The 57671-nt window shown below is 66.9% G+C and carries 49 protein-coding genes, 1 tRNA gene and 1 pseudogene (1 of these 51 running past the window's edge); 27 read left to right on the forward strand and 24 right to left on the reverse strand.

Annotated features, from left to right (window positions below; translation table 11 throughout):
- Positions 1 to 1406: IniB N-terminal domain-containing protein (locus ACHQ4I_RS06080; RefSeq protein ID WP_420770664.1), on the reverse strand; the 1406-nt coding region annotated here is incomplete at its 3' end.
- Between the two features lie 290 nt (positions 1407 to 1696).
- On the opposite strand from ACHQ4I_RS06080, the gene ACHQ4I_RS06085 reads away from it, so the two are divergent.
- The 6 genes from ACHQ4I_RS06085 to ACHQ4I_RS06110 all read left to right on the forward strand — a co-directional run bounded on the left by ACHQ4I_RS06085 (position 1697) and on the right by ACHQ4I_RS06110 (position 11469).
- Positions 1697 to 3544 (forward strand): Hsp70 family protein, encoded by a 1848-nt coding sequence (locus ACHQ4I_RS06085; protein WP_420770665.1) that lies wholly within the window; start codon positions 1697 to 1699, stop codon positions 3542 to 3544.
- Positions 3544 to 6279: a LuxR C-terminal-related transcriptional regulator gene (locus tag ACHQ4I_RS06090; protein ID WP_420770666.1), complete on the forward strand. Its 2736-nt coding sequence runs from the start codon at positions 3544 to 3546 to the stop codon at positions 6277 to 6279. The genes ACHQ4I_RS06085 and ACHQ4I_RS06090 overlap by 1 nt, the downstream gene beginning before the upstream one ends.
- A gap of 45 nt (positions 6280 to 6324) precedes the next feature.
- Positions 6325 to 7467, forward strand: coding sequence for a hypothetical protein (locus ACHQ4I_RS06095; RefSeq protein ID WP_420770667.1), 1143 nt, complete (start codon positions 6325 to 6327; stop codon positions 7465 to 7467).
- Positions 7468 to 7634: 167 nt separating this feature from the next.
- Positions 7635 to 8999 carry a S1 family peptidase gene (locus ACHQ4I_RS06100; protein ID WP_420770668.1) on the forward strand — a complete coding sequence of 455 codons (1365 nt, stop codon included), beginning with the start codon at positions 7635 to 7637 and terminating at the stop codon, positions 8997 to 8999.
- 112 nt (positions 9000 to 9111) lie between these two features.
- A complete protein-coding gene (locus ACHQ4I_RS06105; RefSeq protein WP_420770669.1) occupies positions 9112 to 10425 on the forward strand; it encodes a S1 family peptidase in 1314 nt (437 codons plus the stop codon).
- A gap of 159 nt (positions 10426 to 10584) precedes the next feature.
- On the forward strand, positions 10585 to 11469 hold the full coding sequence (locus tag ACHQ4I_RS06110) for an NRDE family protein (protein WP_420770670.1): 885 nt from the start codon (positions 10585 to 10587) through the stop codon (positions 11467 to 11469).
- 65 nt (positions 11470 to 11534) lie between these two features.
- Here the strand turns inward: ACHQ4I_RS06110 and ACHQ4I_RS06115 are convergent, their stop codons facing one another.
- A complete protein-coding gene (locus ACHQ4I_RS06115; RefSeq protein WP_420770671.1) occupies positions 11535 to 12263 on the reverse strand; it encodes a DUF8020 domain-containing protein in 729 nt (242 codons plus the stop codon).
- Between the two features lie 465 nt (positions 12264 to 12728).
- On the opposite strand from ACHQ4I_RS06115, the gene ACHQ4I_RS06120 reads away from it, so the two are divergent.
- Entirely contained in the window at positions 12729 to 15851 is a 3123-nt protein-coding gene (locus ACHQ4I_RS06120; protein ID WP_420770672.1) for a heterodisulfide reductase-related iron-sulfur binding cluster, read from the forward strand.
- Between the two features lie 71 nt (positions 15852 to 15922).
- Here the strand turns inward: ACHQ4I_RS06120 and ACHQ4I_RS06125 are convergent, their stop codons facing one another.
- From ACHQ4I_RS06125 to ACHQ4I_RS06140, 4 genes are all read right to left on the reverse strand, one after another.
- Positions 15923 to 16528, reverse strand: a complete 606-nt coding sequence (locus tag ACHQ4I_RS06125; RefSeq protein WP_420770673.1) for a TetR/AcrR family transcriptional regulator — start codon at positions 16526 to 16528, stop codon at positions 15923 to 15925.
- A 2-nt stretch (positions 16529 to 16530) separates the two neighbouring features.
- Positions 16531 to 17730, reverse strand: coding sequence for an acyl-CoA dehydrogenase family protein (locus ACHQ4I_RS06130; RefSeq protein WP_420770674.1), 1200 nt, complete (start codon positions 17728 to 17730; stop codon positions 16531 to 16533).
- On the reverse strand, positions 17730 to 18959 hold the full coding sequence (locus ACHQ4I_RS06135) for an acyl-CoA dehydrogenase family protein (protein WP_420770675.1): 1230 nt from the start codon (positions 18957 to 18959) through the stop codon (positions 17730 to 17732). The genes ACHQ4I_RS06130 and ACHQ4I_RS06135 overlap by 1 nt, the downstream gene beginning before the upstream one ends.
- Positions 18960 to 19091: 132 nt before the next feature.
- A complete protein-coding gene (locus ACHQ4I_RS06140) occupies positions 19092 to 19637 on the reverse strand; it encodes an ElyC/SanA/YdcF family protein (RefSeq protein ID WP_420770676.1) in 546 nt (181 codons plus the stop codon).
- Between the two features lie 150 nt (positions 19638 to 19787).
- Here ACHQ4I_RS06140 and ACHQ4I_RS06145 point away from each other — a divergent pair, with 150 nt between their 5' ends.
- Positions 19788 to 21110, forward strand: coding sequence for a UDP-glucose dehydrogenase family protein (locus ACHQ4I_RS06145; protein ID WP_420770677.1), 1323 nt, complete (start codon positions 19788 to 19790; stop codon positions 21108 to 21110).
- Between the two features lie 151 nt (positions 21111 to 21261).
- Positions 21262 to 22593 carry a DUF7159 family protein gene (locus tag ACHQ4I_RS06150; protein WP_420770678.1) on the forward strand — a complete coding sequence of 444 codons (1332 nt, stop codon included), beginning with the start codon at positions 21262 to 21264 and terminating at the stop codon, positions 22591 to 22593.
- 490 nt (positions 22594 to 23083) lie between these two features.
- Here ACHQ4I_RS06150 and ACHQ4I_RS06155 read toward each other — a convergent pair.
- From ACHQ4I_RS06155 to ACHQ4I_RS06165, 3 genes and pseudogenes are all read right to left on the reverse strand, one after another.
- Positions 23084 to 24358, reverse strand: a pseudogene (locus ACHQ4I_RS06155) (YibE/F family protein); the annotation flags it as partial.
- 482 nt (positions 24359 to 24840) lie between these two features.
- Positions 24841 to 26097, reverse strand: coding sequence for a pyridoxal phosphate-dependent aminotransferase (locus ACHQ4I_RS06160; RefSeq protein WP_420770834.1), 1257 nt, complete (start codon positions 26095 to 26097; stop codon positions 24841 to 24843).
- 245 nt (positions 26098 to 26342) lie between these two features.
- Positions 26343 to 27683 (reverse strand): NsdA family TPR-like regulatory protein, encoded by a 1341-nt coding sequence (locus tag ACHQ4I_RS06165; protein WP_420770679.1) that lies wholly within the window; start codon positions 27681 to 27683, stop codon positions 26343 to 26345.
- A 225-nt stretch (positions 27684 to 27908) separates the two neighbouring features.
- Here ACHQ4I_RS06165 and ACHQ4I_RS06170 point away from each other — a divergent pair, with 225 nt between their 5' ends.
- Positions 27909 to 28364 (forward strand): hypothetical protein, encoded by a 456-nt coding sequence (locus ACHQ4I_RS06170; protein WP_420770680.1) that lies wholly within the window; start codon positions 27909 to 27911, stop codon positions 28362 to 28364.
- A gap of 282 nt (positions 28365 to 28646) precedes the next feature.
- On the opposite strand, the gene dcd is transcribed toward ACHQ4I_RS06170, so the two are convergent.
- On the reverse strand, positions 28647 to 29219 hold the full coding sequence (dcd, locus tag ACHQ4I_RS06175) for a dCTP deaminase (RefSeq protein ID WP_420770681.1): 573 nt from the start codon (positions 29217 to 29219) through the stop codon (positions 28647 to 28649).
- A gap of 129 nt (positions 29220 to 29348) precedes the next feature.
- On the opposite strand from dcd, the gene ACHQ4I_RS06180 reads away from it, so the two are divergent.
- The 3 genes from ACHQ4I_RS06180 to ACHQ4I_RS06190 are packed head-to-tail and all read left to right on the forward strand — an operon-like array spanning position 29349 to position 31242.
- Positions 29349 to 30395, forward strand: a complete 1047-nt coding sequence (locus tag ACHQ4I_RS06180; protein ID WP_420770835.1) for an iron-containing redox enzyme family protein — start codon at positions 29349 to 29351, stop codon at positions 30393 to 30395.
- Positions 30396 to 30407: 12 nt separating this feature from the next.
- Positions 30408 to 31049: a HemK2/MTQ2 family protein methyltransferase gene (locus ACHQ4I_RS06185; protein ID WP_420770836.1), complete on the forward strand. Its 642-nt coding sequence runs from the start codon at positions 30408 to 30410 to the stop codon at positions 31047 to 31049.
- Positions 31033 to 31242 carry a CDGSH iron-sulfur domain-containing protein gene (locus ACHQ4I_RS06190; protein ID WP_420770682.1) on the forward strand — a complete coding sequence of 70 codons (210 nt, stop codon included), beginning with the start codon at positions 31033 to 31035 and terminating at the stop codon, positions 31240 to 31242. The genes ACHQ4I_RS06185 and ACHQ4I_RS06190 overlap by 17 nt, the downstream gene beginning before the upstream one ends.
- Positions 31243 to 31296: 54 nt before the next feature.
- Here ACHQ4I_RS06190 and ACHQ4I_RS06195 read toward each other — a convergent pair.
- The 3 genes from ACHQ4I_RS06195 to ACHQ4I_RS06205 all read right to left on the reverse strand — a co-directional run bounded on the left by ACHQ4I_RS06195 (position 31297) and on the right by ACHQ4I_RS06205 (position 31926).
- Positions 31297 to 31367 (reverse strand) — tRNA-Gly (locus ACHQ4I_RS06195).
- A 116-nt stretch (positions 31368 to 31483) separates the two neighbouring features.
- Positions 31484 to 31675, reverse strand: a complete 192-nt coding sequence (locus ACHQ4I_RS06200) for a hypothetical protein (RefSeq protein ID WP_420770683.1) — start codon at positions 31673 to 31675, stop codon at positions 31484 to 31486.
- A 29-nt stretch (positions 31676 to 31704) separates the two neighbouring features.
- Complete coding sequence (locus tag ACHQ4I_RS06205; RefSeq protein WP_420770684.1) at positions 31705 to 31926, reverse strand: hypothetical protein; 222 nt, start codon at positions 31924 to 31926, stop codon at positions 31705 to 31707.
- A 393-nt stretch (positions 31927 to 32319) separates the two neighbouring features.
- Between ACHQ4I_RS06205 and ACHQ4I_RS06210 the strand changes: the two genes are divergently transcribed.
- From ACHQ4I_RS06210 to ACHQ4I_RS06230, 5 genes are all read left to right on the forward strand, one after another.
- The gene (locus tag ACHQ4I_RS06210; protein ID WP_420770685.1) at positions 32320 to 32448 is read left to right on the forward strand and encodes a hypothetical protein; all 129 of its coding nucleotides are present in this window, start codon (positions 32320 to 32322) and stop codon (positions 32446 to 32448) included.
- Positions 32449 to 32516: 68 nt separating this feature from the next.
- A complete protein-coding gene (locus ACHQ4I_RS06215; RefSeq protein WP_420770686.1) occupies positions 32517 to 33656 on the forward strand; it encodes a cytochrome P450 in 1140 nt (379 codons plus the stop codon).
- Complete coding sequence (locus ACHQ4I_RS06220) at positions 33653 to 34951, forward strand: MFS transporter (protein WP_420770687.1); 1299 nt, start codon at positions 33653 to 33655, stop codon at positions 34949 to 34951. The genes ACHQ4I_RS06215 and ACHQ4I_RS06220 overlap by 4 nt, the downstream gene beginning before the upstream one ends.
- 132 nt (positions 34952 to 35083) lie before the next feature.
- The gene (locus tag ACHQ4I_RS06225) at positions 35084 to 36520 is read left to right on the forward strand and encodes an alpha/beta hydrolase (protein ID WP_420770688.1); all 1437 of its coding nucleotides are present in this window, start codon (positions 35084 to 35086) and stop codon (positions 36518 to 36520) included.
- Positions 36521 to 36564: 44 nt separating this feature from the next.
- A complete protein-coding gene (locus tag ACHQ4I_RS06230; RefSeq protein WP_420770689.1) occupies positions 36565 to 36807 on the forward strand; it encodes an NUDIX hydrolase in 243 nt (80 codons plus the stop codon).
- On the opposite strand, the gene ACHQ4I_RS06235 is transcribed toward ACHQ4I_RS06230, so the two are convergent.
- From ACHQ4I_RS06235 to ACHQ4I_RS06245, 3 genes are all read right to left on the reverse strand, one after another.
- Complete coding sequence (locus ACHQ4I_RS06235; RefSeq protein WP_420770690.1) at positions 36785 to 37114, reverse strand: hypothetical protein; 330 nt, start codon at positions 37112 to 37114, stop codon at positions 36785 to 36787. The genes ACHQ4I_RS06230 and ACHQ4I_RS06235 overlap by 23 nt on opposite strands.
- A gap of 104 nt (positions 37115 to 37218) precedes the next feature.
- Positions 37219 to 37515 carry a hypothetical protein gene (locus tag ACHQ4I_RS06240; protein WP_420770691.1) on the reverse strand — a complete coding sequence of 99 codons (297 nt, stop codon included), beginning with the start codon at positions 37513 to 37515 and terminating at the stop codon, positions 37219 to 37221.
- Positions 37502 to 37726 carry a hypothetical protein gene (locus ACHQ4I_RS06245; protein WP_420770692.1) on the reverse strand — a complete coding sequence of 75 codons (225 nt, stop codon included), beginning with the start codon at positions 37724 to 37726 and terminating at the stop codon, positions 37502 to 37504. Before ACHQ4I_RS06245 ends, ACHQ4I_RS06240 begins: the two co-directional genes overlap by 14 nt.
- Positions 37727 to 37833: 107 nt before the next feature.
- On the opposite strand from ACHQ4I_RS06245, the gene ACHQ4I_RS06250 reads away from it, so the two are divergent.
- Complete coding sequence (locus ACHQ4I_RS06250; RefSeq protein ID WP_420770693.1) at positions 37834 to 38622, forward strand: alpha/beta fold hydrolase; 789 nt, start codon at positions 37834 to 37836, stop codon at positions 38620 to 38622.
- On the opposite strand, the gene ACHQ4I_RS06255 is transcribed toward ACHQ4I_RS06250, so the two are convergent.
- Genes ACHQ4I_RS06255 through ACHQ4I_RS06265 form a run of 3 tightly spaced genes read right to left on the reverse strand, consistent with a single transcriptional unit; the run spans position 38606 to position 41658 of the window.
- Entirely contained in the window at positions 38606 to 39313 is a 708-nt protein-coding gene (locus ACHQ4I_RS06255) for a TetR/AcrR family transcriptional regulator (RefSeq protein WP_420770694.1), read from the reverse strand. The genes ACHQ4I_RS06250 and ACHQ4I_RS06255 overlap by 17 nt on opposite strands.
- A gap of 3 nt (positions 39314 to 39316) precedes the next feature.
- A complete protein-coding gene (locus ACHQ4I_RS06260; RefSeq protein ID WP_420770695.1) occupies positions 39317 to 40129 on the reverse strand; it encodes a crotonase/enoyl-CoA hydratase family protein in 813 nt (270 codons plus the stop codon).
- Complete coding sequence (locus ACHQ4I_RS06265) at positions 40126 to 41658, reverse strand: acetyl-CoA acetyltransferase (RefSeq protein WP_420770696.1); 1533 nt, start codon at positions 41656 to 41658, stop codon at positions 40126 to 40128. The genes ACHQ4I_RS06260 and ACHQ4I_RS06265 overlap by 4 nt, the downstream gene beginning before the upstream one ends.
- A 114-nt stretch (positions 41659 to 41772) precedes the next feature.
- Here ACHQ4I_RS06265 and ACHQ4I_RS06270 point away from each other — a divergent pair, with 114 nt between their 5' ends.
- The 4 genes from ACHQ4I_RS06270 (at position 41773) to ACHQ4I_RS06285 (ending at position 45977) form a co-directional block, all read left to right on the forward strand.
- Complete coding sequence (locus ACHQ4I_RS06270; protein ID WP_420770697.1) at positions 41773 to 42534, forward strand: crotonase/enoyl-CoA hydratase family protein; 762 nt, start codon at positions 41773 to 41775, stop codon at positions 42532 to 42534.
- A gap of 160 nt (positions 42535 to 42694) precedes the next feature.
- Complete coding sequence (locus ACHQ4I_RS06275) at positions 42695 to 43804, forward strand: DUF4185 domain-containing protein (RefSeq protein ID WP_420770698.1); 1110 nt, start codon at positions 42695 to 42697, stop codon at positions 43802 to 43804.
- Between the two features lie 126 nt (positions 43805 to 43930).
- Positions 43931 to 45178, forward strand: coding sequence for an erythromycin esterase family protein (locus ACHQ4I_RS06280; protein WP_420770699.1), 1248 nt, complete (start codon positions 43931 to 43933; stop codon positions 45176 to 45178).
- A gap of 94 nt (positions 45179 to 45272) precedes the next feature.
- Positions 45273 to 45977 (forward strand): class I SAM-dependent methyltransferase, encoded by a 705-nt coding sequence (locus ACHQ4I_RS06285; RefSeq protein WP_420770700.1) that lies wholly within the window; start codon positions 45273 to 45275, stop codon positions 45975 to 45977.
- Between the two features lie 14 nt (positions 45978 to 45991).
- On the opposite strand, the gene ACHQ4I_RS06290 is transcribed toward ACHQ4I_RS06285, so the two are convergent.
- Positions 45992 to 46588, reverse strand: coding sequence for an alpha/beta hydrolase family protein (locus ACHQ4I_RS06290; protein ID WP_420770701.1), 597 nt, complete (start codon positions 46586 to 46588; stop codon positions 45992 to 45994).
- A 351-nt stretch (positions 46589 to 46939) separates the two neighbouring features.
- Here ACHQ4I_RS06290 and ACHQ4I_RS06295 point away from each other — a divergent pair, with 351 nt between their 5' ends.
- The gene (locus tag ACHQ4I_RS06295; protein ID WP_420770702.1) at positions 46940 to 48775 is read left to right on the forward strand and encodes an acyl-CoA dehydrogenase; all 1836 of its coding nucleotides are present in this window, start codon (positions 46940 to 46942) and stop codon (positions 48773 to 48775) included.
- A 48-nt stretch (positions 48776 to 48823) separates the two neighbouring features.
- Here ACHQ4I_RS06295 and ACHQ4I_RS06300 read toward each other — a convergent pair whose 3' ends face one another.
- Complete coding sequence (locus ACHQ4I_RS06300) at positions 48824 to 49945, reverse strand: GGDEF domain-containing protein (protein WP_420770703.1); 1122 nt, start codon at positions 49943 to 49945, stop codon at positions 48824 to 48826.
- Between the two features lie 262 nt (positions 49946 to 50207).
- Here ACHQ4I_RS06300 and ACHQ4I_RS06305 point away from each other — a divergent pair, with 262 nt between their 5' ends.
- Entirely contained in the window at positions 50208 to 51311 is a 1104-nt protein-coding gene (locus tag ACHQ4I_RS06305; protein WP_420770704.1) for a DUF4185 domain-containing protein, read from the forward strand.
- A gap of 108 nt (positions 51312 to 51419) precedes the next feature.
- Here ACHQ4I_RS06305 and ACHQ4I_RS06310 read toward each other — a convergent pair whose 3' ends face one another.
- Positions 51420 to 51644 carry a hypothetical protein gene (locus tag ACHQ4I_RS06310; protein ID WP_420770705.1) on the reverse strand — a complete coding sequence of 75 codons (225 nt, stop codon included), beginning with the start codon at positions 51642 to 51644 and terminating at the stop codon, positions 51420 to 51422.
- A 582-nt stretch (positions 51645 to 52226) separates the two neighbouring features.
- Positions 52227 to 53900: a VanW family protein gene (locus ACHQ4I_RS06315; protein ID WP_420770706.1), complete on the reverse strand. Its 1674-nt coding sequence runs from the start codon at positions 53898 to 53900 to the stop codon at positions 52227 to 52229.
- Positions 53901 to 54800: 900 nt separating this feature from the next.
- Here ACHQ4I_RS06315 and gnd point away from each other — a divergent pair.
- Both gnd and prcB read left to right on the forward strand, forming a co-directional pair.
- A complete protein-coding gene (gnd, locus tag ACHQ4I_RS06320; RefSeq protein WP_420770707.1) occupies positions 54801 to 55832 on the forward strand; it encodes a phosphogluconate dehydrogenase (NAD(+)-dependent, decarboxylating) in 1032 nt (343 codons plus the stop codon).
- A 76-nt stretch (positions 55833 to 55908) separates the two neighbouring features.
- Positions 55909 to 56709 (forward strand): proteasome subunit beta, encoded by an 801-nt coding sequence (gene prcB / locus ACHQ4I_RS06325; protein ID WP_420770708.1) that lies wholly within the window; start codon positions 55909 to 55911, stop codon positions 56707 to 56709.
- Positions 56710 to 56786: 77 nt separating this feature from the next.
- On the opposite strand, the gene ACHQ4I_RS06330 is transcribed toward prcB, so the two are convergent.
- On the reverse strand, positions 56787 to 57671 hold the 3' portion of the coding sequence (locus ACHQ4I_RS06330; protein WP_420770709.1) for an acetyl-CoA C-acetyltransferase. Its footprint extends 432 nt past the window's final position; 885 of the gene's 1317 nt are visible here — the last part of the coding sequence; its start codon lies off the right edge, out of view — the gene reads right to left on this strand; it ends in the stop codon at positions 56787 to 56789.

Here is a 57671-nt window from a genome sequence, read left to right on the forward strand (position 1 = left end):
ATACCGCTGCTCAGGCTGCCACCAAGGTCGGCACCCGCCTGCGCACCAGTGTCGAAAGCACCACCGATACCGCTGCTCAGGCTGCCTCCCAGACCGGCTCCAGCTTCCGCAGCACCGCCGATACCTGTGGACAGCCCCGCACCGAAATCACTACCGGCCTGCGCACCGCCACCCACAGCACCACCCAGACCAGTCGACAGATTGCCACCGAAATCGCCACCCGCCTGCGCACCAGTGTCGAAAGCACCGCCAATACCGCTGCTCAGGTCGCCACCAAGATCCGCACCCGCCTGCACACCAGTGTCGAAAGCACCGCCAATACCGCTGCTCAGGCTGCCACCAAGATCGGCACCCGCCTGCGTGCCAGCATCGAAAGCACCACCGATACCGGTGGACAGGCTGCCGCCCAGACCGGCTCCAGCTTCCGCAGCGCCGCCGATACCCGTGGACAGGCCCGCGCCGAGATCGCTGCCGAGGCCGGCACCGAGGTCCGCGCCGACCTGACCGCCAGCACCGACAGCGCCACCGAGGCCCGCTGCGGCTTCGGTGCCCGCGCCGACCACACCGCTGAGGCCGGTGGAAAGGCTCGTGCCGAGATCGGCGCCCGCCTGGGCGCCAGCGCCGAGGTCGGTACCGGCTCCGATGACGCCGTTCAGCCCGGCGCCGAGGTCGGCCCCGATCTCGCCGCCCGCGCCGAGACCGCCGGACAACCCGGCCTCCAAGCCGGAAATCGCCTGCGCACCCGCGCCCAGCGCACCGTTCAGGCCCGCGCCGATGGTGGCGTCCAGGCCGGTGCCCACCTGCGTTCCGGCATCCACCGCGCCATGCAGGCCCCCGCCCAGATCGGCTCCGGCCTGCGCACCGCCGCCGAGCGCGCCACCGAGGCCAGCCGTGAGACCGGTCACGGCTTGCACGCCGGCGTCGATAACGCCGCCGAGACCGGCGGTCAGGCCCGCGCCCGCGCCGACAATGCCGCCGAGGCCGGCGCCGAGGTCGGCTCCGGCCTGCAGACCGGCCCCGAGCGCACCGTTGAGGCCGGTGGCCAGATCGAGCCCGGTGCCGACGCCGAGACCGAGGTCGACGCCGAGGTCGACATCGGAGCCGAGGTCGACGCCCGCGTCGGCGGCCGCGCCGACACCGACCGCGGCGGCGGCATTCGCGTTCGCCGCGGCATTCGCGTCGGCCGCGCCCGCACCACCGGCCGCCACGATCGCCGACAGCTGCGAGCCGCCCGCGATCAGGGCCGATTCGGCGACCATGGGGGCGACGGCGGCAATGTCCTCCGGCGTGACCGCGGGCAAACCGGCAGCGGCCAGTGCCTGTCCGGGGTTGGCGCAGTAACCCACCGCGGCCTCATGGTCGCGGAGCAGGTTGAGAATGAACTCCAGAATCGCGTTGGGTGTCATCGAAATCATCTCCTGGATGAGCGGACCCTCGCGATCCGCAGTCGTTGGAATGCATTTCACGCTAGGGACGTCAAGTGTTACTTCGAAACGGGGCGCACCCCTACTGCGCACCGCAGCTCACCGTTAGGGGCACCCGAACCATTAGGGGAATTTCCCCGCAACTTCCCCGACTCAGTAACGGCGGACGCCCAGCAACCGACAGAAGTGTTGCGGTTGGCACGTCCACTCCGCCCCTTCCCGAACTACAACAGCGACTACCGGGCCACATAGTTTTCGAACGGGGTTCTCGAATGACAGAGCGTCTGGCGCTCGGCATCAATGTCGGAGCGTCGAATTCGGTCGCCGTGGCGACCCCGGGGGATGGCAGCGAATATGACAGAAGCCACTCCGGCGGCACTGTCATCGCCCATCCGAGTGTGTTGCGCCTCACTCCGGAGGCAGCACCCGCGTTCGGGAGTGGCGCCCGCCCCAGTGGCAGGCACTCCAATGACGTCGTCCTCGAGGGTTTCCTCGCCCGGGTCGGCGATCCGGTGGATATCCTCGCCGAAGACGGAACCGCCCACTCCGCAGCGGATCTCGTGGCCACCGCGGTCGAATGCCTCATCGATGAGATCGGATTCGACGTCGCACAATCCACGGTCGCCTGCCATCCGGCATGGTGGTCGCGCCATACCGTCGACGTGCAGCGGGCCGCCCTGGATCGCGCGGGTCTGCGCGAGGTGACGCTGGTTCCGGAGCCGACCGCGACGGTGCGGTGGCTCGAGGCCGCGCACGGCCCGCTCGGCGACGGCGCGGTGGTCGTCTACGACCTCGGCGCATCCGGTCTCACCGTCTCCGTCGTGCGTACCGGCGTGCAGGCGGCGGTGCTCGGCACCCCCTTGCGGACCACCGATGTCGCTGGCGCGGAATTCGATCTGCTGACCATGCGCTATGTCCTGGCTAACGCGCTACGGGGAAATGATTTCGATCCGTTCGATCCGGTGATCGAACGGGAATTGTCGGCATTGCGCGATCGCTGCCGATATGCGAAAGAAGAGCTTTCCACAAATACCGCCACAGTCGTCCCGGTTCGTTTGAACCCGGCCGATCACCACGCCGAAAACATCCGTCTGGTCCGCGGCGAACTCGAGGATCTACTCCGCGGGCCATTGCTGACCTCGATCGACCTCATCCGCGACGCGGTACATCGCGCCGGACTCGATATCGGCGATATCGGCCGGGTGCTGCTCACCGGCGGTGGCGGCGCGATCCCGCTGGTGGCCGAGTTGGTCTCGACCGAATTCGGGCTACCCGTGGTCGCGGCACCGGAGCCGGGGTTGACCAGCGCACTCGGCGCCGCCGAATTGGCCGCGGATCTGCTGTCCGCCACGGTGGATCGCACCCCGGTGGCGGCCATGGCCGTCGGCATCGCCAAGACCACGGAAATTCCGACGGTGCCGCGACGGGTCGAGAACGCCGCGAACAGCGCCCGCATAACCAGCAGGGCCGCGGCCGACGACAGCGAGACCGTGCCCAATCGGACCTTGCGGCAATCGCGTGACCGGTCCCGCCGCAGGCTCAGCGGCCGCCAGCGCGCCGCCATCATCGCGGGCGCGGCACTGGTGATCGGCGCACTCGCCACCGGCACCGTCGCCATCGGCACCACCGCGCAGTCGGGGACGAATCGACCCGCGAGCCACGATCAAAAGAACGCGCCGGGCGCATCGGTCGTCGCGGTCACCAACGGCGGCAGCACCTCCGACGCGGCGACGACATCCGCGAAGGACTCGCCGGTCGGAAGTCCGGACCAACCGAAAACCACCGCGGGACAACCCGGTTCCCGCACCACGGCAACCGGCGCCGCGGTGAACGACCAGTCGACGCCGAGCCAGACCACCGACGGCCAACCCGCCCAGAGTCAGCCGGCACAGAGTCAATCGGCCCCCGGCCAACCGGCACCCGCCCCGCAGCCGTCGCCGGATGTTCCGGCCACCCAGCCACGGCCACAGCCCACAACCCAACCGCAGCCCACGACGCAGCCGCAGCCCCAACCGCAGTTGCCGACGGCGCCTTCCTTCCCGACCGGCGCCGTGGACACCCTCGGCGACACCGTCGGCGGCGTCGTATCCGCGCTGCCCAAAATTCCCGGAGGCAGATAATGGGTGATATCGCCTTCGACACGCTGCCCTGCGCACGCGAGATCTTCCGGGAGTTGGACACCGCCGACCGGCAACCGGTCGTCTACCTCATCCGCGGCCGCTCCGGTTCCGGCAAATCGACCCTCCTCTCGGTGATCCGGGCCCGGCTGCGTTCCCACGGCATCCCGTTCCAAGACGATCCGGTGCTACCCGAACACCTCGCGCCGCACATCGACTCGGTCAATGGCGCGCATCCGAAGGTGCTCGGCCACGAACCGGACCGGCAACACGCCGACAGCCATTCGAACACCAATCGGCTACGCGCCAACAGCGCGGACCATGCCACCGGCAGCGGCCACGGCACCCGAACGACCGAAAAACTCAACACCGTCCATGCCATTCGCTCCGGCAACGGCGCGCACCCGCACACCCTCGCCCCACGTCCGGCCCTGATCATCGACAACGCGCACACCCTGAGCGATGCCCATCTCGATTCTCTCTGCGCGACCATCGAATCCGGCCGCTACACGGTCATCATCGCGACCCAGCCGCGCCCGCACGACCCGCACCTGCGCGCGCTCGGCGACACTGTCGCCCGCCGCGGCCGGGTCGCCGATCTGCGCGCACTCGGCGTCTCCGATATCGCGCCGTTCGCCCGCGAACTGGGTATGGCGGTGCCGCGCCCGGTCGCCCAGCACATCCATCGGCAGACCGCGGGCAGCCGCGGCGGCGTGGTCGCCGCGTTGACCGCCGCCTGCTCGGCCCGCCTCGACGCCGGGATCCGCGCGGTCGACGACGCCGTCGCCGCATGGGCCCGTGGCCTTTTGGACAATCTCGAGCCGGATCTGCTGGAGACCCTGGTGGTCGCGACCACCGGCACCGGTCTGGACTCCACCGAACTCACCGAGGTTCTCGGCGTGGAAACCGCTGCGGCCCAGACCCTTATCGACCGCGCCAGGGCAAGCGCCCTGGTCACCGATGCCGATCTGCTGCTGGAACCCGCCGTCACGCCGCTGCGCACCCTGCTCGGCGATCGCCGTTTCGTCGCCGTCCAACGCCGCCTGCTCAATGCGCGGCTGGACGCGGGCCTGCTGCGCGATCACACCGCGCTACTGCTCGCCGAGTCCGGCGTCCGCGACCAGCGACTGGCCGAATTCCTCTGCACCGCAGCCGAAAAGGCCGGACGCGAGGCCGTCCGCTATTACGCCGCCGCCGCGGCCAGCGGCGCCGATCCGGATGTGATCGCGCTGCGCTGGGCTGAGGCGGCCGCATGCACCGGCGATGGCGATACGGCCATGCGGCTGGCCGAACCGGTCTTGGCGCGCCCGGGTGTCTCCGGCGCGGAACTGGCCGCGGCCGTGCGGATCTGCGCGGCCGTGCTCACCCGACGCGGTCTGGTCGGCCGCGCCGCCCAGCTGTACTCCTGGCTCGGCGCACATCGGGTCGGCGCGGATTGGGCGGTCGGCGCGACCGTGCAGTACCTCGCGGGTGACGCGACCGCCGCGGCGGAGCTGTCCGAATCATCGACGCAGTGGCCGCCGACCGAGGCCAACGCGCACGCGCGGCTGATCGCCAGCGCCCTCGCCCGCACCATCGTCGAACACGAGACCGGTACCGCCCCAGCGGTATCCGCACTCATCCAGGCCGCGCAGGCCGATGCGGGCACCGATCGGTTCCTGCCGTGCACCGCGGTCTCCATCGCGACGCTGCTGTGCCTGAGCACCGGTGAACCCCGCCGCGCCGGTGAGGCGCTGCGCCGGGCCACCACCAGCGGTCTGCGCTGCCATCAACTGCAGGTGCTCGCCGCCTGGGCCGCGATGCTCGGCGGTGACGAGCAGGCCGCAGCGACCACGGTCGCCGCGCTGAAACCGGATTCACTCGATATCCGCGACCGCCTGCTCGCGCACGGTGTCGCGGTCGGTCTGGCCCGCCGCGGCGGCGATCATGCCGCGCTGACCCGCGCCTGGCAGGCCGCCTATCCGCTCTTCGACGATGTCGACGCCGACCTGCTCACGCTGCTGCCGATCGGCGAGCTGTGGCTCGCTGGCATCCGGCTGCGCGACGAGCGCCGGATCGCGCCGCTGGTCGATGCCTCGCTGGCCCTGCTGCGACGGCTGGACCAGCCGCCCGCCTGGGCCAATGCCTTCCATTGGTACGGCGTACAGGCCGCGATCGCGCACGAAAGTCCGGAGGAACTGCTCCCGCACGCCCGGCTGCTGAAGGCGGCGGCCGAAGCCGGGGACCGGCATGCCGCGATCCTCGCCGACGCGGGCCGCACCTGGGTGCTCGTCCTGCGCGGCCAGGTCGCCGCGGCCCCGGTGCAGGCGGCCGTCGCCGGACTCAGCGAGATCGGCCTGACCTGGGACGCGGCCCGGCTCGCCAGCGAGGCCGCGCTCGCGGCCGCCGATTCCGCCACCGCGACCACGCTGCTCAAACTGGCCAGGACCGTCCGCGCCGACGCCCGGCCGCAGGAGCAGGCGGTGCGCCCGCCCGCACCCGCCGCGACGAACGGCGAGGGGCCGACCGCGACCCCGGAGCCCGTCCCGGACGCCGCGATCCTCAGCGACCGCGAACGCGAGGTCGCCGAACTCGTCCTACTCGGTTTGACCTACCGGGAGATCGGCGCTCGCCTGTACATTTCGGCCAAGACGGTAGAACATCATGTCGCCCGGATCCGACGCCGGATCGGTGCCCGTTCCCGCTCGGAGTTATTGTCGATGCTCCGCGCCATGGGACACGGCTCGCTGCTGGTGTGATTGCGGTGCGGGCCGATCCGTGACGCCGAAGCGAGGTATTTGAGGATGGCCACTGGGGTGGGCCTGCGCATCGCCGAGGACAATTGCACAGCGGCCATCGTGACCGATAGCGGCGAATCGCAGTTCATAGTCCGCGAGTCGATCCTGCACATGTCCGACGACGGCGACACCGTCCTCGGCGGGCCGGCCCCGGCCGGTCATTCGCATTCGATCACCGGTTTCGCCTCCGCGGTCGGCAATCCGGCCGGTATCTCCGTCGACGCCGGCGAGGCCTACCGGGCCGAGGATCTGGTCGCGACGGCACTGTTCTGCCTGATCAATCTGACCGCCGAACATTTGAACGGCGCCGCCGAGTTCTACGCGACCCACCCCGCCGACTGGCCGTCGCAGTACGTGCTCTCGCTGCGGGAGGCCCTCGACTACCTGGGCCTGCGCTCGGTATTGCTGGTCAGCGAGGGTGATCTGCCGGGCAGTGACGCTGTCGCACCGGAGCAGTCCTACGCCTACGACGCCGCGCGAGCCGCGTTGGCCGCGGTACTGGCCACGCCCGCCGGCGCGACACCGCCGGATCCGACCAATGCCGAGAATTCGACCGTGGTCACCGACGTCATCCCGACGGTGCCCGCGCCCGATGCCCAGCCGCAGGCCTATTCGGCGGCGATTCCGATCGGCGAACCGCTGCCCGCGCCGGTCGGTGAACCGGTCGTCGCACCGACCGCCGTCGAGGCGCCCGCGACCGCCGCCGAAACCCCCAAGACGCGTCGCGCCACGCCGCTGCTGATCGCGGTCGCGGCCGCCATCGGGTTGGTGCTCGGCGGATTCGGCGTCGCGGTGCTGTTGCGTGATCCGGGCGCGACCCCGGTGCCGCCGGTGCGCGATGCCAAGTCCGATCAGATGTCGACGACCCCGACCGGTCCGAATCCACCGGTGAACCTCCCGACCGTGCCCAGCCCGACCACCGAGCCGCCCGTGGTTATCACCAGTACCGAACCGGAGACGACCACCGAGGCGCCGACCACGACTCCGCCGCCGACCACCACCGAGCCGCCCAGCACGACACCGCCCAGCACCACCCGGCCGAGTCGAACCACGACGACACGCCCTCAGTTCCCAATGTGGACCGCTCCCGGCTGGACTCCACAGCCGTGGGAACCGCAGTACACGTTCGACTTCCCAACTCCTCGTTGATTTAGTAGGGACCTACCCCGGTTTGTGCCTTAAAGTGATCGGCTGACCGGTGTTGTCGGAAAATTTGCGGGCAACACGTCTGTTGCTGGACGAAGACTGTGCGCCAACGGAACCAGTCCATGGCCCACGGACGTAGCTGGCACACCTCGTGCCGACGAAGGGACTTCATGCGCAAGTTGGTGGCGCGCAGCGCCGCGGTCAAGGCAGCCTCGATTGGTTTCGCCGCGACCGTTTTCATCGCACCCTTACTCGTCACCACCACCGCTTCGGCCGAACCGACAGCACCAGACCAGCTGACCACCGAGGACCTGCCGCCCGAACTGGTGCAGGCCATTTCCCGCGATCTGAAGATGACGCCCGCGGAGTATCTGGAACGCTCCGCCAAGGCCCAGCAGCTCAGCGAATACGCGCACTCCTTCCGCAACGAGCGCCCCGACACTTACGCGGGCGCCTGGATCGGCACCGACGGCAAGCCGGTAGTCGCGGTCACCTCGGTCGAAGCCGCCAAGATCGCCGCGGCCGACGGCTACCAGACGCACCTGGCCCCGGTCTCGGCGACCAGCCTGGAGGATTCCCTGATACAGCTGAATCAGTGGATCAACACGCTGCCCAAGGAGATCGCCCAGGCGATCAACTCCGTCGCGGTCGACTTCCTGAACAGCCAGCTGGTGATGTCGGTCGCCAACACACCGGTCGGCCACGCGCTGAACCTGCCGACCCTGATCGCAAATATCAAGGTCATCCTCTCGCCCAACAGCGGCGGCCCGGTCGAGCGCCGTCCGATGGGCGGCGACACCTATATCACCGCACCGACCTCGCTGAAGGACACCTCGCTGCGCGGCGTCGATGTCTGCTCGTTCGGCTTCAACAGCGTGGACGCGGCGGGTAACGCGCTGAATATCAGCGCGGGCCACTGCGATCCGAATATCGACAAGGCCGACCAGCACGCCTCGGTCTACCTGCCCAACATCAAGGACATCCCGAACAGCATCGAGCTGGGCAGCTTCGTGCAGGCGCGCCTCGGCGGCCCGACCGCGCTCGACTACTCGGTCATCAAGCTGAACGAACGCTCGGTCAACGCGGGCATGGACCGGCCGTCGGTGCGCGGGGCCAACGGCACCACGCTGACCATCACCGGCACCGCCGAGCCGGTCACCGGCGCTCCTGTCTGCAAATCGGGCCAGTCCTCTACGTTCACCTGCGGATTCGTGGTGGCGGATCGGGTCGAGACCCAGCTCTACACCTCCGAGGGCGTGAGCAAGACCGTGCGCGGCTTCGCCAGCTCGGCCTGCACCCTCGGCGGCGACAGCGGCGGCGCGATCGTCACGGGCACCCTCGCCCTCGGCATCACCAGCGGTTCCAATGCCGCGGACGCGCCGGACTGCAACGAGGCCAATATGGCACTGGCGCAGTACGGCGGCACGGCGACGCTCGGCATCCCGATCCGCTCGATCCTGGCCGATATCGATGCGTCCTCGGGCGGCGGCATCGGCAATGGCATCGAGGTGCGTACCCGGCCGAACGCCGGCTAAGACCGCTTGTGGCACACCAACTTTCCGCCACGCCAGCTGCCGATTTCGCAGTGGGCCGAACAACAATCCGACATAAGTAGGCATAACCGGCCCGACACCTTAAGGTATGGGCATGCTCCTGCCACGTATAGGTCAGTTCCGATCAGCTGCGCGACAGACCCGAGTCCGAAAATCAGTAATCGCCGCCTCGGCGGCGATTCTGCTGTTCGGTCCAACGGCGGCAGTAGCGAACGCCCAACCCGACCAGCCCGCCCTGCCCGCCGACCTGATCGCGGCGGTCGCGCGCGATCTGAAGATCTCACCCGAGGAGTACCTGCACCGCGCTGATCTGGCCCAGCAGGTCGCGGCCTTCGCCACCTCGGCGCAGCGCCAGTTCCCGCAGGTCTTCGGTGGCTCATGGCTCGATGACGGCGGCAAGGCAGTGGTGGCGCTGGCGCAGGGTCCCGGCGCCGAGGAGGCCCGCAAGGCCGCCACATCGGCCGGGTTCGAGGTCCGCAATGTCGCCAAGAGCGAGGCGGCGCTGCGCGGTGAGAAGAGCGCGTTCGAGCGCTGGCTCGACGGTCAGCCCGAAGCCGTCTCCGCACTGGTGCGCGGCGTTGTGGTCGATACCGTCAACAACAGCATCGCGGTGCGGGTCGAACAGGCCGGTCTGCCGATGCCGAACTTCATCGATCCCTCGCGGGTCATCGTGATGGCGCCGCCGGTCGCCGGTGAGCAGCTGCAGACGACCCCGGTCGCCGGCGCGATGCAGACCGGCCCGCTGGCCGGTGGCGACGGTTTCGCCTCGATCGCCGGGCGGATGTCGCTGCGGTGCTCGTTCGGCTTCAATGGCACCGACCGGTCGGGCAACGTCGTGAACATCACCGCGGGCCACTGCAACCCCGACATTCCGTCGGCGGGTTCGGCGAACGCGTCCGGCGTCTTCGAACTGAACGGCGATCGGCCCGGTGCGCAGCTGGGCACCTTCCAGAAGTCGGTGCTCGGTGCACAGGACTACTCGATCATCCGGATCAACGACCAGGCCAAGGACCGGTTCACGAACAACTTCGTGCGCCAGCCCGGCCAGCCCGTCGCGATCGAGGGTGTCGCCGTTCCGGTGGTCGGCGCTCCGGTCTGCAAGTCGGGTTCGCGCACCGGCTTCAGCTGCGGCATCGTCAACGCCGTCGACCAGACCGTGCAGGTCGGCGATCGGGAGCTGACCCAGGCCTTCTCCGCCAACATCTGCGCCCTGCCCGGTGACAGCGGCGGCGCGATCGTGACCGGCCGGCTCGCGCTCGGCATCTCCAGCGCGTCGTCGGTGGCCGACTACCCGATCTGCGAGATCCCGAATCTGATCGGCGCCCTCACCGGCAACACGCCGCAGCTGTTCGCGCAGCCGGTCAGCGTGGTCCTTTCGGACAACCCGGGCCTGAAGGTCAATAACTGAGCCCGAACCAACCCCGGTCTACCCGGAGGCTCGGAAAGGCCGACAGCGCAGACGCTGTCGGCCTTTTTGCTGTCACTACGGGCGATTCACCGACCTTGCGCGGCTGAACGCGCCCGAATGCCCTGTGGGCCGTCACCATGTTCCGGCATCCTGGACTGCATGTGTTTGGTGTTGATCGGTTGGCGGGTGCATCCGGAGTTTCGGTTGATCGTCGCGGCCAACCGCGACGAGTTCTACTCCCGCCCGACCGAGTCGATGCGGTGGTGGTCCGAGGTGCCGGGCCTGCTGGCCGGGCGCGATCTGGGGGCGATCGGCACACAGGCGGGCGACCCGCCCGGCACCTGGCTCGGCTTGACGCGGGAAGCGAAGGGGCGCAATCGATTCGCCACGGTAACCAACGTCCGCAACCCGAAAGGCGAACGCACCGATGTGCGTTCGCGCGGGGCGCTGCTGATGGACTTCCTGCGCGGTGCGGACGCCAGCGATGATTTCCCCGGACCGGAAAACTACGTCCTCGACGTCGCCGCCGCACCGGACGACTACAACGGATACAACGTGCTGGTCTCCGACCTCGAATCGCTGTGGTGGCATTCCAACCGCAGCGCGCTGCCGCCGCAGGAGCTGACACCGGGCTTCCACGGCGTATCCAACGGCACCTTCGTGACCTCGGCCGCACCGGGCGGCACAGCGGGATTGGAGGCGCCCCAACCCATTTGGCCAAAGGTGCGCAGCGGCCTCACCGAGTTGCGCACGGTGGTCGAATCGGATCCCGGAAACGTTGCGGGCTACTTCGAGGTGCTGGCCGACCGCGCCGAGGCGCCCGATGATCTGTTGCCGCACACCGGAGTTCCGCTGCGGCGCGAGCGCACGCTCTCGGCCAGGTTCATCGCCAACTCGATGCACGGGACCAGGGCGAGCACGGTGTTGCTGGTGCGCGAGGACGGCTCGTTCGAGATGGCGGAGCGTTCGTTCGGACGGTTCGGACGCGGCAAGGGCGAGGAATCCTTCAGCGGCAGTTTGGATCTGCGCGAACGTCAGGCCTGAAATACGAAACCGGCCCGCTCTCGGATGAGAGCGGGCCGGTCGAGTTCGTTCGAATCGGATTCGAATCAGTTCGGCTGCTGGGCCGGGGCCGTCGCCGCCACCGGCTTCTCGGCCCACTTGGTGGTGCCGTCCGGAGCCTGGATGGTGTTGAGCAGTTCGACGCCCGCAGCAACCAGCGTCGGACCGCCGACGGCGATGGTGCCGAGGATGCCGCCGATGCCGGCACCGGTCACCAGACCGGGAAGGCAGCCGACCGGAAGGCTGATGATGCAGCCAGCGATCGCACCGATCGCGGTACCGATGAACCCACCGACCGCGGTCGCGATGCCGAAGTTGCTCGCGAACTCGTTCTGCGCGCGCTGGTTCTCGATCGGCGACGCGACTTCCTTCGCGACAACCGGCTTCGCGACAACCGGCTTATCGGACACCGCGAGATCCGCCGGCTTTTCCGGGGTGACCTCGAGCACGGTGCCGTCGTTCTTCATATCCGCTTTGACCGGAACGAGCTTGCCGTCGACGTCCACGTTCAGCGGGAAGGAGACCAGGGTGTTGCCCTTGCCGTCCCGGACGTTGGCGACCGTGGTCTTCGGATCTTCGGCGGTGGCGCCGGCCTCCTCGGTCAGCGAGAAGGTTCCCCCCTTGAGCGCCGCCACAACTGTCTTGTCCACCAACTTGACGGAGTAGGTGATGCCCGGATCAGCCGGGGCGACCGGCTCGGCATGCGCGGTCCCCAGACCGATGGTCATCACGCCGATGACCAACGAGGCAGCCGCGGTGGTGCTGCGGAGATTCATTCAGTTTCCAATCCATCATCAGGTTGTCCGACGAGCTGCCTCCGTACACGCGAGAGCGCTCATCAACCCAGAGTGGTCGGCCTCCGGATTCTCCCCGAGCAGTGTGAAGGACAGGCACATCAGACAGAACGTCGTGAGCGTAATCCAACCGACATGAAGATGCGAGATCGGTTGTTCATTCTGTGATCTCGGCGTGACTAAGCCTGTCCTTACCATCCGGACGGCAGTTGTAACTGTTTACGGTGGTTATCGCCCGAACCGACACATGGATTGCAACATTTTAGTGAAAACGATCACAGCCACAATTCCGGTCAAGCCCCAGGAAGAGGGGGCAATGCCGAACTGGCGATCGTACGATAGACAGGTAAGTTACCGGCGGGTAACTTACCTGCAGTTAGGATACGAGCCAACCGGGCGGCTGGATCGCCGCCCACGCTCGTGTTGCCTCAAAAGAAAGGTCGCGACATGAATGCCCTGACAGTGACGCTGGGCACGATTGGGGCGACGCTCAGCCTCCTGTGTTGGGCGTCGTTCATCGGCGGCGTGCGCAATATCGTCCGCGCCATCATGATCGGCCAGCCCGCACCGGACCGTTGGCGACCGTTCTTCCCGCGCTTCAAGCAGATGCTGGTGGAGTTCATCGCACATACGCGCATGAACAAGTTCCGCACCGTCGGCTGGGCGCACTGGCTGGTGATGGTCGGCTTCCTCGGCGGCTTCATGCTGTGGTTCGAGGCGTATGGCCAAACCTTCGACCCTGAGTTCCACTGGCCCATCGTCGGCGCATGGCCCGTCTACCACCTGTGGGACGAGATCCTCGGCTTGGGCACCGTGGTCGGCATCCTGGCGTTGATCACCATCCGCCAGTTGAACCACCCCAGGATCCCCGCACGCCTGGCCCGCTTCAGCGGCTCGAAGTTCGGCCCCGCCTATGTGATCGAGTCGATCGTGCTGCTCGAAGGTCTCGGGATGATCTTCGTGAAGGCGGGCAAGATCGCCGCCTACGGCCACTCCGACGCGGCAACCGACTTCTTCACCATGCAGGTCGCGAAGATCCTGCCCGCGAGCACCACCATGGTCGCGCTGTTCGCATTCGTGAAGCTGATGTCGGGCATGGCGTTCCTCTACTACGTCGGACGAAACGTCACGTGGGGTGTTGCGTGGCACCGGTTCTCGGCGTTCCCGAATATCTATTTCAAGCGTGAGGACGACGGTGGGGTCGCACTCGGTGCGGCCAAGCCGATGATGTCCAAGGGTGCGCCGGTGGATATGGAGACCGCCGATCCCGATACCGACACCTTCGGCGCCGGGCGGATCGAGGATTTCTCGTGGAAGGGCTGGTTGGACTTCACCACCTGCACCGAGTGTGGTCGTTGCCAGTCGCAGTGCCCGGCATGGAATACCGGTAAACCGCTGTCGCCGAAGCTGTTGATCATGTCGCTGCGCGACCATGGCTACGCCAAGGCCCCGTATCTGCTGGCCGGTGGCCGCAAGGATCTCGGGGGCGACGAGATCGGTCTGGTCGATGCCGACGGCAAGCCCGATGAGGCGAAGCTCGCCAAGATTTCCGAGGCGGCGAAGGCCGAGGCCGAGCGTCCGCTGGTCGGCGGTGAAGACCTCAACGGCATCATCGATCCGGAAGTGCTGTGGTCGTGCACGACCTGTGGTGCGTGCGTGGAGCAGTGCCCGGTCGATATCGAGCACGTCGATCACATCATCGATATGCGCCGCTACCAGGTGCTGATCGAATCGGAGTTCCCCTCCGAGTTGGCCGGGTTGTTCAAGAACCTGGAGAACAAGGGCAACCCGTGGGGGCAGAACGCCAAGGACCGGTTGAACTGGATCAACGAACTCGACTTCCAGATCCCGGTTTTCGGTCAGGACGCCGACTCCTTCGACGGCTATGAGTACCTGTTCTGGGTCGGCTGCGCGGGTGCGTACGAGGATCGCGCCAAGCGCACCACCAAGGCTGTCGCGGAACTGTTGGCGACGGCCGGGGTGAAGTTCATGGTCCTCGGTGCCGACGAGACCTGCACCGGTGACTCCGCACGCCGTGCGGGTAACGAGTTCCTGTTCCAGCAGCTGGCTGCCCAGAACATCGAACTGCTCAACTCGGTCTTCGAGGGCGTCGAACAGTCGCGCAAGAAGATCGTGGTCACCTGCGCACACTGCTTCAACGCGTTGAACAATGAGTACCCGCAGGTCGGTGGCACCTATGAAGTGGTGCACCACACCCAGCTGCTGAACCGGCTGGTGCGTCAGAAGCAGCTGATCCCGGTCGCGTCGGTGTCGCAGAATGTCACCTACCACGACCCGTGCTACCTGGGCCGCCACAACAAGGTCTACAACGCGCCACGCGAGTTGATGGAAGCCTCCGGTTCCACCCTGGTCGAAATGCCGCGTCACGGGGAACGCTCCATGTGCTGTGGCGCCGGTGGCGCCCGGATGTGGATGGAAGAACAGCTCGGTAAGCGCATCAATATCGATCGCGTGGACGAGGCGCTGTCCACCTTGAACGGTGGCAACGAACCGTCCAAGATCGCGACCGGCTGCCCGTTCTGCCGGGTCATGCTCACCGACGGCGTCACCGCCCGCAAGGACGGCGGCGAGGTCGGCCAGGGCGTCGAGGTCGTCGACGTCGCCCAGTTGATGCTCGACGCCATCGATCGCGTCGAGCCGTCCAAGCTGACCGAGAACCTGACCGTGGTGCAGGAACCGAAGCGGGCTCCCGAGCCGGAACCGGTCGCCGAACCCGAACCCGCTCCGGTCGCCGAGGCTCCCGCCGAGCCGAAGACGGCTCCGGCCGGCGGCGGACTGGCGATGAAGGGCGGCGGCAAGGCGCCTGGTGGTCTGGGTATGAAGGGTGCGGCGAAGGCTCCCGGTGGTGGGCTCGGGATGAAGGGTGCCGCGAAGGCACCCGGGGCCAAGGCAACCCCGGCTCCGGCCGCGGAGACCGCGGCGGAGGCGACTTCGGCCCCTGCCGCACCCGTTAAGGGTCTCGCCATGAAGGGCCCGGCCAAGGCACCGGGTGGACTCGGTATGAAGGGTGGCGCAAAGGCTCCTGGAGCCAAGGCAACCCCCGCCGCCGAGGCGGCACCGGCCGCCGAGGCACCGGCCACCCCCGCGCCTCCGGTCAAGGGTCTGGCCATGAAGGGCCCGGCGAAGGCACCCGGCAAGGGCCTAGCGATGAAGGGCGCCGCCAAGGCACCCGGAGCGAAGGCACCGGCACCCGCCGAAGCGACCACGGAGGCGTCGGCCACCCCGGCCGCGGAAACCCCCGCCGCCGAACCGGTTTCGACCCCCACCGAAACCAAGCCGTCCATCCCCGCCAAGGGCCTGGCCATGAAGTCCGGCTTCAAACGCCCCGGCCCCAAGGCCCCCGGCACGGCCACCCCCGCACCGTCCACCCCGGCCGAATCCACCCCCACCGCGGAACCCACTGCGGCCCAGGCAGATTCAACCCCGGAACCGGACCAGCCCACCAACGGCACCTCCGGCAACGGCGCCCCCGAAGTCGCGCCCCCGGCCGCCAAGCCGGGTGGCCTGGGCTTCAAATCCGGGGCCAAGGCCCCCGGCCGCAAGAACTGACGGATAACAGCGATCGGCCCGGGTGCGCACCGCGCACCCGGGCCGATCGCTTTTTCAGGCGCAAAACGCCGTCATTCGGTCTCCTTCGGATGCCTGCCGGATGCGGCGGAGACGAGCAGTTCGACCATGGCGGTGGCCTTTTCGGATCGCGGCGGATCGCCGGTAATGACATCGCTCCAAACGAATGCTTCGCCGATGCGCACGATGGCGTAGGCGAGATCGCGGATCTCGATGCGCGGGTCGAGATCCGGCAGTCCGGCCAAACGTGCGGCGGCCCAGTCGATCATGCGGCCCTGCACGACGGTGTAGCCGGAGGTCAGGACGCGCAGGCCGTACTCCGGATCGTCGGCAACAAATCGGGACAGCGGTTCGAAGGTGCGCACGGTATCGGCGAGCTTGCCGAAATTGCGGACGAAACGTTCGGCCGGCTCGCCATATCCGCGCGCCTCGACCCGGGTGATCGCCTCCGCGATGACCCGCCACACCACCTCGCCGATCACCACTTCCCTACTGCCCCACCAGCGATACAGCGTGGCACGGCCGATGCCGAGTTCGCGGGCCAGCTGCTGCATATCGATGCGTCGGCCGTCCAGGAACCAGCGGTGCGCGAGGTCGATCACGTCCTCGCGCACCGCCTTCGGCGATGTCGCCATCGGCGAGCCCGCGCCGCCGGACATGGTTATGGCCTCGTCAGTGCCGCGTAGCGGGCGAGGTGTTGGTCGCTGGAACCGAATTCGTGTTCGATCGCGGTCAGGCGCTTGAAATAGTGGCCGATCGCCAGTTCCTCGGTCATGCCCATCGCACCGTGCAACTGCACCGCGTTCTGGCCGATGAATCGCGCGGCCCGACTGATGGTGACCTTCGCGGCCGAGACCGCACGCGCCCGATCCGCCGCAGCCGCGCCCAGCGAGTAGATGGCCAGATATACCGCGGCGATGGCCTGCTCGAGTTCGATGTACATATCGACCATGCGATGCTGGAGCACCTGGAAGCTGCCGATCGGCTGGCCGAACTGCTGGCGCTGTTTGGCGTATTCGACGGTGTCCGCCAGGACCTTTCGCATGCAGCCGACGGCCTCGGAGGCGATTGCCGCGATCGCCTCGTCCACGGTGGCGTCGATCGCGTCCCACGCCGCGCCCTCGGCGCCGAGCAGCGCATCGGCCGGCAATCGGAAGCCGGTGCAGGTGATGTCGGATCCGACCCGGTCATCGATCGTCCGGTACGAATGCACCTGCACTCCGGCGGGCGGATCGGTGGCGTCGAATTCGGCTAGGAACAGCGAGATTCCGTCCTTATCGCGCCGATCCCCGCCGGTGCGCGCGGTAATGAGGAGATGGGTCGCCAGCGGCGCGCTGGTCACGACGGTTTTGACACCGTCGATCACCCACGAATCACCATCGCGGCGCGCGGTGGTCGATACATCGTGCAGCGTCTGACCCGAGGTCGGCTCCAGTGCGGCGAAGGCGGTCCGCGCATCACCGGAAACGATCCGCCGCAGTACCGAATCGGCCCGCTCGCCGCCGGAGCGGTTCAGCAGCCCCGCGCCGACCACCACGGTGTCTACATAGGGCTCGACGACCAGCGCGCGGCCGAGTTCCTCGGTGATGATCATCAGCTCGACCGGACCGCCGCCCATGCCATCGACCCGCTCGGGCAGGGTGGCCCCGAGAATGCCGAGCTCCTCGGCGAATCCGCGCCACACACCCGGCTGCCAACCGGCATCGGATTTCGCCGCGCCGCGACTCTTCGCCCACCCGTCGCCCGACCGCCGCCCCTCATGGAGTCGCTCCGCGACGCTGCTTTGTCCGTAACGGGCGCCGAGGAATCCGGCCACCGCGTCGCGGAGGAGTTCCTGCTCATTGGTGAAGGTGAAGTCCATCAGAGCCCCAATGCTGCCTTGGCGAGAATGTTTCGCTGAATTTCGTTGCTGCCCGCGTATATCGAACCCGCACGGTCGTTGAAGTAACGCAGCGGTGCGACCGCCTGCCAGTCCTCGCCGCTGCGATAACCGTCCGCGGGCGGAGTGAATTCGGCGATCGGACCGCCGGGTTTGGTGGCGTGCGGCTGATAGACCCGGCCCTGCGGACCGGCCGCCTCCAGCGCCAATTCGGTGAGCCGCTGACTCAACTCGGTGGCCAGGATTTTCAGCATCGAGGAGGCCGGACCCGGGTTCTTGCCCTGCGCCATTGCCGAAAGCGTGCGGTACTCCAGGATTTCGAGTACCTCGGTGCGAATTCGCGCCTGCGCCAACTTCGCCGCGAACGCCGCGTCATCGATCAGCGGATTGCCGTCGGGTCCGGTCTGCCCGGCCGCCGCGGTGGCCACCTCCTGGGCCATGACCTGCAGCATCGGCGAGGCCGCGCCGCCGCGCTCGTGGACGAGCAGATATTTCGCCACCGTCCAGCCGTCATCGATCCGGCCGAGCACATTGGTCTTGGGCACCCGGACGTTATCGAAGAAGACCTGATTCTGCACCTGTTCGCCGGAGGTCATCACCAGCGGGCGAATCTCGATGCCGGGCGTGGTCATATCGATCAGCAGGAAGGTGATGCCCTGCTGCTTCTTGCCCTCGCGCGAGGTCCGGACCAGGCAGAAGATCCAATTCGCCTCGGTCGCATGGGTTGTCCAGATCTTGCTGCCGGTGCAGACGAAATCCGCGCCGTCGTCGACGGCGGCCATGGTCAGCGATGCCAGGTCCGAACCGGCCTCCGGTTCCGAATAGCCCTGGCAGAAGAAGATTTCCCCGGTCAGGATGCGCGGCAGATAGAAGGCCTGCTGCTCGGGCGTACCGAATGCGACGATCGCCGGCGCAACCATCCGGATGCCCATCGGCGAGAGCGACGGCGCACCGGCCAGCGTCGACTCGCGATTGAAGATGTAGTGCTGGGTGAGGCTCCAATCGCATCCGCCGTGCTCCACCGGCCAGGCCGGTGCGGCCCAGCCGCGCTCGTGCAGGATGTGCTGCCATTGCATGCTCGCCTCATGGTCCGGATACACACTCGTCGCCAAGTGCCCGGCCCGCCGCAGCTCCGGCGTCAGCTTCGCGGCGAGAAATGCGCGAACCTCGTCGCGAAAAGCCAGATCGGCCTCTGACCAGTCGTAATCCATCTGCCCTCCCAGAGGGTGTGCGTCATTGCATGGGTGCGAGCCTGCGGCCCCACGAGACACAATCTACGTCTGTCTCACCCCGGAAATCAAACTGATGCCACCCGCCTGCACTTGACCTGGGTGGGCGTGGCGCTAGCAGTCTTCGAAGACGGCCTTGATGAAACCGGCGGATTGGTAGACGTAGTCGTAGGCCCAGCGCAGCATCGACAGACGCGGTTGCGGGTCGAGCATGAGCAGCTCACCGTCCCAGCATTTTCCGAGGATGTAGCGAGCCCGCGAGATATGCGGGGTGAAGGTGATGACGATGACTCGCCGCCAGTTTTCGGCGGCGGCGAGTCTGGCGAGTTCGCGAGCTTCGCCGCGGGTGGTGCGCGGTGCCGGATCGAAGCAGGTGACCTGGAAGCTGTAGCGGCTGTGGCAGATTCGATTCAGCAGTGCGCTGTTCTCGTACGGGTCGGAGAAGAGCACCCGAGGGGCGTAACCAGCACTGGCCAGCCGCAGCCCCAGCTTTTCGCGTCCGTCGTGCGCGCCGCCGAGCACCAGGATCGCGTCGGCCCGCGCGGGTGCGTCGACCCGAGGCCGGACGTAAACCGGCCACAGACCCGCGACCAGGACCAACACCGCGACGCCGAGCACCAACCAGGCGTTGCGTGCCCGGTTTTTGCGGTGGCTTCGCACAAGATCGATGGTAACTGGAGCTTCGCCGGAGCTGTTTGCACAGGTCAGCAGGGGTGTCGACGATTCGCGTCGCCACCTGTACATCTGCTGTTGCCGAGACACTTGCCTCGCTGACCTACGGCGGCCATCGGCGGGACCTATCAATCGATCATGCGATGCACAGTCTTCGGAACCGGGTACCTCGGGGCCACGCACGCTGCGTGCATGGCCGAACTCGGGCACGACGTGATCGGCGTGGATATCGATCCGGGCAAGGTCGCGAAGCTGTCCGATGGCGTGGTGCCGTTCTATGAACCCGGGCTCGAGGAGGTGCTGCGGCGGAACCTGGATGCGGGTCGGCTGCGGTTCACCACTTCTTACGCAGAAGCGGCGGCCCATGCGCAGGTGCATTTCCTCGGGGTCGGGACGCCGCAGAAGAAGGGCGAGTACGCCGCGGACCTGAAATATGTGCACGCCGTTGTCGATACGCTCGCCCCGTTGCTGGAGCGGCCGTCGGTGATCGTCGGTAAGTCGACGGTGCCGGTCGGTACCGCGGCCGCGCTGGGCGCGCGGGCACGAGCGCTCACCGACGCCGCGGTCGAGGTGGCGTGGAATCCGGAGTTCCTGCGTGAGGGTTTCGCGGTGCAGGACACGCTGCGCCCGGATCGCCTGGTGCTCGGCGTCGATCGCGAGCGCGAGGCCGCGGCCTGGGTCGAAGAACTCGTGCGCGAGATCTACGCGGACCTGATCGAGGCCGAGGTGCCATTCCTGCTGACCGATCTGGCCACCGCCGAATTGGTGAAGGTCTCCGCGAATGCCTTTCTCGCGACCAAGATTTCGTTTATCAATGCGGTATCGGAGGTGTGCGAGGCGACCGGCGCGGACGTCACCGTGCTGGCCGACGCACTCGGCTACGACGCGCGCATCGGCCGCCGATTCCTCAATGCCGGACTGGGTTTCGGCGGCGGCTGCCTGCCCAAGGATATTCGCGCGTTCATGGCCCGCTCCGGCGAACTGGGCGCCGATCACGCGGTGGCCTTCCTGCGCGAGGTCGACAACATCAATATGCGCCGCCGCACCAAGATGGTCGATATGGCCGCTCGGGCCTGCGGCGGATCGCTGCTCGGCGCCAATGTGGCGGTGCTCGGTGCGGCGTTCAAACCCGAATCAGATGATGTGCGTGACTCGCCCGCGCTGAATGTGGCCGGGATGATCCAGCTGCACGGCGCGGTGGTGACGGTGTACGACCCGAAGGCAGCGGAGAATTCGCGACGTGTCTTTCCCACTTTGAATTACGCCACATCGGTGACGGAGGCCTGCGATCGAGCCGATGTGGTGCTGGTGCTGACCGAGTGGGACGAGTTCGTCGCATTGCGTCCGCAAGACCTCGATCCGATGGTCCGGAACCGGTCGATAATCGACGGCCGTAACTGTCTCAATCGTGCCACCTGGAGAGATGCTGGATGGGTGTACGCCGGACTCGGCACACCGTAGAGTTGCCTGCGACGCGGGGGCGACGCCGGGACGATCAGGTCCTGCCTTCGGCATTGTCGGACGTCGGCGGTAGGGTCCCGAGGGCGGGCCAATCCACCGACGATCGGCGCAGGCTCGCATGTCGTGATGTGTGAAACGGGATGGGCAGCTGATGAGTTCGGTTCTGGGAGTTTCGGTGGGGGCCGGCGCCGTCCGTATGGCGCGGCCACACCCCGGGAACCCCCACGGCCCGGTGGCACCGCATTCCTTTGATCTGCAGACCATTCCCGTCGTAGAACACCAGGTGGAGGAGCTGGCGGCCGAGGCGATCGGCGTCACGCTGGAGTCCATGCCCGGCATTGCCGCCACCGCGATCGCCTACCGCAGCGAGCAGCATGCCAGGGCGCTGCGGGCGGCCATGGCGCGCCAGCAGCTCACCAATTACGAACTCGTGCCCGAAATCGTCGCGGCGCTCGAATTCGCGCAGTCCACGGGGGATATTCGCGGCATTTCCTCGCTCGTGGTGTACGACCTCGGCAGCTCCGGACTGACCGTCAGCGTCGTGGACACCCAGACCCGCGAGATCCGCCACAGCGAACGCACCAGCGATATCAGCGGCGACTACCTCGATTCGCTGATCCGTGAACAGCAGATCGCCTCGGGCCGGATCGCGCATCCGCCGGATTCGGCCGGGCTGGCCGCGCTGGACGCACTGTGCCGCGAGGCCAAGGAGCAGCTGTCCACGAACACCGCCGTGGCCCTGCCCAGCGAACAAGGCCTGGTGCTGCTCGCCCAGGAGAATTTCGAAGCCCTCATCATGCTGGCGATCGAATCGTCGGCACGGATGGCGCGCGATGTCATCGTGCGCTCGGATCGGCCGGTGCACGGTGTGCTCGCGATCGGCGGCTGCGCCCGTATTCCGCTGATCGCCAAGGTGCTCGAACGCTGGATGGGCGTACCGGTCATCGTGCCCGACAGCCCGGAGACGGTGGTCACCCGCGGCGCCGCCCTGCTGGCGCGTCCGGTGCGCACCGTGGTCGCCACCCCGCAGCAGCACGCGCCCGCCGCGGCAGCGATGCTCGATGACGACGAACTCTCACCCGCCTGGCTATCGGCACCACCCAAGCGCCCCCGCCGCAAGCGGGAGATCAACGGCGCGGTCCTGACCGTCAGCGCACTAGCCGTGGTCGCCGCGATCGGACTCGGACTCGGCTACGGCCCGCAGGTCCTGGAACGCGATTCACAGAGCAGCGACCGCTCCACCTCGGTCTCCCCGACCAACCCGCCGCGCACCACCACCCTCGACCCGCAGATCGCCGTCGCCCCCGCCACCACCACCGAGACCAGCGAATCACTCGCCGCACCACCCCCGCGCCGCGCGACCACCACCGAGCCCTCGCCCACCCCTGGCCCGAACACCATTGTCGTGCCCGGCCTTCCACCGATCGTGGTGCCGACTATTCCGCCGGAGATCTTCCCCTTCCCGCCGCCCGGTCCGCGCTGACCCGGTCCGCTTCCGCCGCGTTGCGGGGTGGAGGATGCCGGGCGGAGCGTCGCCGGTCGGGAAGCGGACGTCGGCGGCCAGCGCGATCCGCAGTCCGCGCGTGGAGTATCCACATGTCGGGCTGTGGTCAGTGGGGCTGCGCCCGGGAAAGCGGCGGCTACCTCCGATGCCCTGGGGTGTCGTCGTCCCAGGGGTCTTCGAAGCCGCGGGGTGGGGTGCGGTAGCCGCGCGGGTCGGTGTCGTAATCGGGTTCGTATTCTTGCGGATCGCTGCGGTAGCCGCGATTGCGGTCGTATGCCCGGGGATTCGGGGATTGGTCGTCCCGGGAGACCTGCCTGTGCGAGCCGCTGCCCGGCGCATCGTCCCTGGTTTGATCCGAGATCCGCTGGCGTCCCGTATCTCTGGTATCGGTGGCGACCCCGGCGCTGGACGGGTTGGGCGATGCGGACGGACGCGATGGACCGCCGGAGCGACGGGCCGGTCCCGCGGACTTGGCGTGCCGGGAGTGGCGGGCGGGGGCGGCGGGTTCGGGCTTGCGGCCGAACGGGCGGGCGAGCATGACGGCGATGACGGTGGTCAGCGGGACCGACAGGGCAAGGGCGATGCCGCCGACGGAGGAGCGGGCGATTTCGATGGCCACCGCATCGCCGGTCAGGACGTCGCGGATGGAGCGGCCCGCGACGCTGAACAGCAGCAGCAGCGGGAGCGCACCACCCGCGTAGGCCAGCACCAGGGTGTAGACGGTGCTGGCGATGTGGTCGCGGCCGACCCGCATGGCGGCGGCGAAAACCTCGCGACGCGAGGCGGATTCGTCGATGGCGGCGAGTTCGAAGGCGGCCGACGCCTGGGTGATGGTGACGTCGTTGAGCACACCGAGCGAGCCGATGATGAAGCCCGCCAGCAGTAGGCCGGTAATGCTGACGTGCTGAATGTAGGTGGCGACGTTGGTGTTCTGTTCCTCGGATAGCCCGGTCAGATGCGTGATCTTGATGGCAACCCAGGACAACACCGCCGCCACGATCATCGACGTCAACGTGCCCAGCAGCGCAGAACTGGTCCGCAGATTCACGCCGTGCGCGAGATACAGCACGGCATACAGGATCAGCGCACCCGCGACCAGTGCGACCGGAATCGCGGGCTTGCCGTCCAACAGCGCGGGCAGCATGAACAGCACCAGCACCGCGAAGGCGAAGACCAACCCGAGCAGCGCCCGCAGCCCGCGCCAGCGCGCCACCGCGATGACCACGACCACAAAGGCCAGCACGATCAGGGTCAGCGGCAGCCCACGGGAGTAGTCCTCGAACGAGTACAGCGGCATGCCGCTCGGATCGGTCTGCCGGACGATCCGGATGTGGTCACCGGCGTGCAGATCGGGTTGTCCTGGCCCGGGCGCGATTTCGAACAGGGTGCGGTTGCCCTTGTGCGGGCCGGAGTCGATGCTGATCAGACTGCGTTGGCAGGTGTAGCCACCGGCGCGCGGCTGTTCGGGTTTATCGATGAACACCTTGCCGATCGAACTGCTGCCGCAGGCACCGATGTCCTGCAACACCACGGTCCCGGCCTCGGTCTGCACCGCGCCGCCGCCCGCGTTCTGCATCGGCAGCGGGATATCGATGTGCTGACTGCTCGGCCACAGCGCGATGGCGGCGATGACGACGACGACACCGATCGCGGCGAGCAGGCCGACGACGACACGGGCGGCGGTCGCGCCGATCGCGATGGGACCCGAATGGTCGTGGTGATGGTGATGGTGATGGTCACTCATGCCGCCGCCTCGACGCTGTGTCCTCTAGTGCGCGACGCGCGCGGTGTTGTCGGTCGCTGGCTCACCGGACTCCTACCTTTTCGTCTGTCGTCCCGGGTGCGAGCTTAAAGGATTTCATTTTCAAGATCGGCTTCGCAGACCGGACGGCGAACGACATGAAGTGGAGTCGGAAAGATTCCGAATGGAAAAAGCGGGAGGGGGCGGCGGAGAGCAGGGGGATGTCTCCGCCGCCCGCAGGTTGGCGCCCAGGGGGGTAGGCAGCCTAACCCGAGGTCAGGTTGTCCAGGGGGGGTAGACAACTTGACCGGGCACTCGAAGTGCCAAGAGACACTGTACACAAAAAGTCTCGTTTAGCGCTAGCTAGTAACTAAAACTCCCAAATATTCGTACGCCGGGTATGTTTTGGTCCCTGAAGCGGGGCGATCCGGTTGCCCGGGGCACGCTGGTACCAGGTATTTCCAGCGACCGAGCAGTCGCTACCCCTACTGCCGATAGCTCGACAGGAAGTTCCCGAAGCGCTCGATCGCGACCGCGAGGTCCCGCGCCCACGGCAGCGTGACGATCCGCAGATGATCATGATGCGGCCAGTTGAATCCGGTCCCCTGCACCATCAGGATCTTCTCCTGCAGCAGCAGATCCAGGATCAACTTGGCATCGTCACGGATCTCATAGACGTTCGGATCCAGCCTCGGGAACGCGTAGAGCGCACCCTTCGGCTTCACACAGGACACACCCGGAATCATGTTCAGCCGTTCCCACGCGACATCGCGCTGCTCCAGCAGTCGCCCGCCGGGCAGGATCAGATCCTCGATGCTCTGATGCCCGCCGAGCGCGACCTGAATCGCGTGCTGCGCAGGAACATTCGGGCAAAGCCTGGTCGAGGCGAGCAGATCGATGCCCTCCAGGAAGCCAGCCGCATGCTCCTTCGGTCCGGTGATCGCCAGCCAGCCCGAGCGGTAGCCCGCGACCCGGTAGGCCTTGGACAGTCCGTTGAAGGTCAGGCAGAGCAGGTCGGGCGCGAGCGTCGCCAGCGAAATGTGCTTGGCGTCGTCGTAGAGGATCTTGTCGTAGATCTCGTCGGCGAGCAGCAGCAGCTGATGCTTGCGCGCGAGGTCGACCAGCTGCTGGAGCACCTCGGTGGAGTACACCGCGCCGGTCGGGTTGTTCGGGTTGATGACCAGCAGCGCCTTGGTCTTGGCGGTGATCTTCGATTCGATATCGGCGATATCGGGCTGCCAGCCGTTGGACTCGTCGCAGAGGTAATGCACCGGGGTGCCACCGGCCAGGCTGGTCATGGCGGTCCACAGCGGGTAGTCGGGCGCCGGGATCAGCACCTCATCACCGTTGTCGAGCAGCGCCTGCATGGTGATGGTGATCAGCTCGGAGACGCCATTGCCCAGGTAGACGTCGTCGACATCGAGTTCGGGGAAGCCGGGGACCAGCTCGTACCGGGTCACGATGGCGCGCCGGGCCGAGAGGATGCCCTTGGATTCGGAGTAGCCCTGGGCATACGGCAGCGCGGCGATGATGTCGCGCATGATCACATCGGGCGCCTCGAATCCGAAGGGCGCGGGATTGCCGATATTGAGCTTGAGGATGCGATGCCCCTCCGCCTCCAGCCGTGCCGCGTGCGCGCCTACCGGTCCACGAATTTCGTAGAGGACGTTCTGCAGCTTCGTGGATTGCTCCAGCACGCGCGGCGGGTGATGCGGTAGATGGCTAGGACTCACCCGTCCTATGGTGCCATCCTCCGCAACTGTGTTTTTTGCCGCGCGGGCGCGGCGTGTTCGCGGCCCCCTTGGTCTCGCGGCTGACCCTTTCGAGCGACCTGCAAGCAGTCGCTAGCGGCGCCGTCGAGACTCGCGCCTTCGGCGCATGCGCTTCGACGACTCGGACGCGAGACGGGCCGCGAACGGGTCGCTCGTAAGACTCGCTCCGTGGGGGTGATGTGAGTGCGAGCGTCGCCCGACAGCAATCGCTCGGGTTACGTCGCCGTACTGCCCGGCGGGATGCCCTTGGCCGCAGTGGATCCGCAGAATTCTTCGATCCGTTCATCGAGGAAGCGCGCCTCCACCGCATCGCGGAACGCCGGTCCCGCGATCCGCTGCCGTACCCCGATGAGCCGTTCCTCTAGTTGTGCGATGCGCTTGTCCTCGGCGAGCCCGAGCACCGGGAGCAGGGCGGCGGCCGCGCCGTCCAGACTGCCGTTGATCAGATGTGCCGCGGCGCTGTCGACCCGGGCCAGGGCCTCGGCGCCGTAAGAGCGCCGCTCGGAAGGGCCGTTCGCGTATATCTCGATGGCTCGCTCGGTCGCGGCCAGCGCGGGTTCGGCCTGGCCGAGGTGGATGTAGGTCGCGCCCGCGTAGTAATGGGCCTTCGCCTCGTTGAACCCGAAGACGCCGCCGATCTCGTCGTGCAGGGTGTCGGTATCCGGCGCCTCGCGGGCTTCGTCCGCGGCGCGAATGCAGCGATCGGCATCGGCATGACTGCCCAGCCGGGACCAGATTCTCGCCTCGATATTCAATAGTCGAACCTTGGCGGTGGCCGATTCGGCGAACTCCTGCCCGCTCTGCGCGAGCAGTACGCCGCGGCGCGGACGGTCGGACCAGTATTCGATGAGCGCGTGCATGCCGCGGGTCCAGGCGCGCAATCCGTTGTGACCGCACAATTCCGAGTAGGCCCAGGCCGCTCTGATCTGCTCGCCCGCGGCGTCGAAGTAGCCCAGATCGGTGCTCGCGTTGGCGAGCAGTCCCGACAGTGTGCCCGCCAGCAGATAGAGATGGCTGGTATCGGCGGGTCGCTGATGGCCTTCCAACAGCCGGTACACCCGGCGTCGCACCCGCAGCATCTCCACCATCATCGGCACGGGTGGGATGTGCACGTAATCGTTCGCGATGCGCGTGACATCGGCATCGAGCTGTTCCAAGGTGGTGGCACCCACATTGGTACTCTCGGCCTGGCCGGCGTGCTCGCTCGCCTCGTGGGCAGCCGCCATGATCAGATCCCTCTCCGAAATCGCTGCTAACGCATCACCTCTCATCGCACCAGCGTCTATGAGAGCCAAAAGGTCCGCGTCGGTCGAATAATTGACGCGGGCCGTGGTATCGGCCCGCATATCGAATCCGGGCGCGGCCGGTCGATCGAATACAGGCTGATCGATCATGGCCGCGAACCGCGCCCGCACAACATCGTCGGACCTGGCCAGAGACGTGTCGAGAGCGGCTTGATTGATCGGCCGCGGATGGACCCGCGCGCCACCGGCCTCCCACTTCGAAACCAGGCGCTCGTGGACTCCCAGGTGTGCCGCGAACTCCCGGATACTCATCCGCCTGGCATCACGAAGGGCACGGGCCTCCCTACCTGACCACTGCCTGACCACGATGTCATCCCTTCCGAACGAACATCTTTCCAGGGTACGAGTGGTTTGTGAGTGCGGCCACACCAAAAGCGTTCCGCTATCAGAGGCAGCGGAATGGCAGTGGAAGGCGGGCGGGTGGGCAATAGCCGAATCGCGGTGTGGCACAGGACCCTTGGATGAAGGAGGCAAGGAGTGGCCGTGAATGTGGAAAAGCTCAGAACAGTCGACGATTGGGTGACCTTCTACCGGCACGAATTCGGACTACCGGTGACCGAACGTGGCGGATTCGTGATGCTGCCCATCACCGGCCGGATCTGTGTTGTCCATCTGCCGACCATTCGGGCCGAAAAGGTCAGGGCCGCACTGGAACAGCAGGGGACGAGGGGTCCCACGCTGGCCAGGCAGATCCGCTGGAGCTTCCTTGCCGAGCCGGACAGTCGGCCGGGTGCGCAGGTATTGGAGGTGTTGAACCGTCTCGATATAGGCATACCCGCCATCGGCAGTGCCGTGATGTTGCCGACCGGACTCGGGCGGTGGACCCGGGAAGGGTGCTTCTGGGTCAACCCACCGAGTCGCGGTGACACGCTCCCACCGTTATCCGTCATCATCACGACGGCCCTGGCGGTGGGGGCGGGCGGCGGGGACTGAATGCGTCGTCGGTCCCCGCCGCCGGGCCTACCGAGTCCGCCCCTCTACTGGCAGTCGACAGGGGCGGGCTCGGTCGGGTGTTACGAGCCATTTCCATGGGCGAAATGGGCAGTGAAAGGGCACCGCAGTTGCATGCTGGAGCCGAAACCCGTACGCCGGCGCGAGATTCGAGCGAGACGAGGAAGATCGTTCGGGTCGACATCGAAGGCGTACGGGTTCCTGCCGCCGTTCGTAACTACTTCCGGCCCCCCCGAAACCCGCACTGCCACCGAATAGATCGGCCTAGGTGGGCAGCGGGAAGTTCAAGTAGGACCGCGAGGGGGTCGGCCCACGCTGGCCCTGGTACTTCGAGCCCGCGGTGGTGCTGCCGTAGGGGTGCTCGGCCGGACTCGTCAGGCGCAGCAGGCACAGCTGACCGATCTTCATACCCGGCCACAGGGTGATCGGCAGATTCGCCACATTCGACAGTTCCAGCGTGATGTGGCCGCTGAAGCCCGGATCGATGAAGCCCGCCGTCGAATGCGTCAGCAGGCCGAGCCGTCCGAGACTGGACTTACCCTCGAGCCGACCGGCCAGATCGTTCGGCAGCGTGCAGACCTCCAACGTGGAGCCGAGCACGAATTCGCCAGGATGCAGTACGAACGGCTCACCCTCGTCGGGCTCGACCAGGCTGGTCAGCTCGTCCTGACGTTGCGCCGGATCGATATGGGTGTAGCGGGTGTTGTCGAATACCCGGAACAGCCGATCGAGTCGCACATCGATACTCGACGGCTGGATCAGGTTTTCCAGGAGCGGCTCGACGCCGAGACGCCCAGCGGCGATCTCCGCACGGATGTCACGATCGGAAAGCAGCACGCCGACGAGCGTAGCGCCTGCTGGATGACGCTCCGCAGCCGCCGCATGGCCGTGACCGACATCACCGGCGGCAACTCCGGTCAGGGCAGATGTGGCGATAGATTCGCCGCGGTCGGGTATTGCGCAATCATGACGGCGGTCGACACTTCGGCGCCCGCGCTGCCCCGGCCGCGCGGGGAACTCTCCGCGGGGATCATCGAGACATTGCGCGGGGGCATCGGTCAGTCCGTTCCGGCCGTCATCGATGCGGATCCGTACGGCGAAGATCTGCAACTGGGACTGCAGCTGTGTTACGAGTTGCACTATCAGGGTTTCGACGGCGTCGATCCGGCGTGGGAGTGGGATCCGCGGTTGTTGGAATTGCGGGCCGGATGCGAGAAGCGGTTCCTGGACGCGCTCCTGGGGGATGTGCCGGGCGGCACCGACCTGGACGCCGAGTTGGCACGGTTGGTCGTCGAGCCCACCGAGCCGACCGGCATCAGCGCGCACCTGCGGCAGGCGGGTGAATGGTGGCAGATGCGTGAGTATTTCGTGCATCGATCGATCTACCACCACAAGGAGGCCGATCCGTATGCCTGGGTGATCCCCAGGCTGCGGGGTCAGGCCAAGGCATCGCTGGTCGCGGTGGAGTTCGACGAATTCGGCGGCGGGCGCGGCGAGCGCGTGCACGCACAGCTCTACGCGGATCTGCTGACCGGGGCCGGGCTCGATTCGGCCTATCTGCACTACCTCGATGTGGTGCCCGCGCCGATGCTGGCGGTGGTCAACATGATGTCGTTATTCGGGCTGCACCGGCAGTTGCGCGGCGCACTGGTCGGGCATTTCGCAACCGTCGAGACAACATCGTCGCCGGGCGCCGCACGGATGGTCGAGGCCCTGCGCAGGCTCGACGCGGCCCCGGCGTGCCTGCTGTTCTACCGCGAACATGTGGAGGCGGACGCGGTGCACGAACAGGTCATGCGACGTGATGTGATCGGTGACCTGATCGCCCGACACCCCGAGCTGACCTCGTCGATCGTCCTCGGCATCCAGGCCACCAACCTGCTCGAAGACCGCTTCGCCGACCATGTTCTGGCCCGGAGCTGGGCACACGGCCGCAGTTCACTGCGCAGCCCCGGGCTCGGCGAGCCCGATTCGATACCAGCCGGTCCGATTGCCGAGCAGCATTCGGGTTAACCGACGAATGTGATGTTGATTCGCCCGCCCGGCGTCTATCGCCCGCAAGCGGATACCTGGTTGCTCGCCCGCGCCATGCGGGATGCGCCGCTGCCGCCCGGCGGACGCGCGCTGGATGCCTGCACGGGAACGGGCGTACTCGCGATCCACGCGGCATTGGCCGGAGCCGCCTCGGTCACCGCCGTCGACATTTCTCGAGCGGCGCTCGCCGCGACATGGCTCAACAGCCGGATCCGCGGCATCGGCGTGGAGCTCGTCCGCGGCGATGTCGCCACCGCGCTGGCCGACCGCCGGTTCGATGTGGTTGTCGCCAACCCGCCCTATGTACCGAGCGCCACCCCGGGTCGGGGGCATGCGCGCGCCTGGGACGCCGGCCACCACGGCCGGGCCGTGCTGAACCACCTGTGCCGCAGGCTGCCGACACTGTTGACGCACAACGGTGTCGGCCTGATCGTGCACTCCGCGCTCTGCGATCCGGATCGCACCCTCGCCGAACTGCGCGGCGGCGGACTGAAGGCGGCGATCGTCGCGCGGGCCATCCTGCCGTTCGGTCCGGTAATGCGCAGGCGCGCCGCCTGGCTCGAGGCGACCGGTCTGATCGGTCCACGACAACGACATGAGGAGCTGGTGGTGATCCGTGCCGACCGAATCTGATCCGGTGCGCCGACTGTCCTTCACCGCCGACGGGCCCGTACTGGTCGAGGGCCCCGTCGAGCTGGTGACAGCCGACGGCCGGACACTGCACTGCGACCGTTTCCTGGTGGCCATCTGCCTGTGCCATCGCTCGAAGAACTACCCGCTGTGCGACACCAGCCACCGCAAACACTGCCGCGACCGACCCGCGTAGACCTGCGGACAAGCGAAAGGCCCTGACCTCGAAGTGCTGGTCAGGGCCCTTTTGAGCCGATGACGGGAATCGAACCCGCGCCGTCTGCTTGGGAAGCAGAAGTTCTACCATTGAACTACATCGGCAGTGCGCTATGCGCGTCCGCGACTTTATCAGACCAGGCACTACGCCGGTCAACTTCTTTGATCCGGAGTCCGGACCGGGCCTGTCGGAGGCCCAGGTCCGGATCTACTCCGGATCTTCAGTTGAGGTCGGCGAATTCGTCGAGGTGCTTGCGGGCATCGGGGCCTTCGTGTGCAGGTTCGATGTAGTGCCACCTGGCCGTGACGCTGCTGGCGTGGCCGACGGTGTGCTCCCTTTCCGGATCCGGGACACACGGGCGCGGAAAGAACTCCTCGGCGTCCAGTTCGGATGTGGGCGGATCGGTCAGCACCTCCGTTCACGTCGGCCGCACATCGAGGCTCAGCCTTCCGCCACCAAACCACAAACTCGCATCGCCGATTCGGCGGTGCGAGTTTGCGTTTCAGGATGGTGACCTACACCGTGATCGGCAATCCTGGTGCGTGCCTTCATCAACTGATCGGCGTCCCACGTATCGGCAATTGCTAACCGCGTCAGAAATTCATCGTCGAGTTCGCGGCTCGATTTCTGATTTCCCTCAATCGATTTCGGCGTGCGGCTCAAGAACGACGATTCGCAGCCCGAGGTCGAGCATGGCGGGGGCAGGCCCGAAAGAGCCTGGGGGCGACCATGTTCCGTCAAGGCGAATCAGACGGAGCAGGTCCCCGCATCGGAGGTACCCAGGGCCACACCTCTCGCCGGACAGCCGAAAATCATCGAGAAACGAACTATATGTTCCTGTCTCCCCTGCGATTCGAATCCGCACGATTCGACCGCAGCGACGAGTCTAGACCCAGACCCCGCGATCGCACTGTGCCAGCGTGAGTTAACACTTCGTCGAAAGCGGCCGGGGGTGAGAATCCCACACCCCAGGGTGACTATCTCGACGAAGAAATGTTCCGGACTATTTGTAGGCCGCCGCAGTAAGCGACGGGAACAGAGAAAGGAACAAACGATATGAACGCAATCGAACTGGCCGAGGTCGACGCCGCAACCGCATTCGAGCTGGATGCACTCGAGGAACTTTTCGCAGCCCCAACACTCGAGCCGGATCGGTCCGCCTTCATCTACTCGTACAGGTACTGATCACCACTTGGTTATTCGGGGGGCGAGGCTGCCTGCTTCGCCCCCCGACCATGAGAACAGGGAGCCATATGAGCCTCGGGCGTATCCGGCCCATCCACCAGCTGGCGGACAAACGCTATCTTGTCGCGGAGTACACGGCAGCGGTGCAGGTGCTCGCGGACCGGCGGATGTCCAACGACCCGGCCAACGGCGCGGTCTTGCACCCGGATATCACCTCCCAGTCAGTGGTGAGCCAGCGGAGCAGCACCAGCATGCAGATGTGCGATGGGCAGCGGCACACTCGGCTCCGGCGCGCGGTAGCGCCCGCACTGACCCCGCGTCGCTACGACGTCGCGCTGACTCGAATGCGGCGGCAGGCCGAAGACCTGCTCGACGCTCTGCGTGCCCGCGGCGGGGGTGACCTGGTTTCCGAATTCATACTGCCACTGGTGTTCGGGGTGATCTGCGACCTGCTCGGCGTACCAGTGGCAGACCGCGACCGCGTGCTTGCCTGGGCCGAGGGCTCGACCATGCCGGACGCCGAAATCAGTACGGACGGCTCCGACGCCCTGGACACATACCTTTCCTCGTTGCTGGCGGCCAAAGCCGGGCAACCGGATGACGACTTGTGCAGCGAGCTCGCCGCGGCTCGGGAGGCAGGTCGGCTCTCGGATTCCGAGGCGGTGGGCACCGCCTCGCTGATGGTTGTCGCGGGATATGAGACGACAGTCAGCTTCCTCAGCACGAGCGCGCTCACCCTCTTGATGGCTCCGTGCCTACAGCAGTCGCTGGCACAGCGACCGGAGTCGCTGCCGTCGGTGATCGAGGAGCTGTTTCGCTACCTCACCCCCACGAAAGGCACGTGGACACGTTTTGCCATGGCCGACGTCCCGATCGGTGACACCGTTATCCCGGCAGGCAGCGCCGTCGTGGTGGATCTCGTCGCGGCCAACCGCGACCCGGAACGCTTCGCATGCCCGAACCGCTTGGACCCCTCGCGCGAAGATACGAAGCATCTGGCGTTCGGGCATGGTCGGCACTACTGCCCTGGCGCCGGCTTGGCTCGTCGGCAGGCGCAGATCGTCCTCGAGGTCCTACTGACGCACTTGTCCGAGCTGAGGCTCGCCGCCCCCGTCGCCGAATTGGGCTGGCACCAGAACCGATTCAGCAGGCGGCCCCGCTCGCTGCTGGTCACCGTCATCGACTCCCAGTCAGAGGTCGCCGCGTGAACGCTGATATCACGATGCTCACCCGTCGCTACGTCGTTCTGAATGTGCTCGGCTGGCTGCCGACCGGGCTGTGCGCGCCGGTTCTCATCCTGCTGCTTGCCGCGCGCGGGATCGACATGGCGACCATCGGCACCCTATTGGCCGCATACGGGCTGACAGCCGCCCTTCTCGAGCTGCCGACCGGCGGACTCGCCGACGTCATCGGGCGCCGGCCGGTGCTGATCGCCGCCTCCATGCTGTTCCTGCTTTCCGCGGTGTTCATCGGGCTCGGCACGAGCATCCTCGTCATCGCCGCGGGGCTTGTCCTGGAGGCGTCCGGCCGGGCACTGGACTCCGGCCCACTGCAGGCGTGGTACGTCGACGCCGCACACGCCGTGGACAAAGATGTCGACCTCACGTCCGGGTTCGCGCGCGGCAGAACCGCCGGATCGATCGCTCTCGCCCTCGGTGCGCTGGCAGGAGGCGCGCTGGCGGCATGGGTGCCGTTGTCGTCGACCGGCAACGCGCCGATCCTCGCGCTCTCGTTGCCCTACCTTGTGGCTGCGGGCGTCGTCGTGGTCCGCATCCTCACCCAGCTGGCGTGGGTCGGTGAGACACAACGCCGTCCGCGCGCGGATATCCGCGACATACTCGCCGATATCCCGCAGACGGTGCGCGACGGAATCCGCATTTGCTCTCGAAACAGTGTGCTCCGCCGGATAACCGTCCTGTGCGGCGTAATCGGAGTCGTGCTCGCGACGGTCGAATTGCTCGCGCCATTGCGGGTCGCCGAACTCCTCGGCGGGGACAGTCGGGCTGTGGCTGCCTTTGCCGTGGTCACGGCGCTCGGTGGCTTCGCGATGGCGGCCGGGTCGGCCGTTTCGCCAACGCTGTCGCGGCTGCTCGGATCTGTCCGTCGCACGGTGGTCGCCGCGCTCATCGTGACCGCCGTCGCCGTTGCCGCGCTCGATGCCCCGATCTTCCTCCTGGCCCCCGCGGGGTACGTATGTGTTTACCTCGCGCTCGGGGCACCGGAACCGCTGTTGGACGCGCTCACTCACCGCGCCGCGACGTCCCGGGAACGCGCCACGGTGCTTTCGGTCCAGTCGCTCGCCATGCGGCTGTGCGGCAGTGGGGGCGCTTTGGCGGCGGGAATGCTCGCGGCGAACACCTCTACCGCCTACTCTTGGGCGCTTGTGATCGGGGTCCTCGGTATCGGTGCGTTCGTTGCCGCGGGGCTTGCCGGCCACGATCGGTCGGCCGACGAACCGTCGCAAGCCGACTCCCACCTCAGCCCCGTGTTGGAGCAGGTGTGATAGTTCAGCGCAGATCTTGCAGCGGGTCCGGATCCCGGGGACCGATGTGGCTGGACCCGATACTGGGGTGCCAGCGCGGGATGGCTCGCTGGAGGGATGCGGGCGGGCGGGTGGCGAAGCGACGATCGCGTCGTGATCTTCCGCCGCACAATGCTCTGCGCCGCACTCACGGCCGCACTGATACCGGCCGCCTCGGCCGCCTGCACCTCCGCATCGAATCCGACACCGAACTGGCAACCCTGCCAGGAGAACGCCGAATTCGACTGTGCGACGGTCGCTGTGCCGATCGACTGGGCCGATCGTGATGGCCCGACAATCGATATCGCCGTGGTGCGGGACAAGGCCGATGATCCGGCGCGAAAAGTGGGGACACTTGTCTCGCTGCCCGGCGGACCGGGGTCCTCCGGTGTGGACGACATCCTGAAGGGCGGGAAGTTCTCACCGGAACTGCGGGCGCGATTCGACATCATCAGCCTCGATCCGCGTGGGGTGCAGCGCAGTCACCCGCTGCGCTGTGATGCCGGACTGGTCGCGCACCGGCCGAATATGGTGCCCGACCTCGGCGGCCGGATCGACGAAGTGCGTTCCTATGCCAGGGATCTCGCCGACAGTTGCCGGGAGCACACCGGGCCGCTGGTCGACCATCTCGACGCGGTCAGCGTCGCGCGCGATGTCGAGGCACTGCGGGTCGCGCTCGGGGTGGATCAGCTCAGCCTCTACAGCCGGTCGTACGGGACCATGCCGGCGCAGGCGTATGCGGAGCTGTTCCCGCAGCGGCTGCGAGCGTCGCTGATGGACAGCGTGGATGATCACAGCCTCGACGGACGCGGCTTTCTCGCGACCGAAGCACGCGCGGGCCAAGAGGCTTTCGACGAATTCGCGGCATGGTGCGAGCGCGACCAGACCTGCGCGCTACACAGCATGGACGTGCACCGGGTGTACGGCGAACTCTTCGCGAAGGCCGCGCGTGGCGAGCTGCGCGATCCTGCCCGACCGGACCGGGTACTAGGGCCGATCGATCTGAGTATGAAAGTGACACAACGACTTCACCGCCCCGATTGGGCGGGGTTGACCGCCGATCTGCAAGCGCTGACGGCCCAGCCACCGGCGGCCCCGGTGCAGCCCGGCGCAGCACAGCGATCGGGCGAGCCGACGGCGGCACCGGAGACAATCGTGTGCGCGGACTGGAAATTCGACATCGCCGATCAAGACGACTGGACCGAGCAGTGGCATGAACAGAACGCCAACGCCCCCACGCTGCGCACCCATTTCGCATGGGCCGCAGGCACTCTCTGCTCCGGTTGGCCGACCCCGCCGCGGAATCTCCCGCATCGCCCGAAGGCAGTGGACACCCCACCGATCCTGATCCTCAACGGTCGGCACGACCCGGCCACCCCCTACGAATGGGCAACCCAGGTAGCCGCCCGAACTCCCAACGCCACCCTGCTCACCTACGACGGCTGGGGCCACGGCAGCTATGACCGCACCCCCTGCACCACCTCCGCCGCCGACCGCTACCTCATCGATCGCACCGTCCCGGCACCCTCGACCCACTGCCCAGCCGCCTGACCAGGCCCGCCGACGATGTCGGTGCCCACCGCTACAGTCACGGAGTGGCTGGCGCGCCCTTTCTCGCCCGGGTCGACGGTTTCGACATCGACACAACGGGTTTCACGTCGGTCGAGCGCAGCTCGATCACCGGCCACTGCTGGTGGGCTGCGCGCGACCGACTGGTGCCCGGCGACCTGCATTCGCTGACCGATCTGCTGGTCACCGGGGCACCGTTACGGCATGAACGCCGAACGCCCCCTGCCGATTCGCCGCGTGATCAGCCTATTTCGGGCGGCATTCGGTGAAGATCTTGGAGTTGGCTTCCCGGGCCTTGTCGGCGTCGGACTGGCTCATGCCGAAGTTATTGGGGTCGGCGGCCTTGGCGTCGTATTCGTCGCCGATCATCTTGCGCAGGCCCTCTTGCGAAATACCTTGGTCCACATAGACCTTCGCGGCACAGTCGGCCAGGGTCTTGTCCTTGAGGCCCTTGTCCTGTAGTGACTTGGCGAGGTCGGCCTGGGTTACCGCGGGCTGGTCCGCGGCCTTGTCGTTACCGCACGCCGCCAATACCGGCAGCGCGACGAGCGCTGCGGCGATCAGGAAGGTCCGCACCTGATTCCTCTTCTCAGTTCAGTCTGCACATACGGCCACCGCGATGGCGCCGCAACGATAATGCCGTACGGCGCGGGGTGGTGGCCGAGTGATCGACCTATGGATTACAGATCCATGGCCGCACGCAGCGCGGTATCCAGTCGTTCCAGCGCATCCGATTCCATCTCATCGACGGGCTCGGCCAGCCAGCCGCGATAGATGCGGCCGATATTCCCGGCGTGCACCCACCCGTGCCGCTCGACGGGGACGGCCAGGATGTCCTGCGGATCGTCTTTGACGACCTCGGCAGCGATCAGCCACGGTCTAGGTGATTCGTTGATGCCATCACTGCTGATGAGCACGACGGTACGGCGCCGCGGCGAACCGTGTGGGTGATAGGTCCACAGTTCACCCCTGCGCACGCATCGCCTCCTCGGCGGCGGCCAGCTCCGCCTCGTCCGCCGCGGCCTGAGCCGTCACATCCGGCACCGGACCGACGCCGGTCCGCACGGCCTCGCGACGCGCTGCCTTCGATATCCACGCCGAGGGCGACATCCCCGCGCGAGCCGCCGCCTGTTCGGCGAAGGCCCAGGACGCCTCGTCCAGCGAAAGGGTGACCTTACGCGTTGCCATACCATTTATCGTACCGATGTTTCGGCCGACTGCCAGCGGAAATCCGGTCACCGTGCTGGCCGGAAATCTCGAACCGGCGGCTGGTGACTACTGTTACGGTCACAGATATGACGACGTTGAACCACCACCGGGTCGGCGCGGGGGATCCGCTCGTTCTGGTGCACGGAGTCGGCAGCCGCTGGCAGGTGTGGGAGCCGATCATCGATACCCTCGCCGAATCCTACGAAGTCTTCGCCGTCGATCTGCCCGGGTTCGGGGGCTCCGCACCGCTCGCGCACACCACCGTCGACACCCTGACCGACGCATTCGCCGACTTCCTCACCGAGCAGGGCATCGAACGACCGCATCTCGCGGGCAACTCGATGGGCGGGCTCATCGTCCTGAACCTCGGCGCGCGTGGGCTGGCCCGCTCGGTGACGGCGTTCTCCCCGATCGGATTCTGGGACACCCCGGGTCGTGTCTGGTGCCAGCAGTCACTGGGCAAGTCGCGCCAACTCGCGCGGGCGCTGCGCCCGGCAATCCCGTCGATTCTCGGCACCGCCGCAGGCCGTACGGCATTCCTGGCACTGATCTTCGGCAAGCCGTGGGCCATCGATACGCAGGTGGCCGTCGATACCGCGCGCGGCGCGGCCGACGCACCCGGCTTCGAACCCGCCCTCGCCTCCTTCAACGATGCGAAGCTGCACGAAATCGGCGCGCTGACAGACATTCCCGTCACCATCGCCTGGGGCAACCGGGACATCCTGCTGACCTACGCCACCCAGAGCAGCCGGGCCCGCACTGCCCTCCCGAACGCGCGCCACGTCACACTGCACGGCAGCGGCCACACCCCGTTCTTCGACGATCCGGCCGGATGCGCGAAGGTCTTGCTCGACACGATCAGCCCCCGTTCCTGACCGATCGCGGATCGGTCAGCGTGGCCGGATCCGCCTCGCCGAGCAGGATCCGAACGGCATTTCGCCAGCGGTGCTGCAGGATTCGGTTGCGGTCGAGGTCGCCGGTCAGCAGCACGCGCATGGCCAGACCGGTCATGATCTCGATGGTGAATTCGGTAATGGTCGGCACCCGCGGGTCGTCGGGAAACTCCTGACGGAAGATGTCGCGAATGCTGTTGTGCATCAAGTCGAATAGTCGATATTCCAGCGGCAGGAATGCCGCGAGCAGTTCGGGATCGGTGCGCGCGGCGACCCACATCTCGAGTGCCGCCCAGAATGTCGGCCCGGTGAACATGCGCATGGTCAGCTCGACGGCCGTTTCGAGCCGGTCGGCCCCGGCCGGGATCGCCTCGAATTCCCTTGTCAGCTGGGCGAATCGGCGCTCGGCGAGATGTTCGACGGCACCGGCGAGCAGATCTGCCTTGGTCGGGAAGTGGTGCTGCAGGGTGCCGCGCGGCACCCCGGCCCGTTTCTGCACCTCCAGTGTCGTGGTTCCCGCGTAACCGACCTCGACCAGGCTGTCCACCGCCGCGTCCAGGAGCCGCGTGCGCATGCGCGAGCGGCGCTGCGCCTGCGTCTCCCGGACACGTTCGGGCTCGCCCGTCGCCCGACCACCACCCCTCGAGGAGTCGCCGTGCGACGCCGAATGCATCTGTCAGCGTCCCTGCCACTGGGGTTCGCGCTTCTGCGCGAAGGCCAGCGCACCCTCGGTGGCATCCTTGGAGAACAACACGGGCAAGGCGATTTCGCCCTGCTTCGCGAAACCCTCCGCGACCGACCAATCCGGCGACTCGTCGATGATCCGCTTACTCGCGGCGACCGAAAGCGGCGCGGCCGCAACGATTTCGGCCGCCAATGCCAGCGCACCCGCCAGCGCCGCACCGGGTTCGGTGATCCGGTTGATCAGGCCGAGCTGATAGAGCCGTTCGGCATCGATGCGCCCGCCGGTGAGCGCCAGTTCCGCGGCAATGGGACGCGGCAGCCGCTGGGTCAGGCGCAGTACGCCGCCGCCCGCGGCGACCAGACCGCGCTTCACCTCCGGAATGCCGAACTGGGCGTTGCTCGCGGCGACAATGAGATCACCGGAGAGCGCGAGCTCGAAACCACCGGCGAGCGCGAAGCCCTCGACGGCCGCGATCATCGGCTTGACAGGCGGTTTCGCGGCGATGCCGAGCGGGCCGCGGTTCGCGGTCATCGGCATCTCGCCCTTCGAGGCGGCGACGAGATCCATTCCGGCACTGAATGTTCCGCCCGCGCCGGTGAGCACGAGCACGCGGGCGGCATCGTCGGACTCGAATTCGTCGACGGCGGCCTCGATGGCCTGCGCGGTGGCGAGGTTGATGGCGTTGCGGGCTTGCGGGCGATTGACGGTCAGCACGGTGATCGCATCGCGCTTTTCGACCAGCACCAGGTCTGCCCCACCGGTCGCGCGGTCACCACCCGAATCGCTTTGCGACGCTGAATTCATTTGACGGTCCTCTCGGTCAGCAGGGTGATCTTGTCGGCGGCGTTCACATCGGCAGCCGCGCCGATCGGGTCGCCGTCGGTGAACGCCGCGATGGTGTCGGCATCGGACGCCCGGACCAGTATGCGGGCACCGGCCGGTGTCAGCGCGCTGATCACCACGGCCTCGGGTTCGTCGGCGTGATCGGGTGCGGGACCCTTGCGGTAAGCGACGGTGTAGGCCTCAACGGTGGCCGGCCCGGTGTAGCCGGGTGCCGAATCACGCCGTGCCACCGGCACTTCCGCTTCGACGGCGCGGAACGAACGCGCGGGTGGGCGCGCGGAGTAGACACCTATGGCGTGTTTGGTGACATACCAACCCAGTGCGCTCGCCAGGCCGTACGCCGACGGGTCCGCACGCAGCCGACCGGCCAGTGTCGCGATGGAATGGGTCGCGTAGTTATTGCCGGGGCCGCCCGCGAAGGTGAGTCCGCCGGTGACCGACAGCGGCCGCGCCGGGTCGTCGATCGGCAGCCCCAGCGCCTCGGCCGCGACCTGTACCGCGACCGGGAAGCAGGAGTACAGGTCGATATGCGCGACATCATCGATGCCGATACCCGCACCGGTCAGTGCGGCCCGCCCGGCCGCCGCGATCGCGGGCGAGGTGGACATATCCGCGCGTTCGGAAACGAACCACTCGTCGGTGGCGGTGGCGCCGCCGTGCGGGAATACCCAGCGCTCGCGCGGCACGCCCGCCACATCGGCCGCCGCCGCACTGCACAGGATGAGTCCCGCGCCTTGATCCACGGACAGGTTCGCCACGAGCAGCTTCGGATACGGCGTGGACACCATCCGGTTCGCGCGTGTCGGTGTCATCAACTCGTCGGCGGATTGTTCGGTCGGCTGCCACGCATACGGGTTGCGCGCCGCCACCGCCGAGAGCCGCGACCACAGCCCGCCGATCCGCTCCCGATGCGCGGCCTCGCTCAGCCCGAGCCGTCCGCGCAGCGCGGTCTCCATCAGCGCATAGAAGTAGACCGGACCCCACAACCCCGCCGCGGTCTCCATCTCGGTATTGGGTCCGCGCTCGGTGCCGATGATCTCGGTCGGCCGGACCTGTTCGGCCTGCTCGGGCCAATCGAGTGCGGCGCCGGTGCGGGTGGCCGCATTCCAGGACGCGACCGATTCGGCCCCGGTGATCAGCGCGACCTCGCACCGTCCGTCTGAGATCGCCTGCGCGACAGCGCTGACCAGGCGCTGCGGCGCGTCACCGCCGAATCGCGCCGATTGCAGCGTGCGCTTCGGGGCGGCGCCCAGTTCCGCGGCGACCAACGCGCCGAGGTCCGGGTACGGCCTGCTGACCGGGGCCGCGGCGGCGATCAGATCGGCCGATCGCAGCAACCGGTCGCCGGTGCCGCTGTCCGCGCCAGCCCGGCGCAGGGATTCGGCGGCGAGTTCGACGGGGCCGGGCAGTCCCGGCTCGTCGGTCCGGTGCACGACCTGTCCGACGCCGACGAGCACCGGCGTTCGCGGGTCCAATCCGGGTGGCAGCATTGTTCCTCCACTCTTTACCGTCAGCATTGACGGTAACGCGTGTTCGATTAGAACAGAGGGCCGTTACTCGGGCAATGCCCTCGACACGAACTGACTCGTGGGTAAGATCCGGGAATGGGCTCCGATATCGCGCTGCGGTTCGCCGGCGACCGCGCCTACGTCACGCTGAACCGGCCGGACAAGCACAACGGCCTCACCATCGATATGCTCCGCGACCTGGTCACGACCGCGCACACCATCGCCGGTCGCAAGGACGTGCGCGCGGTCATCCTGTCCGGCAACGGCCCGAGCTTCAGCAGCGGTCTGGACGTCGCCAAGACGACCAGCGATCCGCTCGCCGTCGTGCGCAACTTCATCCCGCTGCCCTGGCGCGGCACCAATACCTTCCAGGAGGCCTGCTGGGCGTGGCGTCGGCTCTCGGTGCCGGTGATCGCCGCGGTGCACGGCCGCTGCTACGGCGGCGGACTGCAGATCGCGCTGGCCGCCGACGTCCGCTTCGCCACCCCCGATGCGGAGTTCTCGGTGATGGAGGCCAAGCACGGCCTGGTCCCGGATATGACCGGCGCCGCGACACTGTCGCGCCTGATCGGCGTCGACAAGGCACTGCTGCTGACCATGACCGCCGACACCGTGGACGCCGCCTACGCCGAGCGGATCGGCCTGGTCACCGAGGTGACCGCGGACCCGGTGGCGGCGGCGGAGAAACTCGCCGACCGCATCGCGACCCGCTCCCCGCACGCGGTCGCGGGCGCCAAACAGCTCTTCGATCGCTCCTGGCACGCGTCGGCGCGGCGCACCTTCGCCATCGAGCGTGCCACCCAGTTGCCCTTGATCCTGCGGCAGGCAATATCTCGTGGTAATCGCTCGGCAACCTAGGTAGCGAAGCGCTTACAACTTTCCTGACGAATCGCGCAAGCGACAAATTTCACCGGTTTCGCTGTTAGCATCTTGGGGATTTGCCAGCCAGCCGAAATGTGGCGCGCATGGAAACTCCGTATCGTGCCGCTTCGGCCAGAAACCGGAGGGCTCAGAAACTTTGAACAAGTTCGCGTCCGCCTTGCTTTCGGCATTGGCAGGAGCTTCGGCCTTGCTCCTGGTAGCTACTACCCCTGCCTCGGCAAACCCAAACGCCATCAATCCGATCCCGGTTCTCAACGGCACCAACGGTCTGCCCAACCTGGTCGGCCGCACCAGGGCGGTATTCCAGATGACCGGGCTGGCCAGCCCGAACAACACCCAGACCTACAACGTGCTCGGCACCGATCTCGGCATCATGTGGGACAACGGGAACGGCGAAATGCTGACCGCGTTCGGCGATACCGCCGGACTCGGCTTCCCGAACCTGCTCGCGGGCAGCACCTGGGCGTGGCGCAGCAATATTCTCGTGCGCAGCCACACCCACGATCCATCCAACGGCATCTTCTTCGACAGCGTGGTGCGCGATTTCTTCGGCCAGGCGCGCGACCTGATTCCCAGCCCGAAGATCCCGTTCGTGGAGATCAGCCGCATCCCGACCGCGGGCATTTCGGTCGGCGGTGTCCAATTCATGAGCCTGATGTCGGTGCAGACCTGGGACGATGTCGGCCGGTGGACCACCAATTTCTCCGGGCTCGCCGCATCCGGCGATAACGGGGAGACCTGGGCCGAGCTCCCCGAGACCCGGCGTCCGAATGATGGCGGCAACGCCAATTTCCAGATGAATGCCTTCGTCAAGAACGGCGGGTTCGTCTACGAGTACGGCACCCAGTCCGGGCGCAACCGGGCGGCCTATGTCGCGCGGGTGCGTGAGGGCGATATCGGGAATCTGGGCGAATACGAGTATTGGGACGGCGGGCACTGGAGCAAGAAGGGCGATGTCAATGCCGCGGCGCCGATCATGTGGGGCGTCGGCGAGATGTCGGTGATGTACAACGAGTACCTGGGTCAGTTCATCTCGCTGACCACCGATCCGTTCAATTCGGTGGTCATGCGCCGCGCCGCCTCGCCGGAGGGGCCGTGGAGCGATCCGGAGGTGCTGATCGATACGCGGGAGCTGCCGAGTGCGTATGCGCCGTCGATCTTCCCGTATCAGACCGGACGTGATCTGTACTTCGTGACGACCGTGCATTCGCAGTACAACGTGCTCTTGATGCACACCACGCTCTGAGATCCAGGGATCAACGGGACACGGTATCGCCGTGTCCCGTTGCTCCCGTTTCGAATTCGACTTGACCTCAACATCACTTCAGGTATGAAGCTGATCGCGTCGGATTGTCGAACTTCGGGAGAGAATATGGGCACCACCGCCGCAACCAGCGAATCTGTCACCGCCGCTTCGGCTTTGCGCGCGTGGCTGCGCGCGAATGCGCGGCCGATATCCGACACCGATGCGGACAGCACCGGGGCGGAGCTCGCGCCGCTCACCGACCGGCTCGGCTCAGCGACCGTGGTCGGGCTCGGCGAGTCGACCCGGTTCTCCCGGCAGACCTTCGGAGTGCGCGAGCGCGTGTTCCGGGTGCTGGTCGAGCAATACGGGTACCGAGCGCTCGCGGTGCAGGACAGCGCCCGCTCGGGCGAGCGGCTCGACGCCTATGTGCGCACCGGTGTGGGCGATCCCGAATCGGTGCTCGCCGATGCATGGCGGCCGACCCGGACGGCCGAAATGGCGGCGGCACTGTCCTGGATTCGCGCATTCAACCAGGAACACCCGGGGGATCCGGTCCGGATCTTCGGCGTCGAGCCGCCGCGCGCGGAGCCTTCGGACTACGACGCGGTGCTGGACTACCTGCGCCGGCATGCGCCGGATCGCTTGGCCGCAATCGAATCCCATCTCACCCCGATCCGCACCGCACACCAAGTGGATGAACATGTGCAGCGCCATCATGGAATTCACCCCGGCCGCCCATTCATCGACGACGCCCGCGACGCCCTCGCACTATTCGAAACACTCCCACCGACAACAGAATTCGACAATGCGATAACCCATCTGCAACTCATTGTCGATTTCCACCAGAAAAGCGTTGCCGGACAGGGAGGTTTCGCACGCGACGAGCGCCCCGCAGCCGACCGGGTTATCGAATGGCAGCGCCGCACCGGCGCAAAAATCGCCTACTGGGACGGCATCGGCCACACCGCCGCTCTCACGCTCGGCGACGGCCCGGCCGAAACCTCCGAATTCCGCGGCATAGGCAGCTATTTGCGTGCAAACTTCGGCGCCGGGTACATATCGGTGGCCATCGGCTTCCATCACGGCGATCTCGGAGTGGCAGTGGCGCCGCAGCCACAACCGGACCTGATCGATGCAACGCTGGGCGAGCTGGATTTACCCGCCTGCTACGTGGATTTGCACAGCGCCGCACCGGAATCGGTGCGGCAATGGCTGCACGCCCCCGCGAAACTACGCACGATCAGCGGCATCTACGACCCCACCAAGGACGCCACCGCATACACAGCAGTCCGCTCCCTGGTCGACGCATTCGACGTCCTCATCCACATCCGCGAGACCTCGCCGGTGCACTGGCTGCCGCAAGCGAGCGCGTAGGGCTCGGGGTTACTGACGAGCAGACCAGGAGTTACGGCGGTTCCGGGTACGAGGCGGCGGGTTATTCGACGGCGGCACGAATAGACTCGCGCGTATGGACGCGACCGATTGGGATACGCGGTATGCGCAGAGTGAATTGGTTTGGGGTGCACCGCCGAACAGCACCGTGGTGGAGCATGTCTACGGGCTGGAGCGGGTTGCCTCGGTAGCGCCGGAAGCGCCCGAGGGCGAAGCGCCGGGCCTGCCGCGGGCCCTCGACCTCGCGTGCGGCGAAGGGCGCAACGCCCTGTGGTTGGCCACGCACGGGTGGCAGGTGCATGCCGTCGACTATTCACAGGTGGGGATCGATAAGGGCCGCACCATCGCGACGCGGTTGTCCCGCTCGGTTCGCAGCCGCATCACCTGGCAGTGCGCGGACGTCACCGACTTGGCCGCCGCGGGCATCACCGGTCCATACGAACTCGTGCTGATGGTTTTCCTGCACCTGCCCGCCGAACAACGCCGCCCGCTCGTCCGCCGCCTCGCCGACCTCCTCGCCCCCGGGGGCACCCTGCTGATCCTCGGCCACGACACCACCAACCTCACCGACGGCTACGGCGGCCCGCAGGACCCATCGGTCCTGTTCACCCCCGACGACATCATCGCCGACCTCGGCCCCGACCCCGACCGCATCCGCGTCCGCATCGCCGACCGCGTCTACCGCCCGACCGACGAACGCGACGCCATCGACGCCTTGGTGATCGCCACCAAACCCGCCCCACCCCCACACCCCATCGAACCAGCCTCCCCACCCAGCTGACCCGAACAACGCCGTTACCGGGACCAGCGCTGGAGCCAGGGGGTGACCGTCTCTGCGATCTGGTCGAAGCCGGAGCGGAAGGAGTGGGGTTGGCCCGGGATTGCGTGGACTTCGGTGGCGTCGCTGGGGGCGGGGATGCCGAAGGGGTCGTTGCCGCCGTTGATTACTACGACTTCGATATCGCCGGCGGCCAGTAGTTCGTCGCGGCGGGTCTTTTCCGGCTTGCCGGGGGGATGTAGCGGGAATGAGAGGGCGATGACACCGCGGGCTCGGGCGGCGACGGCGGTGCGGCAGGCTACGCGGGCGCCGTTGCTGCGACCGCCTTGGATCAGTGGGACGTTTTTCACCCGCTTGCGCAGGTCGGCGACGATCTCCAACCAGGCCTCGTCCTGCTTCACGGCGGAGCCGGGTGCGCGTCGACCGGCGACCCGGTACGGCTGCATCACCCGCGCCACCGCGCCGCCCAGCTCATATGCGCGATCCCGCACCGCGAGCAGGTCTTTCGCGTCCACGCCGCCACCGGATCCGTGCGTGAGCAGCAGCAGGAACGCCGCCTTGCGCGGCTTGTCGAGCTCGATCTCCGCGGGCCCGGCGCTCGTCTCGATTCGCACAGTTCCACGCTAGTCCTCGGCTAACCCGAGATCGTCGAGTCATCGAGAGCGCGTCGGCCACCCGAAAAGGTGCCGGCACACCCGGGCCCATCGTCTACTACGCGAGCCGTAGACGATCGGCAACGTCGTCGGGTGTTTTCCGCGTCACACTTGCTCTCTCGAGACTTTGCACCCCCATTACCGACCGGTAATATGGCTCATAAGTTACCCGCGAGTAGCAAGCGGCTGATCAATTCCGTGCGACCTGCAAGCAGTCGCTACGGAAGACCGGCACGGCTACCCGATGGACGACAACGGGCGGGAACGGCAACCAACCGACCGCACCAACTCAACGGAGAGTGAGTAACAGACATGGGCCACTACAAGAGCAACGTACGCGACCTGGAGTTCAACCTCTTCGAGGTACTCGGCCTCGGCGCACTCCTCGACGGCGACGCCTACGGCGATCTCGACACCGAGACCGTCAAGGAGATGCTCAACGAGGTGCGTCGCCTGGCCGAGGGTCCGCTGGCCGATTCGTTCGTCGACGGTGACCGCAACCCGCCGACCTTCGACCCCGAGACCCACACGGTAACCCTCCCCGAGTCGTTCAAGAAGTCCTACCGCGCGCTCGAAGACGCTGGCTGGGCCAAGGTCGGCGTCCGCGAGGAGCTGGGCGGCCTCGGCGCGCCGAGCGCGGTCACCTGGGCGCTCGGCGAGATGATCCTGGGCGCCAACCCGCCCGCGCAGATGTACGCCGCGGGCGCCGGTTTCGCGCAGGTCTTCTACAACAACGGCACCGATGAGCAGAAGAAATGGGCTCAGATCATCGCCGATCGCAACTGGGGCGCCACCATGGTGCTGACCGAGCCGGATGCCGGTTCCGACGTCGGCGCCGGCCGCACCAAGGCGCTCGAGCAGGAGGACGGCTCCTGGCACATCGAGGGCGTCAAGCGCTTCATCACCTCGGGTGACTCCGACGACCTGTTCGAGAACATCATGCACCTGGTGCTGGCCCGCCCCGAGGGCGCCGGCCCGGGCACCAAGGGCCTGTCGCTGTTCTACGTGCCGAAGTGGCACTTCGACTTCGAGACCGAGACCCTGGGCGACCGCAACGGTGTCTTCGTCACCAATGTCGAGCACAAGATGGGCATCAAGGTCTCGGCCACCTGTGAGGTCACCTTCGGCGGCCACGGTGTGCCCGCCAAGGGCTGGCTGGTCGGCGAGGTGCACAACGGCATCGCCCAGATGTTCGACGTCATCGAGAACGCGCGAATGATGGTGGGCACCAAGGCCATCGCGACCCTGTCGACCGGTTACCTGAACGCACTGGACTACGCCAAGCAGCGCGTCCAGGGTGCGGACCTGACCCAGATGACCGATAAGGCCGCCCCGCGCGTCACCATCACCCACCACCCGGATGTGCGCCGCAGCCTGGCCCTGCAGAAGGCCTACGCCGAGGGTCTGCGCGCGATCTACCTCTACACCGCCGCGCACCAGGACGAGGACATCGCGAAGCTGGTTTCGGGTGCCGACAAGGACGTGGCCTTCCGGGTCAACGATCTGCTGCTGCCGATCGTCAAGGGTGTCGGTTCCGAGCGGGCCTACCAGTACCTGACCGAATCGCTGCAGACCTTCGGTGGCTCCGGCTTCCTGCAGGACTACCCGATCGAGCAGTACATCCGCGACGCGAAGATCGACTCGCTCTACGAGGGCACCACCGCCATCCAGGCGCAGGACTTCTTCTTCCGCAAGATCGCCCGCGACCGCGGCGTCGCACTGGCCCACGTGGCCGGGCAGGTGCAGAAGTTCATCGAGTCCGAGGCGGGCAACGGTCGCCTCAAGGCCGAGCGCAAGCTGCTGGCCACCGCGCTCGAGGATGTGCAGGCCATGGCCGCCACCCTGACCGGGCATCTGATGGGCGCTCAGCAGGAGCCGAGCGAGCTGTACAAGGTCGGCCTGGGTTCGGTGCGCTTCCTGATGGCCGTCGGTGACCTGCTCATCGGCTGGCAGCTGCTGCGTCAGGCCGAGGTCGCCATCAAGGCCCTCGACAACGGCGCCACCGGTGCCGACCAGGCGTTCTACACCGGCAAGGTCGGCGTCGCGCAGTTCTTCGCCCGCAACGTGCTGCCGGAGCTGACCTCGACCCGCGCCATCCTGTCGAACCTGGACAACGACATCATGGAGCTGGACGAAGCGGCGTTCTGATCCGACGCAAACCAACAGCGGCCCCGGAGTTCTCCGGGGCCGCTGTTGTCATTTGATGCGGGGCAACGCTTCTCGTGCGGGTTCGGCGATGCGGACCGGCGTCGGTTCCGGATCCACCGCCAGCACAACGGTATTGCCGCCCAGCCGCTTCGCCTGATACATCGCGGTATCGGCGCACTGCAGCAGCAACTGCGGCCGCGCGGCATCTACGCCGCCGTCGCAGACCGCGACGCCGACACTGGCCGTCACGGTGACGGGTATCCCGGACGTCTCCGCGACGGCACGACACAACCGCTCGCCCAGTGTGAGGGCGGCCGCGCGATCCAACTGATCGACCACCGCGAACTCCTCCCCGCCGGTGCGCGCGACCACGGCGGGATAGGCTGCCGCGCGCAGACGTTCGGCCGTCGAGACCAGTACCTCGTCACCGATGGTGTGGCCGAAGGTGTCGTTGACCGCCTTGAAGCAGTCCAGATCGAGGGCGATCACGCTCAGTTGGGGTTGATGCCGGGAGCAGTGCAGGTAGTAGTCGAGGCCGCGGCGATTCAGCAGCATCGTGAGCGGATCGGAGAGCACATCGGTGCGCAGCACCCAGAAGCAGAACTGCAGCGCGGGCAGCACCACCGCAATGGCCGCGACCATGATCAGCACCATCGCGGCCGCCAGCGCGGTATCGCCGCCGGGTTCATCGGTCACCAGCAATACCGCCAGCGCGCCAACGGTGAGCAGCGACCATCCGCCGTGCACGGCGAGTGCCTTCGGGCTGTGGAAGAACATGATGTAGGCGCCGGTGACCACGAGCAGCATCGCGTTCAACGCGCCGTACACCCGGTCGCTGTCCACCAGGGACGATGCGGTAATCGCGATATCCGCCCAGGTCAACAGGGCCAACGAAGCGACAGCACGGGGCCAGGGGAACATCCACCAGCGGATCATCCACAGCGCCGCCGTCGCACCGGCGGCCGCGAAGACGGCACGCCCCGCCGTGCCGGTCGGACCGGCTGGCGACATCCACATCAAAACGTTGATCGCGAACATCACCGCACCGCCCGCACCGATGATCACCTTGATGAGGCGGAGTCCGGAATGGGATTCGAGCGTTCGAACGAACCAGCGATAGTGCGCCGGTTCGCGCCACCAACTGCCGAGCATCGCGCGATTGTCACCCATGGGAGCCACCCCCTAGCGTTCACAACCTGTCGGATGTACTGAACAGCTGTGCCATTTCGCGCGACCGAGAATGTGGTCGCACAGGGTGTTGCATCGAGCGATCGGTATGCCGTACCAGCGATGTCAGGCCAGCGCCCCGTCGACTGGTGATCTTCAGTGTAGCGATGATCACGTGTCCGGCTCCACACCCAACCCACCGGACACCCGGCCCGAAACCGGGCACAATGGCCGGGCAGACCGCGCGTAAGAAGGGATCGTCCGGATGAACCGATCGCTGTCCGCAATCACCAGAGCCGGTGTCCTCGCCGCCGCCCTCTCGGTCGCGCTGGCCGGACCGGCCGCCGCCGAGCCGAATCTCGTGATCCCCATTCCCGGCATCAACCCCATCCCCGGCATCAACGGCCAGCCGCGCGGCCTACCGCGCTTACCCGGAGTGACCCAGGCGGTCTTCCAGATGACCGGTATGGACAGCCCCAATCGCACCCAGAACGTCAATGTGCTCGGCACCGACCTCGGCATCATGTGGGACGACGGCAACGGCCGGATGATCACCGCGTTCGGCGACAGCGCGGGTCTTGGCATCCCCAACCTGCTCGTCGGCAGCGTCTGGGCGTGGAGCAGCCAGGTGCTGTTCCACAGCGCCACCAAGGATCCCTCGCGCGGGATTTCATTCGACGGCGCCGTCACCAATCCCCTGCCCAGCCCGAAGATTCCGGGTGTCGAGATCAGTCTCATTCCGACAGGGGGCATTTCGGTCGGCGGGGTGCAGTACATGAGCCTGATGTCGGTGCGCGAATGGGGTGAACACGGCAAGTGGCAGACCAACTTCTCCACCCTCGCCGCCTCCGGTGACGGCGGGCAGACCTGGGCTCCGCTGACCACGACCCGGCGGGCGAATGTGGACGGGCACCAGAACTTTCAGCAGAATGCCTTTCTGAAGGACGCCGGATACGTCTACCGCTACGGATCCCCCGCCGGGCGGCAGAATCCCGGATTCGTCTCGCGGGCAAGGGAAGCCGATATCGCCGATATCGATCGCTACGAGTATTGGGACGGCAAGGAGTGGAAGCCCGAAGCCACCGCCGCCGCGCCCATCGTCGGGGGCGTCGGCGAGCTGTCGGTGATGTGGAATGAACATCTCGGCAAATTCATCATGCTCACCACGGATCCGAGCAATTCGGTGGTGCTGCGCACCGCGGCGGCACCGGAGGGTCCGTGGAGCGAGCCCCAGGTGCTCGTCGATGGACCCACGCTGCCCAGTGCCTACGCGCCGATGATCTTCCCCTACCAGACCGGGGGTGACCTGTACTTCTTGCTGTCGGTGTACAACCAGTACAACGTGCTGCTGATGCGAACGCCGCTGTAAGACGAGGGTGCCGACCGGATTCAGGCCACATCGGTTCGCGACGCGGCGCGGGATCTGCAAAAGCAAAGTGCCCCACCTCTTTCGAGGTGGGGCACTTCCAGCATCCGATTACTGCGTCTTGGTGCCTGTCGAGCCGGTGGACAGCGCTTTCACCAGATCGGTGATCGCCGAGCTGGAACCGGTCCCATTCGGGCTCGGCTCGCCGGGGGCGATGGTTCCGATCGGCTCCAGGACGATGCCTTGATCGACAGCCGCCGATGCCATACCCGAACCGACCAGGAGAATGCCCGCGGTCGCCGCGAAGGCGACACCGAGCACGCGCACTTTGCTCATTTAGAACTTCCCTTTGAACCCGTGGAGAAATATCCAGCCGGTAACCGATTATTACCAGCCGAAAGAAGTTTCATCACCGCGCGGAGAGGCGACAAGCCCCCGAGATTGCGGGCGGATCGATCTGATTTGCCGAAATATTGCGGTTCACTCGAATTGAGATCCCCGGAACACGATTCCACGGGACCGAGTCACCGAAACCGAACCAGCGTAGCGACATCTGGGCCACATAGCCGTCGAGTCGCACCACCGCGCCATAGCTGGTATGACGTGCCCGGCACCACCGAATCCGCCCCGAGGTTGGGTCGGATCCTGTTGTGCGGCATTCCAAATGGAATGAGCACAAGCCGATGCGCATCGGTCACTAATGGTAATTACCCAGCTATTCGCCGGTTGAGCTGAGATCATTTTCACGCGATTTCGGCGTAACACACACGCGCAGCGGACGATCGGTCTCGACCGCATGTCATGGTGCGACACCTGGTCAGTTCACGTTCGCGATTTCCGTCGTCATCGAGCCCACCTTCGCCCGCAACTTACCCGGGGCGTTCACCCGTTATCCGGCAGCTCGGATCGCCGGATGCGCTACTCGCACTTCACAACTGGGATCGGGTCGTATTTGACGGTGCGGGTGGTGCGGGAGATCTCGCGGCCGGTCTTACGGTCGGTGATGACTCGGGTGTCGGAGATGGTGAAGCCCGGGGCGCCTTCGGTGGCGATGCAGTCCTTGCCCTTGGGGAGTTTGATGGTGGTGGGTTCGGTGGGCTTGGATTTCTCGCCGGTGATGGATTCGACGTTGACCGTCTTGGTGCCCCAAAGACGAACTGTCACTTCGGAATCGGTGGTCACCGTCTCGATGTAGACACCGGATTGGCCGTTATTGCGGAACTTGAGGTCGATGACGCCGTCGAAGACGGTGGCCTCGCGGGCCGCGGGGTAGCGGGAGATGTAGTAGCTGTGTTCGGTGTGTCCCGCGTCCTCCATGCCGGCGAAGTAGGCGGCGTTGTAGAGCGTGGTGGCGAACTGACTGATGCCGCCGCCGACGGCGGTGCTCGGGCGGCCGTGGTCGATGATGCCGGATTCGACATAGCCCTCGGCGGTGCCGCGGGGGCCGGTGAAGTCGTTGAGCGAGAAGATCTCTCCCGGTTTGACGATGGCGCCGTTCACCTTGCGCGCGACCACGCCGATATTCACGCCGGACGGGCCGCTGAATCCATTGGTGGTGAATTGGCCCATCACCTCGGTGACGCCGAGCGCATTGGCGGCCTCGGTGGTGAGCTTGGGCTCCACCTTCTCGTAGATGGCCTGCGCGGTGCGTTCCTGCGGAGCCACGATCAGATTCGGCAACTGCTCCAAGGTCTTCGCCCAATTGATCTTGTCGCCGACGACGGCGGGAACCACCTTGGGAGTTGTCCCGATCAGGGCGAAGGTGGCGTCCTTGGCCTCGACTTCGGACGGTGCGAGCTGCGGGCCGAGCACGCCGAGCGCGACATCCTGTTTGAAGGAGGCGGCGAGACCGCCCTGACCGTCGGGGGCGAAGGACAGCACGGACGCGATCTGCTCCGGTTCCAGCCGGCCGGTCGCATTGTCCTTGCCCGCGAAGACGATCGGTGCGCGCACCGCCGGTTCCGCGACGTCGTGCAGGGCCTGCTGGACCGCCTCGGTGCGCACGGCGATGGGCGCCGCGGTCTCCGGAAGATCGAGCAGCGCACCGCGATACCAGTTGTCGATGAGTGCGGTGCGCGCGGCGGGGACATCGAGGATGCGGCCTGGCACCGGCGGCACGGCGACCGGACGAGCGCCGTCGAAGGCGATGGTGCCCTCGACCGTCGCGCGGTCGTGCACGCGCAGCGCGGTGAGCTGGGCATCCAGCGCGTTGTCGTCGACGGCGCTGGCGAGGGACACGGTGTGCGTGGTGAACAGCGAGGTCAATCGGGTGATCGGATTGTGCGGCTGAGCGCCGATGCGGGCCCAGGTGGTATCCCAATCCACCGCCAGGCCAGCGTTTTTGGGTGTCAGCCTGGTCTGCACGTCACCGATCTGCAGCGGGAGCTCCTGCTCGGCGCGCGGGTCGAGCGCGGCGCGCAGTTGCGCATCCGCCGCCGCGGTGTCCTTGCCGCCGATATCGATACCGGCGACGACGACGCCGCGCGGCACATGCCCCGACGAAAACACAAGGTCCGCAACGTAAGCCAGCCCGGCCACCGCGACCAACGCACCCACCGCGATGCCGATGCGTTTGACGAGGGGCGATTTCAACCCGCTAGGTCTCGGCGACTCCTCGGGTCTGCGACGGCGCTGCCAACGTTGACCAGACGCCGCCGGCTCGGATCCCTCAGGCGGTTCCGCCTTCGGACGCCGGGGCCTACGCAGCGGCGCTGTCTGCGCTGAATCACCGCCCCACCCCGATGACGGATATCCCACTGGTTGGTGCGACGCAGTCTGATGCTGCGCTTGCTGGTGCTGGGGGAACTGGGGCTCAGGCTGATATGAGGCCGTCGACGCATGCTGCGGCGGGGACTGATGGCGCGCTGCCGCTTGATCCGAGCCAGCCGCCTGATCCGAGCCAGCCGCCTGATGCGAGCCAGCCGCCTGATCCGAGCCAGCCGCCTGATGCGAGCCAGCCGCCTGATACGAACCCGCCGTCCGCTGCGGAATTGTGCGCGGAAGCGGGGGCTGATGCTGCGCTGTCGTCTGATCCGGCGCTGCTGTCTGAGACAAGCTGTCCTGCGGGCTCGACGCCTGTTGCGGAACAGTGCGGGGCGCCGGGGGCTGCTGGGGGTTCGATGATCGGGTCGAGTCGAGGAGCTGTCTCAGTCCGACCTCGCCGTTCTCATGTCGGCCGCGTCGTCCGGTGCTCGATTCGCTCGTCACAAACCGTCCTCCCGCTCGGTTGTAAGGAGCTCGCACGGTGCGAGTCTCCGCCAACGATAGTGGTCTGCACCGACATCGTCAGCTGAGCACGGTCCGACAGCAAATCCCGTGCAACGGACCGCGCCACACATGGAAGGGCCCCGCGTAGTTGCCGGGTCGGGGGTCTGGCAACTACGCGGAGCCAACCCGTTTATCGGTGGCGCGCACCGCGCGTTACATCTGCGCGAGACAATCGAGCAGAAGCCTCGCCACCAGGGCCCGCACGCAGTAAGGGAGATGGATGGAATGCAGCTGGGAATGATCGGCCTAGGCCGGATGGGCGGCAACATAGTGCGCCGGATCGTCAAGGACGGGCACACCGCCGTCGGCTATGAACGCAGGCCCGAGACCATCGACGCACTCGCCGCGGAACTGGGCGGCGACAGTTTCCAGGGCTGCACCGACCTGAAGGACTTCGTATCCAGGCTGCAGACTCCTCGGGTGGTCTGGGTGATGATCCCGGCGGCGGTGACCGGTCAGGTGATCGACCAGGTGGCCGAGCTGCTCGAACCCGGCGACATCATCATCGACGGCGGCAACAGCCGCTACCACGACGACATCGCCCGCGCCGCCGCGCTGGGACCCAAGGGCCTTCACTACGTGGATATCGGCACCTCGGGAGGTGTTTTCGGACTTGCCCGCGGGTTCTGCCTGATGATCGGCGGCGAGGCCGAGCCGGTCGCGCATCTGGATCCGCTGCTGAGGTCCATCGCGCCCGGGGTCGACGCGGCCGAGCGGACACCGGGCCGCACCGGCGAGCCATCGCCCGCCGAACAGGGCTACCTGCATTGCGGTCCCGCCGGTGCCGGCCATTTCGTGAAGATGGTGCACAACGGCATCGAATACGGCGCGATGGCCGCCTACGCCGAAGGTCTGAACATCCTGCACAAGGCGAATATCGGCGCGAATCACGACGCCGTGGCCTCGGCCGAGGAGACCCCGCTCGAGCATCCGGAGTGGTACCGGTACGACATCGATGTGCCCGAGGTCACCGAGGTGTGGCGGCGCGGTTCCGTGGTCGCCTCGTGGTTGCTGGACCTGACCGCGAGCGAGCTATTCGCCGATCCGACGTTGGCGTCGTTCGACGGCCGGGTATCGGACTCCGGCGAGGGCCGCTGGACCCTCGACGCGGCGATCGATACCGGCGTCCCAGCGCCGGTGCTCTCGGCCGCGCTTTTCGCGCGGTTCTCCTCGCGCGGCGAGGCGCTCTACGCCGACAAGATGCTCTCCGCCATGCGCAAGGCCTTCGGCGGCCACGAAGAGTTGCCGTCGGAGTAGGACTACCTGTCCGATTCGCCTCCGCCCGTGGGAGTTTGGTGCGCTGACGCGGCGCACCGGAGTTACGGTGGGAGATATGGAGTACGCGACGTCTTCCTTCTCCGAGAATCTGCGCCGATACGCCCCGGAACTGCTGCCGAGCAGCCATTTCGGCGCTGCCACGGTGAACGGACGGGACATCGCGCCGCACGGCACCACGATCGTCGCCGTGGCCTACCGCGGCGGTGTACTGCTCGCCGGCGACCGGCGCGGCACCATGGGAAATCTGCTGGCCAGCCGGGATATGGAGAAGGTGTTCATCACCGACACCTATTCCGCGGCGGGTTTCGCGGGCACGGTGGGCATGGCCATCGAGATGATCCGATTGTTCGCGGTCGAGCTCGAACACTACGAGAAGATCGAGGGTGTCGGGCTGACGTTCGAGGGCAAGGCGAACAAGCTCTCGAAGATGGTGCGCGACAATCTGCCTGCCGCACTGCAGGATATGGCGGTGGTCCCGGTGCTGGTCGGCTACGACCTGAGCGCCACCGATCCGGAAAAGGTCGGGCGGATCTTCTCCTACGATGTCGTCGGCGGCCGCAGTGAGGAGCGTTTCGGCTATACCGCGGTCGGTTCCGGTTCACTGTTCGCGAAGTCATCGCTGAAGAAGACCTACAGCCGCGGTATCGACGAACAACGGGCGCTGCGGATCACCGTCGAATCGCTCTTCGACGCCGCCGAGGACGACACCGCCACCGGCGGACCGGATCTCACCAGGGGCATCTACCCGACCGTGGTCGTCATCAATTCCGAAGGCGCCGTGGAGATTCCCACGGATCGACTCGCCGAGATCACCCGCGGACTGGTCGAGGATCGTGCCACAATGGCGCGCGCTTGATTTTCACTGAAAGCCCAGCGGGTGGTATTCGGTCGGGGGAAGGACCGAATACCACCCGCTGTCAGTTATTCTCGCGCTCAGCGCTCCAGGATCGCGACGACGCCCTGGCCGCCGGCGGCGCAGATGGAGATCAGCGCGCGGCCGGATCCCTTCTCCGCCAACATCTTCGCCGTCGAGGCGACAATGCGGCCGCCGGTCGCGGCGAACGGGTGGCCCGCGGCGAGCGAGGAACCGTTGACGTTGAGCTTGCTGCGATCGATCGAACCGAGCGCGCCGTCCAGGCCGAGGCGCTCCTTGCAGTACTGATCCGACTCCCACGCCTGCAGGGTGGCCAGCACCACCGAGGCGAAGGCCTCGTGGATCTCGTAGTAGTCGAAGTCCTGCAGGGTCAGGCCGTTTCGGGCCAGCATGCGCGGCACCGCGTAGGTCGGCGCCATCAGCAGGCCGTCGGGGCCGTGGATGTAATCGACCGCGGCGACCTCGGAGTCGACGAGGTGCGCGAGCACCGGCAGGTTGCGCTCGGTGGCCCATTCGTCGCTGGACAGCAGCACCGCGGAGGCGCCGTCGGTGAGCGGGGTGGAGTTACCCGCGGTCATGGTCGCGTCGCCCAGCTTGGTGCCGAAGACCGGCTTCAGGGTGGCCAGCTTCTCGATGGTCGAGCCGGGACGCAGGTTGTCGTCGCGGGTCAGGCCGAGGAACGGGGTGACCAGGTCGTCGAAGAAGCCGCGGTCGTAGGCGGCGGCCATATTCTTGTGCGACAGGTAGGCAAGTTCGTCCTGGGCCTCGCGCGCGACGCCGAATTCCTTGGCGGTGATGGCGGCGTGCTCACCCATGGACAGACCGGTGCGCGGTTCGGCGTTGCGCGGGATTTCGATGCCGAGCATGCCCGGGCGCAGCTGGCCGACCAGCTTGAGGCGGTCCTTGGTGGTCTTGGCGCGGTTCGCGTCGAGCATCCACTCGCG

The sequence above is a fragment of the Nocardia nepalensis genome, from assembly GCF_048910785.1.
Taxonomy (GTDB): domain Bacteria; phylum Actinomycetota; class Actinomycetes; order Mycobacteriales; family Mycobacteriaceae; genus Nocardia; species Nocardia nepalensis.

Excerpts from the sequence above, each read along its gene's own strand:
- ACHQ4I_RS06085 (WP_420770665.1), top strand. The coding sequence starts at position 1,697 with ATGACAGAGCGTCTGGCGCTCGGCATCAATGTCGGAGCGTCGAATTCG.
- ACHQ4I_RS06090 (WP_420770666.1), top strand. The coding sequence starts at position 3,544 with ATGGGTGATATCGCCTTCGACACGCTGCCCTGCGCACGCGAGATCTTC.
- ACHQ4I_RS06095 (WP_420770667.1), top strand. The coding sequence starts at position 6,325 with ATGGCCACTGGGGTGGGCCTGCGCATCGCCGAGGACAATTGCACAGCG.
- ACHQ4I_RS06100 (WP_420770668.1), top strand. The coding sequence starts at position 7,635 with ATGCGCAAGTTGGTGGCGCGCAGCGCCGCGGTCAAGGCAGCCTCGATT.
- ACHQ4I_RS06105 (WP_420770669.1), top strand. The coding sequence starts at position 9,112 with ATGCTCCTGCCACGTATAGGTCAGTTCCGATCAGCTGCGCGACAGACC.
- ACHQ4I_RS06110 (WP_420770670.1), top strand. The coding sequence starts at position 10,585 with ATGTGTTTGGTGTTGATCGGTTGGCGGGTGCATCCGGAGTTTCGGTTG.
- ACHQ4I_RS06115 (WP_420770671.1), bottom strand. The coding sequence starts at position 12,263 with ATGAATCTCCGCAGCACCACCGCGGCTGCCTCGTTGGTCATCGGCGTG.
- ACHQ4I_RS06120 (WP_420770672.1), top strand. The coding sequence starts at position 12,729 with ATGAATGCCCTGACAGTGACGCTGGGCACGATTGGGGCGACGCTCAGC.
- ACHQ4I_RS06125 (WP_420770673.1), bottom strand. The coding sequence starts at position 16,528 with ATGTCCGGCGGCGCGGGCTCGCCGATGGCGACATCGCCGAAGGCGGTG.
- ACHQ4I_RS06130 (WP_420770674.1), bottom strand. The coding sequence starts at position 17,730 with ATGGACTTCACCTTCACCAATGAGCAGGAACTCCTCCGCGACGCGGTG.
- ACHQ4I_RS06135 (WP_420770675.1), bottom strand. The coding sequence starts at position 18,959 with ATGGATTACGACTGGTCAGAGGCCGATCTGGCTTTTCGCGACGAGGTT.
- ACHQ4I_RS06145 (WP_420770677.1), top strand. The coding sequence starts at position 19,788 with ATGCGATGCACAGTCTTCGGAACCGGGTACCTCGGGGCCACGCACGCT.
- ACHQ4I_RS06150 (WP_420770678.1), top strand. The coding sequence starts at position 21,262 with ATGAGTTCGGTTCTGGGAGTTTCGGTGGGGGCCGGCGCCGTCCGTATG.
- ACHQ4I_RS06165 (WP_420770679.1), bottom strand. The coding sequence starts at position 27,683 with ATGAGTATCCGGGAGTTCGCGGCACACCTGGGAGTCCACGAGCGCCTG.
- ACHQ4I_RS06180 (WP_420770835.1), top strand. The coding sequence starts at position 29,349 with ATGACGGCGGTCGACACTTCGGCGCCCGCGCTGCCCCGGCCGCGCGGG.
- ACHQ4I_RS06185 (WP_420770836.1), top strand. The coding sequence starts at position 30,408 with ATGTTGATTCGCCCGCCCGGCGTCTATCGCCCGCAAGCGGATACCTGG.
- ACHQ4I_RS06210 (WP_420770685.1), top strand. The coding sequence starts at position 32,320 with ATGAACGCAATCGAACTGGCCGAGGTCGACGCCGCAACCGCATTCGAG.
- ACHQ4I_RS06215 (WP_420770686.1), top strand. The coding sequence starts at position 32,517 with ATGAGCCTCGGGCGTATCCGGCCCATCCACCAGCTGGCGGACAAACGC.
- ACHQ4I_RS06245 (WP_420770692.1), bottom strand. The coding sequence starts at position 37,726 with ATGGCAACGCGTAAGGTCACCCTTTCGCTGGACGAGGCGTCCTGGGCC.
- ACHQ4I_RS06250 (WP_420770693.1), top strand. The coding sequence starts at position 37,834 with ATGACGACGTTGAACCACCACCGGGTCGGCGCGGGGGATCCGCTCGTT.
- ACHQ4I_RS06255 (WP_420770694.1), bottom strand. The coding sequence starts at position 39,313 with ATGCATTCGGCGTCGCACGGCGACTCCTCGAGGGGTGGTGGTCGGGCG.
- ACHQ4I_RS06260 (WP_420770695.1), bottom strand. The coding sequence starts at position 40,129 with ATGAATTCAGCGTCGCAAAGCGATTCGGGTGGTGACCGCGCGACCGGT.
- ACHQ4I_RS06265 (WP_420770696.1), bottom strand. The coding sequence starts at position 41,658 with ATGCTGCCACCCGGATTGGACCCGCGAACGCCGGTGCTCGTCGGCGTC.
- ACHQ4I_RS06270 (WP_420770697.1), top strand. The coding sequence starts at position 41,773 with ATGGGCTCCGATATCGCGCTGCGGTTCGCCGGCGACCGCGCCTACGTC.
- ACHQ4I_RS06280 (WP_420770699.1), top strand. The coding sequence starts at position 43,931 with ATGGGCACCACCGCCGCAACCAGCGAATCTGTCACCGCCGCTTCGGCT.
- ACHQ4I_RS06285 (WP_420770700.1), top strand. The coding sequence starts at position 45,273 with ATGGACGCGACCGATTGGGATACGCGGTATGCGCAGAGTGAATTGGTT.
- ACHQ4I_RS06295 (WP_420770702.1), top strand. The coding sequence starts at position 46,940 with ATGGGCCACTACAAGAGCAACGTACGCGACCTGGAGTTCAACCTCTTC.
- ACHQ4I_RS06300 (WP_420770703.1), bottom strand. The coding sequence starts at position 49,945 with ATGGGTGACAATCGCGCGATGCTCGGCAGTTGGTGGCGCGAACCGGCG.
- ACHQ4I_RS06305 (WP_420770704.1), top strand. The coding sequence starts at position 50,208 with ATGAACCGATCGCTGTCCGCAATCACCAGAGCCGGTGTCCTCGCCGCC.
- ACHQ4I_RS06310 (WP_420770705.1), bottom strand. The coding sequence starts at position 51,644 with ATGAGCAAAGTGCGCGTGCTCGGTGTCGCCTTCGCGGCGACCGCGGGC.
- gnd (WP_420770707.1), top strand. The coding sequence starts at position 54,801 with ATGCAGCTGGGAATGATCGGCCTAGGCCGGATGGGCGGCAACATAGTG.
- prcB (WP_420770708.1), top strand. The coding sequence starts at position 55,909 with ATGGAGTACGCGACGTCTTCCTTCTCCGAGAATCTGCGCCGATACGCC.